The following is a 57,671-nucleotide window of genomic DNA, read 5'->3' on the forward strand; positions in this document are numbered from 1 at the left end:
GCATCCGGTACTGCCGTATTGTCGTTCTTCTCTTCGTAGGTGACTTTGTCGGAACCGGAATCCTTATAGTTCGTGCTGATGGTCCAGTTGCCGCTGCCATCGTTTTCGAGTTTGATGCCATCACCTGCTTTGAGGCTGATGGACGTACCAGCCATTTCCGTAGCGGCTGTGAGCTGGGCCACGTTGACGGCGTCCGTATCGGCAGAACCGGCGGCGACATAGGTAATGCGGCGCGTGTTGATCTTTCCGTTGGCATCGGGGCCACCGACGAAGACGGCGGCTAAGGTCGGTTTCCAGACGTAGCTCGTGTCTGTGGCTGTGACGCGCAGAAGAGGATGATTTACTTTGGTATTGTCGCCGTCGACAGCATTTTTCACCGTATTCTTGCTGCCCAGGACATAGATGTGCTAGCCATTTGTGACCGTATTATAGAACCCGTCGACGAAGTTCATCTGTGTGGCGCTGTCATTGAGTTCATTCGTGTTCCCCGCGAGAATGTTGCCAACGCCCATGACCTACGACAGATAGCCTTTATCGACTGTATTGGCCCCACCCATGACCATAACCTGGCCGCCGCTTTCGAGAATGGCTTTTGCAGGAGCTGGGACAATTCATCCCATTTTCCTGCTTGGGCAAGGACAGGCGCTTGTCTTAGAATTTCATCGCTGCCCTTGACATCGCGATAGGAATTGGTGACCCTGTTCGCGGCACCGTAGATCAGGGCTAAATTGGCGTTTTCTGTATAGTTGACCTGCCCCACAATGGAACTTCCGCGCCATCAAAGGGATTGCCCCTTAACTTGACGCCGTTGAGGCTTCCCATGATGACAACGGTGGGCGCCTTTTCTGCATTGCCATCTCCCGTAATTTGGACAGGCTGCCCATCTGGGCTAAGCAAGAAGCAAGGTCCGGCAATGGGATGTGTCAGATCCGACGTAACCAGCATCGTTGGCGTTGCTACATAGGCCGGCAAGGCCGCCCCGCCAAGGATCATACCCAGCACGGCCGCCGTCAGGATGCGTACCAACTTTTGAGCCGCCACTTTGCCCCGCCCTTTGGCAAGTTCGAAAACAACGACATAGCCATTTTGAACGAGACTCCAGATGATTTTGCAGATTCGGTTCATACCTTGTCCTCCTCTTTTGAACCTCTTCAAGGTAAAGAAAAGGCCAATCACCCCGATGATACGAAGCGTTCCCCTGGCCTTTCCCATTTTCCCCCGGATCCATTCCGGATATATTTTATATTTTCATCACATCATGTTATTATCAGAAAATAAACACTTCTTTCTCTTAACAACTTGTTTTATTCTTATAAAGTCAAGGTCATCTATTTTTTTAGTTTTTACTCATTAATTTATCCTAGATGGCGATTTTTACTTTATTTAATACTTTATGCAATAATTTCTCAATATTCTATACTGGCTAATATTTTCTTATTTTCCTACTTATCCAGCCGATGAATCAGCAAAAATTATGGGAACTCTTACTTCACACTTTTTCCATATTCCTATGATAAAATAAGGCTATCTTGTATCATGTCAAAGAAAGGACGGTTTCCATGACGCTCTCCCTTCTCCTTACGGGATCGGTAATTCTCTTATCCCTCCTCATCAGCAAGGCCCTGCGCCATACGCCGCTGCCATCCCTGCTTCTATTCATTGCCTTGGGCATGCTCTTTGGCGAAAACGGGCTCTTCCACATTCCCTTCGATGATTACCAAGCCGTTGACATCATCTGCAGCAGTGCCCTTGTCATCATCATGTTCTATGGAGGCTTTGGGACAAGCCTCAAAGCGGCACGCCCCGTTCTCAGGGCGTCGGTCCTTTTATCGACGGTCGGCGTTGTCCTTTCTGCCTTGGGGCTTGCCGCACTCGCCCATTTCATCCTAGACCTGGGGGTTGCGGAAAGTTTCCTTATTGGGGCCGTCATTTCCTCTACAGACGCCGCATCGGTCTTTTCCATCCTTCGCGGCAGCCGTCTTTCCCTCAAATACCACACAGACTCCCTTTTGGAAATTGAGTCAGGATCGAACGATCCCATGGCCTTCATGCTGACCGCGGCTGCCATTGCTCTCATGACGGGGTCGGATCTTTCCCTGCCCCTTCTCATGGGAAAACAGATGATTATCGGCGCCGCCGCAGGCCTTTGCTTCGGCTTTGGCGTAGCTCGCCTTCTTTCGCGCAATGCCTTGGATGGCAGCGAGGCCCGAACCCTATTTCTCCTTTCCGTCATGCTTTTATCCTACGCCGTTCCTACCATACTTGGCGGCAATGGCTATCTGGGGACCTATCTTTGCGGGATTCATCTAGGAAACGCGCCCATGCCACAAAAGCGGAATCTGGTGCACTTTTTTGATGTCTTGACCCAAGTTGCCCAGGTCATGATTTTCTTTTTGCTGGGCCTTGTCGTAACGCCCGTGACGCTTCCCAGCGTCTTTGTGCCCGCCCTAGTGCTGACTGTATGTCTCACCTTCATTGTGCGGCCCGCTGTTGTGACGCTTCTCCTGCGGCCCTTTGGAGCTCCACTTTCCCAAATACTTCTTACGAGCTGGGCAGGCCTGCGCGGCGCCGCGTCCATTGTATTTGCCATATCAGCCATTTTGGCCGGTGCGGAAACGACACTGAACCTCTTTAACCTCATTTTCTGCATGGTTCTCCTTTCCATCACCTTTCAAGGAACGCTGCTTCCCTGGGCGGCGAAAAAGTTTGCCATGATTGATCCAGCGGCGGACGTAGAAAAGACCTTTACCGATTACGAAGAAGACACGGATATCACCTTTGGTCACGTCCATGTCGACGAGCGCAGCGGTTGGAACGGGCGCACCTTGGCAGAGCTCAATGTCCCCGGTGACCTCATCGTCGCCATGATTGTCCGTGACGGAAAGGGCATCATCCCCACGGGGGCAGTCAGACTCGCTGCCGGCGACACGCTGATTTTGGGAACCCACGGCTTTACAAGCCGCGAATGGGCCCTTGAAGAAGAACGGGTTCCCGCCGGATCGCGCCTCATTGGCATACCCCTGGAGTCGCTTCCCCTTTCAAGCCGCCAGCGCATCCTGCTGATTCGGCGGGGTCTCAAGACCCTCATTCCGACAGGATCAAGTGTCATCAAAGAAGGGGACCATCTGGTTCACCTAAAAGACGCGGAACACTTCAAAAAAGGATGAAAGAAGGGGAAGTGCCGTGATATACTGGTAAAGAGTATCCAAAAAGGAGATGGTTCCCGTGATTCGATCCATGCGCCGCTTCAAACAGGCTCTCCCCCTTGATGCCTGTAAGGAAGTCCTCAAAAACGGCAGACGAGGCGTCCTTTCTGTCATCGGTGATGACGGCTATCCCTATGGCGTTCCCATCAACTACGTCTATGATGAAAAAGAAAATGCCCTCTATTTCCATGGTGCCAAAGAAGGTCATAAGATTGACGCCATAAAAAAGAGCGGCAAAGTATGCTTTACTGTTTTTGACGAAGACTATAAAGAAGATGGCGACTGGGCGTACTACGTCAAGAGCGTCATCGTCTTTGGCCGCGCAAAGGTTGTCGAGGACGAAAAAGAAACCCTGCGCATGACTCGCCTCATTGGCCTCAAGTACTACCCTACCGTCAAAGAAGTGGACGCCATCTTGGAACGCACCCGCGGCCGCGTGCAGGGCGTGCGGGTTGACGTAGAAAAGATGACGGGAAAGCTGGTACATGAGAAGTAATTTTTAGCCAGCGCAAAATTTACGCTGGCTAAAAGAATGGAAAGGCTGTCTCGCGCCTTCGGTGCATGTCATCAAGCGAGAAAGACGAAAACGCTTTGATGCTAAACCGTGAGGGAAAAACTGTGAGACCGGGCGCCAAACCGGTCTCCTCATCCACCACCTACTCCTACAAACAAGTTTGCTAGTTACACCCCTACTAAGAAAGTCTATTCGAAACTTCGTCGTACACGAACACGTATCCGCTGCTTTTAGCATCTGCCTGATACTACGTTAGGCGGATGTAAGAGATAAAAGAGCTCTGTGTTCCGCAGTCTTACATTGGAGCGTTCCCTGGATAAGTCCTCTGCACGATTTCTCGCTTCGCCGTTTTAGTACATTTTACGGCTTGCAAATCAATCGGCGATAGACTTACCGCCTTGGCAATATGGGACGGCTTTCGCCGTTTCCAAGTCAGAATATTGTAAGGTAAAAAACCAAGAGCCCAAAACCGAACGTAGACAGAGGTTCGGTTTTGGGCTCTTGGTTTTTATTTGGATTTTGTAAGAGGCGGGTTCTTTGAAATGGAAAGATCACGACAGCATCTGGTAGACCTGCGTTCACATTTTTCCTCTGAGTTCAACTCGTAGAGTCGATCCGCCTTTGCCAAGGCGGGGAACCGAAAGGGTAGATGAAGATGCGCAGCAACGTTTCCTTGCAAACGTGAGGACCGCCCGAATCCCAAGCCCGCTTTGCAGCGCCAGCGGGAGGACGATGGAATACGTCTCCGGGCGAATCATTTGTCCCCTTCCCCCGTTAGGGGGGCGGTTTGGGTCCGCGCCTTCCGGTCTTTATGCTGACCTTTTCATCACCGCACTCTATTCATTTTTTTAAGACCGTTATATTTTACTCATAACTCACAGCCATCGAATGAGGTCAGCCCAAATTGGCTGATCTCATTCATCCATCATCTCCCTGCACCATCCCCGATAAGTCTCGCCAAAAAGGCTGCCTTTTTCCCAAATGAAGGTGAAGTCATGGGTGACGGAAAAGTCCACAAGGTCGATGCGCATGAGCCGACCTTCACGGATAGGGCCTTCAGCGGCCGATTCGTACAAAAAAGACACACCCATATCTTCTTCGAGAAGCTGCAATATGGCGTGCATGCCGCCAATTTCAATGCGCCGCGAAAAGTCGCTGATTTGCCGCCCCATGAGGGCGAGTTGGTTTTCCAAAAGACGTCTGGTGCCGCTTCCCGGTTCGCGGAGGATGAGACGCTCTGTGAGAAGGTCCTCCAGCTTTTCCGGAACTTTTGGGAACTCATGCCGTGCGCTTGTAACGGGCACAAAGGCCACCGTATCGTAGCGCAGGGCTTCAAATTCCTCGGAATCGAAATAACCTTCCACAAGGGCAAACTGGATATCCCCTTCTTCAAGGCCGCGGATGAGCTCTTCCGTATTGGCAATCTTCATGGTCATGGCCGCGTCAGGATGGCGGCGGATGAAACGGGAAAGGGGCGGCGCTACGACATATTCGCCGATGGTCTTGGTCACGCCAAAATGGATGGGCTGCGACGTCGCGCGAGCATGGTGCAGGCGTTGACGGAGCTCCCGATCATCATTTCGCATGGCTAGGCCTGCCTTATATAAGAGGGCCCCTTCAGGCGTCAACATAAGCTTCCTTTCCTTATAGTGGAAAAGAGGTATGTCATAGGCCGCTTCCAAATAGCGGATATGCTGCGACACAGCAGGCTGCGTAATATGAAGCTTTGCCGCGGCCTTAGTGAAGTTCATGGTCTCGCAGACCGTAAGAAAAGTTTCCATTCGGTGGTCTAACATGAGTCCTCCATAAAGTTTTCTTATCGATTAATAATAAAAGATAATTTTATTTTATCATAAAATCTGTGTAGAATGATACCGAATTCAATCGGAGCGGCGCTTATTGCCGCAATATGAGGAGGCAATCATCATGAATCCATCGAAACTTCCAGGCATCGCACTCTGCCTTGTCATTGCCCTGCCGTCCTGGTTTTTGGGGAAAACCTTTCCCATCATTGGCGGGCCTATCATCTCCATCCTTCTCGGCATGGTCGCCGGCCAGTTCCTCAAGGACCGGACAAAGGTCAAAAGCGGGATTTCCTTTACATCCAAATACATCCTGCAGACGGCTGTGGTCTTTTTGGGTTTTGGCCTGAATCTCTCTGTCATCCTCGCAACAGGCTGGCAGAGCCTTCCTATCATCATCTGCACCATTGCAACGTCGCTTATCATCGCTTACGGACTGCAAAAGGCCATGAACATTGACGTCAACAAGGCCACCCTTATCGGCGTCGGTTCATCCATCTGCGGCGGGTCCGCCATTGCAGCGACAGCGCCAGTCATCGAGGCAACGGATGATGAAGTGGCCCAAGCCATTTCGACGATTTTCTTCTTTAACGTCCTTGCCGCGATTTTGTTTCCTCTCCTTGGAACGGCGCTCCATATGGATACCTTGAGCGGCGAAGCTTTCGGCATCTTTGCCGGTACGGCGGTCAACGACACGTCGTCTGTAACGGCAACGGCCGCAACCTGGGACAGCATGTGGAACCTAGGAACCCAGACCCTTGATAAGGCCGTCACGGTGAAACTCACCCGGACCCTTGCCATCATCCCCATTACGCTCTTTTTGGCCTGGAACCGTTCCCGTTGTGGGGCGGGCGAAGGCCGCACCGTAAGCGCCAAAAGCGTATTTCCTATGTTCATCCTTTACTTTGTCCTTGCTTCTGTCGTCACGACCGTAAGCATTCATTTGGGCATTTCGGGAGCTGTCTTTGGACCTATGAAGACCCTTAGCAAGTTTCTCATCGTTCTTGCCATGGCTGCCATTGGGCTCAACACAAACCTTGTGGACCTCGTCAAGAAAGGCGGTAAGCCGATTTTCCTCGGTGCCTGCTGCTGGATTGGCATCACCCTTGTCAGTCTCCTCCTGCAGCATGTTATGGGACTCCTGTGAACTTGAGGGGCCCTATTTCTTTCTCTAGTCGGAATGATTGGGAAAAGGTTCTTAAGGAAGCCCGTTCCAACCTTTTTTCAAAGCATAGGCCAAGGGCACTCCATAGATAGTCCCCTCCCTTCACAAGGCATGCCATCCCGTTACGGTTTCTTGACACGGACCCTTTCCCATCGGGCAAAAAAACTGTCAAAACATGCACCCCACCGTTTACGGGGCCAAGGGCCCTGAAACGGTGGGGTTTTTTCGTGGAAGGTCCTTATGACGAAAACAGGGCGAACTCCTTATACAAAGATCACTCGTGAAGAGGAAGGCCCTTTGTCAACCGGTCCACTTTATTTTTTTGCCACGCAGGCCAATACCAACAAGATTGAGCTCCTGTGCCTGATACCCCGCAACCGAAGCCCGGTTAGCTTCATCGTCAAAGGTCTCAAATAACTCTTCTGTATAAATGGATACGGCAAGGCCCTCTGAAAACAGACCTTTTTGAAGCAGTTCCTGCAGCTGCTCTTTTGACGCGCCATGAATCATGATGGGCTGCTGGGACATGGGCAAGTACTGATGACCCTCAGCATCGACGTAGGGCTTACCGATGATTTCCTGCGTCCCGGCAATCCCGCTCATGAGAAAAGCGGTTACATTGAGTGCTTGCCAAGGTTTAAGGCCCTCCCACAAAACAATCTTGATTTTAGTGTCAAATTTCATGCAGGTTTCCCCCTCTTGTCACGTGATGTTTCATAGGGTATTATAAAAAATCATGATAATTCAATCAAACTGAATTTATAAAATATAAAATTTAATATTTTTGAATTAAGAGGTTTTTATGGATATCAAACAGCTACACACTTTTGAAACCATCATCCAGACAGGCAGCTTTCAAAAGGCAGCACAAGTCCTGTCCTACGCCCCATCCACGATTACCTTCCAAATGAAACAACTGGAAAAAGAGCTGGGCGTTTCCCTTTTTGAGCGCCGCGGCCACGAACAGCGCCTGACGTCTGCTGGGATTTCCCTAAAGCCCTACGTAGATCAGGTCCTCCATTCTGCCGACCAGCTCGTCGCCCATGCCGGGAGCCAGCGCCTGGAAGGACAGTTGACCGTGCTCCTTCCCGAATCCCTTCTAACCTACCACTTACAGCCCGTACTGGAACGCTTTCGAAAAAAAGCGCCCCAGGTTCGGCTCTCCCTCCATGTCAAAAACTGCTTTGCCATTTATGACAGCATGAGGCATGGGGAAGCTGATCTTGCCCTTCATTACGATGTCGCCGCCTATCCCTCACCCTTTGAGACAACGCCCCTTATCACTTATCCTCTGGTCCTTGTTGCTTCCCCGCTTCTTTCCCCGCAAGACAGTGATTTTATGACGAAGGGACAAACAAAAGAGCAATGTTTGCTGATCAATGACAAACAGGCCCTCTACTTAACCTATTTTCGGGAATACCTACGCGAAAAAGGCATTGCGCTCTCCCAAGAAATGGATGTATGGAGTCTGGAAGCCATCAAGCAATGTATTTTAAGCAACCTCGGGGTCGCCTTTCTCCCCGAATTTGTGGTTCATGAGGAACTGCAAAAAGGCCTTATGAAAAAAATTTCCCTTGAACTCGATCATCCCTCTATGACGGCCCTTTTGGTTCATCGTAAGACAGCAAATCCATTGGTCCATTGTTTTAAAGAACTTGTGACTGCCCACTTTAAGAAAACGGAATAGGCCCATATGGCGAGAAATCATACAGCATAAGACCGGGTCTTTGATCTTTCAAGACCTTGGGAAGCGGCTGGAGGATGCGGACCCAAACCGACCCTGACGGGAGAACGGGTCTGAAAAGATTTGCCCGGAAACATGTTCTTCGGCTTTCTGCGGGTGCGCCCTTCTTATCATCGGAGCAATCTTTGCTCCGACTTATTTAAATAGCGCCCGCGCTTCCCCCTCCGTCGTCGCCATACCGCCCCAGGAAAGGCCATAGAGCTTAGCAAAGCGCTGCATGGTGAATTTGCCTGCGTCGAGCATCCATTGTTCCGGCGCCGCACCCTGGAAGAGGAAGTACAGGGTCTTGCCACGCAGGCTGCCGCTTGCAGCGGGGCCGTAGAAGCGATCCAAGAGGGTGCGCACGCTGCCGCAGATGTTATGCCAATAAAGCGGCGAACCGATGACAATGGTATCGGCGGCTTTGATCTTTGCCATGACTTCATCAAATTGATCGCCGGCAAGGCGCTGGCCATAGACGTTGATGCGATAATCCGTCAGGTTCAGGGTTTCATAGTCACGGCTCCCCAGCAGGGCCGCTGCAAGGCGTGCCGTGTTGCCTTTTTTGTTAGGACTGCCGTTAATAAATAAAATGCTCATGGTGATTACTCCTTAAAGTCTGTTCTGTTGCTGGTTACTTCCCATGCCTTATATTCATCAAGGCGAGCTGTAAGCCGCGATTTGCCGTAAGCCTGGGCATCGCTTCCGAGGAGGAGGCGCAGGGGCATCTTCCCGCTGTGCACAAGGTCCACAAGGACGCGGCCCGCTTCATCAGGATCGCCCTGCTGCGTGCCATCAGTATGGTCGTTGCGGATGCGGCGCGTACCGGCCGTCTTTTCGTAGTCCCCCAGTTCCACGCTCGATTCCTTAAGGGACGTGCCGGCAAAATTCGTACGGAAGGCACCGGGTTCAATGATCATGACATGGATTCCCAAGTCCTTCGTTTCCCCGTAAAGGGCTTCCGAGATGGATTCCAAGGCGCTTTTTGTGGCGGCATAGTAGCCGGATCCCAAGGCTGCGCCCAAAGCGGCGATGGACGAAACGTTCGCAATGGTGCCGCGATGGTTCTTCCGCATGATGGGAAGGACGGCTTTTATGAGGGCAATGGGTCCGAAAAGATTCGTCTGGAAGAGCTGGTCCACTTCTTTTGGAACGCCTTCTTCCACGGCAGCGCGGTAGCCATAGCCGGCGTTATTGATGAGGACGTCGATGGTGCCAAAGCGCTCCAAGCCTTTTTCTACGGCATTTTTGATGTCTTCTTCCTTCGTAACGTCAAGGGACAGGGCAAGGGCTTGCTCTGGATAGGCATCCACCAAGTCTTTCAAGGTTTCGACGCGGCGCGCCGTCACAATCACCTGGTCCCCACTTTTAAGGACGGCTTTCGCAAAGCCCCGTCCAAGGCCGGAGGAACAGCCTGTAATAAGCCAAGTCTGCATAGTGGTATCGTCTCCTTTTCATGCAAAAGGCAGCAGAGCAACTGCTCTCACTGCCTTTTCATTTCATTCAATTATTCTTCAAAATCCGTCTTCGACGCAGCCGCTTCATAAGACGCAATGTCTTTTAGTTCCGCCTCATAGCGTGCTTTCATAGCCCGGCAGCAGGCAGCACCAATGAGGATACGCGGCGGCAGGTTCCCCTTTTCCACCATATCTAGGAGGAACTGGGCGGCCTTTTGCGGATTGCCTGTCTGGGTGTAGGTATTTTCCGCAAGGAACTTTGCGGCTTTATGGGCGCTGCTGTCCTTGTAGGCATCAAGCCTTGCAGAAGGATTCCTAAAGGAATGCTTGCTTCTGAAATCGGTCCGGAAAGAACCTGGGCAAACAGCAGACACAGCAATGCCAAATTCGCCAAGCTCTGCCCGCAAGACATCGGACAGACCGACGACGGCGAATTTTGCGGCGCAATACGCGCTGCTCCCGCTAAAGCCCATGAGCCCGCCTTGGCTTGAAACGTTCAGGATGACGCCCTTCCCCGCCTTTCTCATGAGGGGAATGACGCGGCGCGTAACGTTTACGACGCCAAAGTAATCCGTTTCAAAAAGGTTCCGCAGGTCTTCGTCCGTCGTTTCTTCAAAAGCCCCGCTGAAGCCAAAGCCTGCGTTATTGATGAGGACATCGATGCGGCCAAAACGATCCATCCCATCCTTGATGGCCTTTTCCACTTCGTCCGTCTTCGTCACGTCCATGACCACGGTGAGGACGGAAGGATGTTTGAAAATGTCATCATGGGGAACGCGGCGCACGGTGGCAATAACCTTATCGCCCCGTTTTACCGCTTCTTCCGTAAAGGCACGGCCAAACCCGCGGCTTGCTCCCGTAATGAACCATACTCGTTCCATGAGATTTCACTCCTTAAAGATTGCCTTTGTAGAAGGAAGCCAATTTGCCTTCGATTTCATTGACGTATTTCGGAACCCAATAGGTCTGGATGTGGGTAGCCCCTTTGACGAGGTAGAGTTCCTTGTTATTCGTGCCCGTCGCCTTCTTGAAGGCGTCCTGCGTCATGTAGAGCGTATCAGCCTTGTCACCGGCAATCATGAGGAGCGGCTGGTTGATCAAGTCCATATTGTCTGCCTCATCAAAGGTAAAGAGGTCGAGGTTGCTGCGGACCGTGTACTGGAAGGTAGAGTTAGGATGACGATGGGTCTTCCCATAATAGATGTAGCCTTCGCTGTAAAGGGTCGGCATCTTCTTCAGTTCTTCTTCAGGGATATCCTGGGTTTCCATGCCCGCGGTGCGTTTGATGGCCGCACCCTTTGCTTCGGCGGCGCGCTGCTGACTCGATTCAAGGAGCCGCTTTTGGATCGTGTCACGGCCGCTGTTCAAAAAGCCATTGCGGCGAACGATGCCGAAGTTGAACATGGAAAGCGTTGCTACCGCCTTGACGCGCTTATCCGTCTGGGTTGCCTTCAAGGTGTAGCCACCGCCGCCGCAGATACCAAGGGCACCGATGCGGCTGTCATCGACGCCAGGATAGGACGCAATCACGTCAACCATGCCGTGGATATCTTCCGTGCGGAAGGCAGGATTGTCGAGCATATGGGGCGTACCGCCGCTGGCACCTTGGAAGGAAGCATCGGCTGTAATGGTGATATAGCCTTCTTCCGCAAGTTTCTGGGCATAAAGGCCTGCCACCTGTTCCTTGACGCCGCCATTTGGATGAGCCACGACGATGGCCGGATATTTCTTTCCGCTCGTCTTGTCGTAACCTGCCGGCGTATAGATATTCGCAGCTATGGTGTTGCCATTGAGGGTATAGCGGACGGGGTGGATGTTGACCTTGCCGTTTTCATTCTTCGTAATCGCCCCTTGATAAACAAGGCCAAAAGGATTCTTGTTAGGGCTCTTGATATCCTTTAAGGGAATCTCCACAAGATTGGCTCCGCCATAAAAAGTAATGCCGTTATTTTTGATATCTTTTACGGAATCAGCGGCAGGGGCGGCATACCCCACGGCCCCAAGGGCCATGACACTGGAAAGGACGAGGGCTGCTGCAGCCATTTTCTTTACCTTCATAAATAATCACTCCTTATCTTACCTGATACGATGGAAAAACACCGATGCGCATCCTATAAAAAGGATTGAAAAGCACCGATTGCCTTGATGGTTCCACTTTACTATTCGGTAGTTGCTACCTGTCAATAGTTTTTCTAAAAAATATCTGGAATTTTTTAGAATGGAATAATTAAGTATTTGTCGGATGTTCTTGGAAGCCTACGAAATCCTTATATCGGTAGATTGTACCGGATAAAAAAACATCGTCTGTAATGCTAAAAACAGCAAGCAGCTTTCATGCAGTCTTCTCCGAAGCACAATCCCGTACCTACCGAGCAAAGGGAAAACCGTGCAGACGCGAACCCAAACCGTCCCCTGACGGGGGAGCGGGTTCGAAAAGATTTGCCCGGAAACATGTGCCTGCGACATTTCGTTCTCGCTCCAAAAGCGTCCTTCGAAACTTCGGGCAAATGGTCCTCACTACCGTTCGTAATGAAACGTCGCTGTGCGTCCTCATCCACCACCGAAACCGGAAAATGGTAATGATAAACGCTTATGGAAATTTCCACACAACATGAGTGCCAATAAATTATGTTAGCGGCCCCGTCGTACACGAAAACGGTTCCCCTATCTCTGCGACCGCAATGGATTTATACGGGTACAGCTGTAGGGGATAAAAGGGCTCACTCTCTGCTGTTCCACACCAGAAGACCGGCCTTTCCGGCAGAGGAAACTCCGAATGCTCCTATCGTCGCTGCCCTCTGAGTAAGCTTTCTGCACAAATTTTTCAGCATAAGAGAAAACGAAAAATTCGGCGACTCACTTAACCGCCCTGCACGATCTCTTGTTTCGCTTTTTCTAAGGCAGATGGAAGTTCGCGTATCGAGCTCAGAGGCAAAAAAAAAGATGGGGATTGTTCTAAGCGCTATCGTTATCTTCCCATTTCAAAGAAGCAGCCTCTTACAAAATCCAAATAAAAACCAAGAGCCCAAAACCGAACCTGCGTCTATGTTCGGTTTTGGGCTTGCTTTATAATCTTTTACCTGGTGGTCTTTCTCCCATTTGTTTTTTATCAATTCGGTTCAGCGGGGTCCGTCCAATTGTGAGGAGCCCTCACTTCCACTGACAAAATTCTCACAGCCACAGGTTTCTATGCGTCCGTATTTTCTCCCATTGCATTCGTATAGAATTAAGCAATGGAGGCACGCTGCAGTGGAGAATCAGAGCACTTTTTACTCCAACCCCACACCCTCTATTCTTAATATGTATAACCCGGATCAAGAAGCTTCAAAAGGGCTTCGTCATGGTGACGGGCAAGGCGGATCTTGTTGTCAAAAATCATGGTGGCGCCGCTGTCCTTCGTATACGCGTCCCACTTCGGCAGGGCATCCGTCTGCGGCGTCCCATAGCGGGCAAAATGGACCCAAGCGTCACTCATGCGGTCTTCCAGGATATGTGCTTCCTTGCTTCCGCCAGTACGGCTCAGCATGCGGTCCACATTATGGAAGACAAAGGGGATTTCCGCCGTATGATAGGACATGTACGTCCCAACCATAAGCGGCGATTCCCAACTGAAAAGATAGGCGTAGACCGGAGCTCCGCCTTGTGCGGCCTTACGGCGCATAATCTTCAAGATTGGCTGGCGGATCAGGGTATCGATATAAAGGGCATCGGCCTTTTTCTTATTGGGATACGCCTTTAGAAATTCGCTCACGACGGCGTCTTTTTTATCGCCGTAGGCCTGTTTGAGGCGCTTTTCTACTTCAGCATCCGTCCAGGTATTTTTATTGTCATACTGACGGTCCGCAGCGTCTACAATATCCTGAAACCCTGTCCATTCCGTCAAGTTGGTCCCAATGAGCAGCGGCACCTTGCGGCCCGCTTCGGCAAAGCCTGTTTCCGTCACAGGGTTGGTGGGAAGGAAATCCCCATCGACGACAGGTTCCCAGCTAAGACCGTAGCCTGTCCCGAGGGCCTGAGGGACCTTATATTCGGTGCCCACGGTCTTAAGGGCTTTACGCGAGGCTGCGGCAAGCGTTTCATAAGGAATCGTCTGCAGGCGTTCGAGATTGTCCTTTGTCACGCCCAGCTCTTTCAAAGTAAGATCTGTCACTTTTTCACTCTGCTCTTTGCTCATGACGTAGGGGCCCATGGACTCGACGGCGCCGCTTTCCACGATGCCTTTTTGGAAGAGCCCTTTTGCACTCGGAGCAGTCATGAGGGTGAGCACCTTGGCACCGCCGCCGGATTCACCAAAGATGGTGACGTTTTGCGGGTCGCCGCCAAAGGAGGCAATGTTATGTTTCACCCATTTGAGGGCATCCACAAGGTCTACGATTCCAATGTTGGCCGAATCCTTATACTGGGGGCCATATTTTTCAAGGTTGAAATGACCGGCAAGGTTCAAGCGGTGATTCACGGAAACAACGACCACATCACCGCGACGGCTGAGGTTGGCGCCGTCATAAGCGGGTGACTCCAGGGAAGAACCGGCTTCAAAACCGCCGCCATGGAGCCAAACCATGACGGGGCGCTTTTTCCCATCCGTGAGGTTTGGTGTCCACACGTTGAGGTTCAAGCAGTTATTATCCATGGTAAAACTGCGGCCCGGTTCTCCCCACTCCCCATTGGGAAAATTGCCTTGGGCCTGAGGTGAAATGGGGCCGACCTGCGTTGCCATACGGATCCCGCGCCACGGCTTCACTGGTTTTGCGGCCTCAAAGCGGTGCGTGGCTTCCGCATAGGGAATGCCATAATAGGAATAGATCCCATTTTTGATGAATCCTTGTACGCGGCCCGCGTCCGTCTCTGTCACGGCAATTCCGGGTCCCGCCTGAAAAGTCTGGTCTTTTTGGGAAAGGGATGCTTGAACGCGAGCAGCCGCTTTTTCGGCAGCAAGCGTCGGTGCAGCAGCTCTGGCAAAAGCCGGGGCCGATGAAAGCAAAGCAGAAAGAACAAGTAACGATACCCATTTTGAAGATTGCATAAAAACCTCCTTTATTTTTACTCGACGCATGGATGGCGCCGATCTGCTCCAGTTAAACCAGACTTCTTTTTTCATGATTCACCCAATCGGTCATGCAGCTAAAGAAAACCGCTCATGATCAAGCGCTTTATTTCTGTCAGTTTTGCACACTAGGGGTTTCTTATCTACTGGCAGAAGTCCTGCGTCAATCTGGGCGATTTTCTTTAGTCGTACAACTTTATGGGACGATGATTAAGCCTATGGTTTTGACTTTTAGAGCAAGATCCGCAGGCTTTAGACAGCCTTAAGGCCTTTAGGCCAGCCACCTCGGGCGGTCTGAGCCAAGCTGCACCACAACATCTTTTCCAGCTGACGCTTGGCACAGCTTTTTTGCGGTATTCAGCCGGTCATATTTTTTACTAGCTTTAACCTCACAGTTATAGGCCGCTTTTCTTTAATACGCCTCCTCAAAGATTTCTCTGATTTCTTCCTTACCCAGCTGCCGGAAGCTGCCGGGAGAAGCAACGCAGCCAGCGGCAACGTCAACAAGGACGGCATGGTCGATGTTCATGTCGCGCAGTCTCGTTGGAAGGCCGATTTCCTTGATAAAAGCGGTCAGGGCCTCGATGCCTTTTTGGGCACGCGTCAGTTCGTCGCCTTCACTAGGGTCGATATCAAAGACTTTTTCAGCAAAACGGGCAAACTTTTTGGTCCCATCCTTTACGATATGACGGTAGTAGACGGGATGCAGTACGGCAAGACCAGCGCCGTGGTTGCAGAAGGTATAGGCGCCCAGGCTGTGTTCCAGGATGTGGCACTGGAAGTCCGTCTTCTTTCCCAGTTTGAGGATCCGGTTTTCCGCCATAGTCGCAAGCCATACAAGGTTGCTGCGGGCTCCTTCGTCGTGAGGATCCACAAGGATGGCCCGGATATTATCGACAGCGCTTCTCATAAGGGCTTCGTTCATGACGTCAGACACGTTATTGTCATTGGGTTCACTGAAATAGATTTCCATCATATGGGAGAGGCTGTCAAAAGCACCGGAGATGAACTGGAATTTCGGCACTGTTTCCGTATATTTGGGGTTCAAGATGGCAAATTGAGCGTTCAGTTCCGGATAGTCGCGGCCCGTCTTTACTTTGAGGGATTCGTTTGTAATGACGCTGCCGCCGTTCGTTTCACTCCCCGTTCCCGATACGGTAAGGACAATGCCAAGGGGAATGGGTTTTGTTTCGATCTTACCAGCATGGGCCCAATACGCGTCCCACAGGTCCCCATCATAGACGGCACCAAGAGAAATGGCTTTGGAGCAGTCCATGACGCTGCCGCCGCCTACAGCCAGAATGAGGTCCACCTTTTCTTTTTTAGCAAGGGCTGCCCCTTCAAGGACCTTGGCATAGGTCGGGTTGCTGCGGATGCCGGAAAATTCGACAACGGTCTTGCCGGCTGTCTTAAGATATCCCATGATTTCTTCATAGATACCCGTTTTCTTGATGCTGCCCCCACCGTAGGTCAGCATGACCTTGGGGCCGTATTGAGCGAGCAGGCCCGGCAGATAAGTGGAGACACTATCGTTTCCAAAATAGACTTTCGTAGAATTTTGAAACACGAAACTATTCATGATTGTCACCTTTCTTTTTTCTTGTTTCCTTGTTTTTCACGGAAAACCCCGGACCAAAGGACCAAAGGGCTCCAGTCCGGGGTCTTTGACAATTTTTCATGGTTTATTTCAGGGATTTCACCCAGCTGATGACATCCTGGCTGAGCACGTTTCCTTCAAAGCGATGGCCTTCAAGCCATTTGCCCGTACCCGCTGCCTTTTCAAGATTTGTACCGCTGTCCCCCATTGGTGTAGACATGCTCGTGGCAAAAGGAATGACCGTCTTACCTGTAAAGTCATGCTTTTCTACAAAGGTGTAGACCACATGAGGTGCCTGACGCCACCAATGCGGGAAACCGATGAAGACGCGGTCGTATTTGGCCCAGTCCTTTGCGTCGCCTACATAATCCGGGCGCAGGGACGGATTATTGTGTTCTTTCTGAACACGGCTGTTTTTGTCATTGTAGTTCAAATCATTTAGCGTGTAGGGCTGTTCCGGTTTGATTTCAAAAAGGTCAGCGCCCGTTTCTTTGGCAATGGTCTCAGCGACCTTTTTCGTGTGACCTGTTGCGGAAAAATAGACGACGAGGGTCTTTCCGCTCTTATCCGCCATTGCGGCTGCGGCCGGCTTTGTCTCTTTTACGGGCTCCGTCTGCGCCGCCTGGCTGCTGCAGCCCGTACTCACAAGAAAGAGGCTCGTCAGCGTCACAACAGCGAAAACGTGGCGCAGGAGATTTTTAAAGGAAAATGCTTTCTGCATGCTTGTCATGCCTCCTTATCTAGCAAGCCCATTTGCTTTCATCCAGTCTTCCAGGATATCCGCAATGGCTTCATTATTCGTATCGCTCATGAGAAAGTGTGTGTTGCCCTTGATGCCTTTTTTCGGCAGGTGAAGGAGCGTTGCCTTGCCGCCGTGATGGTTGACCGCGTCGACCCACAGCTTTGCCATGGCAAGACGGACGCGCCAGTTATCAAGGTTCCATGCCTCCGTCCGTTCCGTCGGGATATTGTCGCCGTAGACGACGAGAATGGGTCTCTTCGTAAGTTTTTCAAAGTCCGAAAGCTTCACGGCCGTCCCTTTAAGGGCGCCGAAAGGACTTGACGTTTCCATAGGAGCGGGTACTTCGCCTTCGGGGAAGATGAAGCCGCTTCCCGGTTCAAGGGCAATGATGCCTTTCACATGATCACTTTTGATGGCCGTCCACCAGCCAGGACCGCCTCCCTGGGAGTGGGTCACAAGGACGCCGTCGCCGCTTCTTTCAAAGACCTTTGCCATAGCGTCGCTGATGACCTGTTCATCAAAAGCACCCGTGTTGGGAGTCATGCTGCGGAAAAACTCTTCCCGTGCCGCTTCGTCCCACTTGACGTCGACACCGGGATAATAATTCGGATAGAGGCCAATGCGGAAGTTATCATACCAAAGCTGCTCCATGGGTGTCTTTGATACGGTTCCTCCCGTCGTTGACTGACCAGCTCGGCCGCGGCGGGGTTGATCCACGACGTAGGTGGCATACCCTTTTTCAAGGAAGATATTTTGGAAACCATCCCGCCCATCAGGCGTTGTTTCCCAGGTCTTGCCGGACTGACCGGCCCCATGAAGGAACACAATCACATTCTTTTTGGCCTTCACAGGCTTTTGATAGAACACATAGGCGTGATCACCGTGAAGGGTCTGACCGGAAGGATCAAGAGGCTTACTGTTATCGAGCGTTCCCGGTGCCGTCACAACCGTCCCCCCTGCCGTAAAACTTCCCTGGTCCGCAAGCGTCACAGGGTTATGGAAAGCTTCTGCAGAGGCCGTAAGAGCAAGGGAAAGGACGAGCGCCGCCAAAAGGTTCTGTTTCATGGACTATTCCTCCTTAAGGTCTTATGATGATAGGGTTTTCATCGGTTCTTCTCTTCATGACTTTATTCTACTATTCGGTAGTAAATACCGGTCAAGTATTTTTTTATCCTTACCATTCTTTTTTTACAGCCCTCAGCCAAGTCCGGTGACAAGAGCAACTACCGGCATAGTGATGACCGCAGCGGCCGTTGTTACCGCAACACCTTGGACTGAAACAGGATAACCTTCTTTATTGTAGAGATTGGCCAAAAGAGGAATGACATTGCCCGACGGCGTAGCAAGGGCGGCCATCAAAACCGCAAGTAGGTAGGTGTTATCAACGAACTGTTTCAAGATAAGTGTCACAACAATGGGGAGAACAAGCATTTTGAGGATGGTAAAAGCAATAATCTTCTGATTGATGAGGCTCTTCCAGTCCGTATCAAGGAGGAAGGAACCCAGGAGCATCATGGCAAGAGGGCCCGTCATGCTCCCCACCATACGGATAGAACTGGTAAGGATATAGGGCAGTTTGATGCCGGACAGATAGATAACAATGGCAAGGACGCAGGATATCATGCCCGGATTAACGAGGTTCTTCCAGCGAAAAGGTTCCTTGGCGCCACCACCGCCCTTGATGGTTTCAATGACATAGGAGAAAAAGAGCAGGTTGAAGGGAATGAGAAGAACCGTCATATAAATGAGCGCTTCCTTTCCATAAATAGCATCCACCATGGGAACGCCCATGAAGCCGATGTTCGTAAAGACGACCATGACGTTCACGATGCCTTTTTCCGCCTTGCCATAGTGAAGGATCCTCGGAATGAGGAAGGCTGCGAGCATCAAGAGGGCCAGCATGACAACGACGACACCAAAAGCATAAAGAAGGGCACCGCCTTCCATATGGGGCCCATCTCCGGTCACACCGGAAAGGATGATGGCCGGATAAGCAACCTGCAGGACAAGCTGCGTAATCTGGCCCTGATTATCCGGCGTCAGGATATTCTTTTTCCGTGCCCAGGCGCCGACGACCATGATGATGACAAAAATCAGCATCTGCTGTAAGACTTGCATGATAAAACCTCCTTAGGAAAGGCCCTTGGCAGAAAGCCAGTCCGCCATGAGACCTGCAATGACTTCATTGTTTTTATCGGCCATGAGGAAATGGGTATTGCCCTTGATGCCAAGGTCGGGCAGATGGACGATTTCCGCCATCCCGCCGTGTCGGTTGACGCAGGACACAAATTCTTTTGCCATCATGAATTCGCTGCGCCACTTATCGGGGCCAATTTCATCAGTCGTGCCATCCGAAATGTGGTCACCATAAAAAAGGACCATGGGAAGCTTCGTCAGGGCAAGGAAGGACTCAAGGGGAACGCCCATGGCCTGGGCCTTGACGGGATCGTAGAGAGTCGGCACGGGTTCCGGTACTTCCCCTTCAGGAAAAATAAAGGGCGATCCACCCGGTTCAAAAGCGATAATGGCCTTGACCTTATCCGTGCGGAAGGGGGTGCGCCAGCCAATGGTGCCGCCCATGGAATGGGTCACGAGGATGGACGGGCCCATCTTTTCAAGGAGTGCGGCCATGGCATTGGCACTCACATCGTCATCAAGTTCGCCTTCGTACGGCGTCCAAGAGCGCTGGAACTGGTTATACGTCTCAGCGTCGCCAGCCATGGCCGAATCTTCGTAGGGGACGGGCGTATCCCCGTCAAAAATGCCGCAGCGACAAAGCATGTACATCGTCTTATCGGCATACAGAGGATTTTTTGCATAAGGATTGCGCCCGTCATCCGCTTTTAAGGCAAGACCGGCTTCCCCCATGCGGGGCTGGTCGATGAGGACCGTCGTGTAACCCTTGCGCAAAAAAAGGGTCTGAAAGCCTTCGCGGCCATCAGGCGTCGTTTCCCATGTCCGTTTGCACTGAGCGCCGCCGTGCTGAAAAATGAGCGGATAGGGACGCGCGTCCACGGGTACCTGGTAAAAGGCATAGGCATGGTCCCCATAGGCAATCTGTCCTTCTGGTTCAAGAAAATGGTCCGTGCGGAAAACGCCGTCATGTTTCAGCGTCGATCCGCCGATGGCAAAACTGCCTTGTTCAGCAATGATAAGAGGTTGTTTGGGGTTATTGGACATGGTTGGTTCCTTTCTTTTTTACTTGGAGCAGAAATTGCTCCGATTCGATGGAGTTAGGTGTCCCCATTACTGAAAAAAGATTTTCTTGATAGTAATGGGGACATGACCTATCGTAAGAAGTCACGTAACACAAATTCATTTTAAAGTCACCCAAAAAAATGCCGTCGTCGGGCGGGCCACTCCTAAGAATATTTTCGGATTGCAGAAGAAACCTTTTTTGCCTACGGTCCATATCGACCCATCTGCGTTGTCAAACGCATAACAAATGTCTGCTAAGTTTATAATGGACGCCGGCTATATGTACTCAAATGCGGATCCGGTACTTTGGCAGCTGCCTGGTCCTATAAAAGGCGGCTGTAAGGGAAAAGACCAGAATGCAAAAGAACCAAAAGGCGTGACTAGTCCGAAGCACAGGGGTATCGCTCTTCGGATTATTTCCCTTGGGATGACAAGAAACGTGTTTTCAGGGGCGAGGGACCAAAACCAGGAAAATTTTACAAGCATATATCATTAAAATTTCCTGGTTTTGGTGGTGGACGAGGACGCAAAGCGAACGTATCCTTGCAAGCGACAGCAAGGCTTATTCGCCCGGAGTCTCGAAGGACGCTTTTGGAGCGAAGCGGAAGTCCGAGAAACATGTTTGAGGGCGGATTAAGTTCGTTCCCACCCTTCGACGAAAGGACGTTTGGGGCCGAACTTACGGTCTTTTCACCAGCCGCCTCCGGTGGCCTTAGCCAAGGAAGGCCCTAATTATTTTGCCTTCCGCCTTAGCCGTTTGACGGGTACACCGTCAAACTCATTCGATATCAGGATGTACGACCGCCTCAAACCACTCCGTCGACACCCCTTCCTTCCGTTCCATCACAGCCACATGCTGAAAGGTGTGATGAGGTGCGGCACCATGCCAATGCTTGACGCCTTCGGGGATGGTGACACTCTTTCCAGGGAGCAGTTTCTGCGGCTTTTCACCCCAGATCTGGTAATAGCCCTCCCCTGCCGTTCCCAGAAGGATCTGGCAGGACCCATGGTGGACGTGCCAATGTGTGCGGGCGCCGTCATAAAAAGTCACGGCGGCCGCCATAGGCCCTATGCTTGATAAGGGGGCTACGTAGCTATCCCCCGTAAAGTGGTCCACATTGCGGGCATTGTAGACGCCGACAGGAAAGGCCGCCGCCTTTTCCTCTTCCAGTGCTTTTTGTACAACAGCGACGTCCGTCGGTGCAGCAAAAGTCGTTCCCACATTCATGATAAGGGCTGCACAAAATGACAGGAGACCTGCTTTTTTTAGGAAATTCTTTCGCATTCTCACGCCTCCTCTCCGTGGATAAAGTTCATGAAGGCGGCCGGCTCTTTTTTGGGCTGGGCAAGATTGGCCTTTTTTGCAAGCTCCATGGCTTTCAGGAGATAGGCCATATTGCGGCCCAATACGTGCAGGGTCCAGACCCCTTCCTTATCCTTAAGGACTTCTTCCGCCGTCGTGCCATGGACCTGGTTCCAATAGCGGCTCGAGACAATGGGCATTTCTTGGATGGCAAAGTACTTGTTCATCTCGTCAAAGGCCGCCGTGGTCCCCGCCCTGCGGGCACTGATGACGGCTGCGGCCGGTTTGAGGTAAAATGCTTTGTTGCCGTTTCCCCGTGCCTCAGAATAAAAAGCCCGGTCGAGAAACGTCTTCATATTCCCCGCAAGAGCCGCATAGTGGACGGGCGACCCAAAAAGAAAGCCGTCTGCCTCTAAGGCCTTTTTGCGGAATACATTCACGGCGTCATCAAAAACGCAGTCATGACGCTTGTCACACTGATGACAGGCGATGCAGCCACCAATGGGTTTGATGCCGATCCAAAATTCCTCCGTTTCAATTCCCTCTTCGTGGAGGACATCAGCCACAAGGCCAAGGGCTGTATGGGTGCAGCCATTTTTATGGGGAGAACCGTTTACAAGTAAAACTTTCATATTGATTCATTCGCTCCTTTATTTTTTAGGAAAAGCTTCGTTTGCAGCCCGCAGGTTATTGAGGGTCCGCGGGAAACCGACATAGGGGTTGAGGACCGTGAGCACGCCGATTACTTCGTCTTCCGTAGCTCCTGCCGCAAGATAGCCCCGCACATGGGATTTAAACTGCGGTTCGTCATTGCCAAGGGTGCCGATCGCTGCGACCGTGAGCATTTCCCGTGTCTTAAGATCCAAACTTCTGCGCGTGTAAATATCGCCAAAACAAAAGGCCGACAGGTCATCCTGCAGATGTTTTTGGTTAGCTGGCGTGTTTTTGCGCATAGTCACGATGCGCTCGCCATAAGTTGCAACCTGGAAGGCAAGGCCCTTTTCAAGGCGGTCTCCATCCGTCGTTGCGGCCTGGTTTTCAAGGGGCAGTTTCACCCCTTCTTCCTTAAAGACGCGGTTTACGCGTTCCATAGCTGTCAGCACCTTAGGAAAGCCAATATAGGGCGCCAGATGGTAAATGGCCTCGCGCACGTCAAGGGGCGTCACACCGTCAGTCAAGGCGCCGCGGACATTCTTTTCAAGTAAGTCTTGTGCCCCGCTTGCCGTGAGGGTTGCTATGGTCACAAGGTGCTGTTCCCGCCGCGTGAGACGGGCCTGTTCCATAATATCTCCATAAATATAGCCCTTCATCATAGCCTCAAGTTCTGGATCGGTCTTCTCAAGACCGAGCGACTGCTCTGCCATGGCGGTTTTGTAGTTTCTCTCCGCCACATCACTGCGGCCGGACCCAGCTGCTGCAAAACCGCTCCCACCTAGGATGCCAAAAAGACCAAGGGTCATGCCAATGATTTTCCAATTCATAAAAACACCTCATTTCCATTAGGATGGCTGTCATGGTTTCCATTCGATGGCCCCACTGTATCATCCGGGAGCAACTACCTGTCAATACTTTTTTCAAAGAAAAACAATTTGCTATTTAGCGGCATTTTATATATAATAACCGAAGCTCGTCATGTGTTTCTTTTTCGGTAATTAATACCGCAAAGCATCCGATACCCCTAGAAGGAGGAAACACAATGGATAAAGAAATCAAAGAGAAACTTCATATTGAAAAAGTCGTCAACACAGGAAGACTTTACCCCATGAAAGAAGCCTGTGAGCAAACGGGCCTTGCCTATGAAACCCTAAAATTTTACTGCAACATCGGCCTTGTTCCCGGCGTCAAACGGGATGCCAGGAACCGCCGCGTCTTTAACGACAAGGACATTTCCTGGATCAAGAGCCTCACATGCCTCAAAAACTGCGACATGTCCATCGAGGAAATGAAGGAATACCTCGCCCTGTGCCTGAAAGGCCAGTCCACCATCCCAGAACGAAAAGAAATGCTCATGAAAAAACGGGCCATCCTCATCAAAAAGCATAGCGAAATCCAGGCCGCCATTGAATATATCGACCTTAAACAGGATTTTTATGATGAAGTATTGAGCGGAAAGATCGAGTATTTCAGTAATCTGGTGGGGGAGGAATAAGTGTTGCTCTGCTCATAAAACGGAGGGCTAAGTTGATGAAGACCGTGAGGAAAAACACTGTGAGTCCGGCGCCAAATTGATTTTTCGATCACACGTCCTGCAAACAAGATTGCTTGGTGGATACTCCCGCCTTGGCAAGGCGGAACGGCTTTCACCGTGTCCAAAGCAAAAGGCCGTAAGGCGAAAGATTGTAAGGTAAAAACCATAAGAAAAGCCCAAAACCGAACGTAGACAGCGGTTCGATTTTGGGCTTTTGGTTTTTATTTAGCTTTTGTGAGAAGCTGTTCTTTTGGAAATATAGGGATCACAACAGCATCTGGTACGACCTGCGTCCAATCTTTTCCTTTAGAACTTGATGCAACGCATCGCTCCGCCTTGGTAAGACGGTAAGCGCATCGCCGATTGATTCGCAAGCTTCCATGTGCCTTAGAAAAAGCGATGCAAGAGATTCCGCAGGGTGGTTAAGTGAGTCGCCGAATTTTTCGTTTTCTCTTATGCTGAAAAATTCGTGCAGAAAGCTTACTCATAGGGCAGCGACGATAGGAGCAGTCGGAGTTTCCTCTGCCGGAAAGGCCGTTCTTCTGATGTGAAACAGCAGAGAGCGCCCCCTTTTATCCCTTACAGCCGCACCCGTATAAATCCATTGCGGCTGCGGAGGGAAAAGAATCGTCTTCGTGTACGACGGACCCGCTAAAAAATATATTGCCACTCATATTGTGACGAAATTTCCATAAACATTTATCAACATAGTTTCCCGGTTGTGGTGGTAGATGAGGAATGCCGTTGACGTTTCCTTGCGAGCGATTAGCGAGGCAGATTCGACCAAGTTCTGAGGCTGCTTTGGAGCGATGGCGAAAAGCCGAAGAACATGTTTGAAAGCGAATCATTTCGGATCCGTTTCCCCGTCAGGGGACGGTTTGGGTCCGGCGTAACTTGTGCCAACAAGTGCCTTAAAAGACCGTAGTGTATGGCGCCAAACCGCCCTACGGGAGGGCGTCGAATTGATCTTTCGATCATACGGTCCTACTGCCTTTTCGCTCGGCAGCATTGGCATCAAATCAGTTTGCTCTTTAGGCTGACGCCTTTACTTTTCCGAATGATCGGCCATATCTACAAACTCACAATTCAAGGCCTTTAATTTTTCATAGACCCAATCCTGGTTGCAGGATCCCGTTTCTTCGAGTTGGCGTAGGTTGGCCTGGTCCCGGGCCGTAATCTTCTTTGACTGTTCCAGGACCTGTTCGGCCTGGTCCGGACGAATAAAGACAATCCCGTCCGAATCGGCAACAACGATATCACCAGGATACACAATCTGTCCCCCGACAACAATCGGCACGTTGACTTCCCCCGGTCCGTTAAAGAATGGTCCGTTAGGGCTGACGCCTTTGGTAAAGACGAGAAAATCGTCCATTTCAGCAAGGGCCGCCGAGTCACGGGTTGCCCCATCGATGATAAGGCCCTTGACGCCGCGAGCTTTGCAGTATTTGGCCGTCACTTCGCCTGCCACGGCGCGGTCTGCGAACCCACCAGCATCGATGACAACAACATCGCCCCGTTTCGTATACTGGATTGCGGCGCGAAAAAGCAGGTTGTCCCCATGGGGCAGACGGATGGTAAAGGCCGTTCCCACGACAGAACGGGTGTATTTCTTAAGAGGCGTAATGCTGTGATCAACAGCCCCAAAACGGCTCATCGTATCGTCCAGATCGGACGTAGCAAGATCATAGAATTGGCGGACAAGTTCCTTTGGCGGACGCGTAAAGTCCTTGATGATGCGGCAACCAATATTCATATAATTATCTCCTTTTTTCTTTAAGTACCAAAATGCCATTATAGACGTTTTACAAAATTTTGCAAGCCTTTACTTAACCAAAAAGCCCGCCGCCTCTAGGGCCTCTTTAATCTCATTGAGGGCCTCCCTACTGGGAGCTTCCACGGTATGGTAATGGACGCCGCCAGCGATATTGGACAAGGGAGCTTCCGGATGGGCCCGGATGGCTTTCATGAAACGCTGCACATCCCGCCGACTCGATAGATTGAGTTTTCCTTCCAGCGTCCCATAGACAGGATGATCGATGGTCACGTTGCGGACCGTAGCTCCTGCATCAACGAAGATATTGAGTTCCTCTTCCATCCGTGACAGGTCGTGACGGACCTTGAAGCGATGCACGCGGCACGCCTCTCCCAAGATGAGATACCCCCGGTTTGTCGAAATGACCGGCACGTCCTGGGCGCGCAGAAGCGCGATATCTTGCACAATGACCTGACGGCTCACTTGAAAGGCAGCGGCAAGGACCGCCCCTGAAATCGGCGTTTTGGCTCCCTGCAGCCGCTGCCTGAGATTTTCGCGTCGTGTATGTCCATCCATCTAAATTGCCACCCTTCCTCTGATTAGTATTTGACCGACCTTATTAGGGCCATTTTTTCACAAATCACCTGTCCTGTCAATTTTCCCACTCGCCTTAAAAAAGAGAGATAAGATTTTACAAAAAAAATGGATTTTTACGGTTTCTTTGGCAGAAACCTGCTATAATGAGGAACGTGATTTTAATGTAGGAAAGTGAGTGAACACGATGGCAAATATGAATGACCGCTATATGGAAGAATACGAAGCGGCCCGCAGCGGCAGACCCAGCATCCAGGAAACGCTGACGAAGGCGCAGGAACAGGAACGAAAGAAAAAACGGCACCGCTATGAAAAAATAGGGGCCGCCCTCCTCGTCCTGATTGGTGCCTTGAGTTGGTACTTCTTCTACTACACCCAGACGCCGCAGTATACGGTCAAACAGATTCAAAAAGCGGTCCAGCAGCATGACGCCGTAACGGTCCACCAAAAAGTTGATATGGACGGCCTGCTTTCAAAGAGCACCGACGCCATCCGCGATGCCGAGTGGGAGCTCAATCCAGACAGCGAATTCACGGAAGAAGACAAGCCCGAATTCATCAAGCACATGAAAGAAGTCATCGATAACGGCATCCTGACCGGTGACTGGACTGACTCCTACCAAAAGACCCATCCCGAGCGGGCCCTCAAGGTCAACCTGGGAGACCTTTCCCTGACCGAGATCAAGGACGTGAAGACGCAAAAAGACGAAGCCCTGGTCAATGTCAAGATGAAAAATGATGCCAGTAAGAGCGATGACATCCTCGTCCTGCGCCTGCGCAAAGACAAAAAAGGCTGGAAGCTCGAGGAAATCATGAACCTCAAATGGTACTACACCAAGATCCTCAAAGGGGAAGGCATGACGAAAAAAGAAAACGCCCCCACCCCAGGAACGGACGCCGCCCTCTATGAAGCCGTCAAAAACAAGATTGCCGAAGAAGTCCCAGAAGCCAAAGTCATCTTGAACCAACTGCCGCAGGCATCGGGGACGAAGGGGACCAAGGAAATTACGCCGGAAGACGCCAAAAAAGTCGAGGACGCCGCCCAAAAAATGCAGACAATCTTGGAAAAACCGGTTGCCGGCAAAGTCCTCCGCTCCCTATTGGAACATCAGGATGAACTGCAGGCAAAGACCCAGCAGCTCCTTGAAAAAGTCCAGAACGGAAACAACACCAAGGAAATCGTGGACCAGCTGAAACAAAACGAGACCCTCCTGGAATGGGGGAACAAAATCCTGACCTGGGTCATCAATAACCTCTAACCCTAAGGACGTAAACGTTTGTCGCTTGCGTCCTTTTTTGCTGCCTCCTCAAGAGGGCGTGCGGCCCAAAAGATCTTCTGTCCTTTCCCTTTTTTCACCGGAACGGGGCGCGCCTTTCAACGTTAGAGGCCAGGACTGTCGTATCATGATCTTTGGATGATAGGAAAAACGATTCTCCTACGATAAACCGCATAATACTGCTCATCTTTTTTTCCACTCTGATTCCATCATCCGTGCCCCGTTCACGTTATTTATTTTATTGCAGCACTGGGGAAAGGTGATGCGGGGGCAGTCAATTGGACTGGATTTGTTCAGATCAAAGATCGCTCTGATTCACCACAATGACGTGCCTCCATTACACTATGAAAAATCTATGGAAGTAATGGAGGCATGACGATTCGTACCATGTTTCGTTCCTGATTGGGGATACCTTACGCCTGGGCGCCCCCCTCCTAACCACGTGTCGTCACTCCCGCGCCCAGCTCATCAAAGCGGGAGCTTTTTACAAATTCGTCCCATATGGGCCCATCTACTTTGTCGCCCGCGACCTCAATCTCCTCGACGTACACAAACCGTATGCCTCGTCGCTGAGGCCGGGAGCGCTTCGTATCTGAACCCATCGGAACCGAATTTGTAAAAAGCAAATGGAGTAAAAGAATAAAAAAGCAGCACTATTTTTCGTATCAACCCAGATACGTAATACCGAGAAATCTTTGTACGGCGTCGCCCTTCCGCTCTCGCGTTTTTCCTAGCATCTGGACCAATCTGGGCCATATTCGAAAAAGGTAAATGAAAAGAGACCGTGAGGGAAAAAATTTGAAAGTGCATCCCCATACAAAAAACCTCCCACCCCTACCAACTAGTAGGAACAGGAGGGCTTTTTCTCCTTATAAACTCTCATACTTAAAAGGAGTCATAGAAATGCAGGAGGCAAAGGATCTTCACTTTACTGAAAATTACCTGCCGCAGATCAGCAAAAAGTCAGGAATGGATTCGCTGCTACATTTATCCTCCAGGAACAAATGAAGAAACACAAATGCTTTCAAGCTATGGGATGAAGCAAAATGCAATGTCCACGACAGGCATTTACATTTTTGACAACCAGTTCCGCGAAGCACAGAAACTCGAGAGGTTTGAGCCATGCCGTCAAGAGGGGGAAACTCTTTTCTATGCTGTAACATATGGAAAAATAAACCCCAACCATTTCTTAAATGGGTAAAAAGGCATTACCTTGGTAAAGGTTCCCCGAAAGGCAATTTTGCAAAAGTTATCAGTCTTGCATCCGAGCAGGAAACCTTCCCGGAAGATGCCAATCTTGATATCACAATCAGCTCTCTCCAGACACGTTATGCCTGCAGCGAAACCATTCAAACAGCCACGAACCGGTGGAAGGAATACGTAAAAACGCATAATAAAAATTCTTTCTTTTTTCTTACATGCACCCTTCTTGCATAGTACAAAGGGGGTTCCTTATATCAAGCAACATAGGTGCCTTGGTCTTACAGCCAGTCCTTCAACTTATGACTCATACAGCCTATGGGCGCTTTCCATAAAGGCTTCCAATTCGTTTGCCATCAGACGGTTCGGGTTGTTGTAGTCCATATAAACACAGCAAAGCGTGCCGTTTTGCACCATCTCCACAGGGCAGGCAACAATCTTAGCAAGGTGCTGGTTTTTGAGGAGCCAAAATTCTCCAGTTTGCGGAATGGGTCGATCCATTGTCAGTTCCTTTCTTGAAAGAGGGTAGGTATCATCTTGTCATTTTTTCGTAAGTCTCCCCTAGTATAAGGCACTATCCGGATTCCTTGCAATATCTGGATTCCATTTACCATTTTAGGATGCAAGAAGTACAAAAAGCAGGACTCACTTTACGTCTTGCCTATCTTTTCGCATGTTTATGCTTTCATTATTCTGCTCCACTTGCCAGAACTTTACGGGCGTTATGGTACAGGAAAGGGTGCATTACGTTTTCCCCTTTTCCTTTCCGCGAAGAAAAGATATCATCTTAGGCAGCTCATAACAAGTCATGGCAATCCAGCCAATCAGCATGGCATAGGCAACGGAAAGAAAGCCCACAGAAAAATAAAATGCAAGAATGGCGCAGCTTGCGACGCGGACACTAATATTAACAACACTGCTGTAAAGGGTTGTGGATAGCTCACCCATTCCCCTGAAAAATCCCTGCATCACATTCGTCAGGGCGCACAGCAAATAGATCCAGCTCATGGTAAGGAGATAAGCCTCTCCCAATCGGATAATGGCCAGCTCTTGTGTAAAAAGGCCCAAGATCCGTCCACTTGCGCCATACATCACCCCAGCAAAGGCCAACACATAGATAAGGGAAAAGGAAAGACTTGCAAAAATACTCCTGCGCACCCGTGCGGACGTACCCGCTCCGATATTCTGGGCAATGAAGGTGGTCATGGCATAGGCTATCGTCGATAAAGGCACCATGGCATAATCTTCAAACCGGCTGCTGACGCTGTAGGCGGCAATGACGGTCGTACCAAGCGTGTTCACAATCGCTTGGGTGCCCAGTTTGCCAATCTGCAGGGAAGACTGCTGCAGGGCGCTCACCATACTGAAAGAAAAGATTTTTTTTACTATGGTCCACTCAACGGCAAGATGCTGCTTGATCGCAAGTTTACCCATAAAACTTGCAAGAAAAGGCAAACAGAACAAGGATGAGAGCAATTCGCAAAGGACCGTGCTTGCGGCAGCACCTACGATGCCCCAGCCAAAAACAACAACAAAAAGATAATCACCAAGAACATTGAGCCCCGCACTTACAGCGAGAATGAAGAGCGTCGTTTGACTGTCCCCCATGGCCCTTAGGACCGTTGAAAAATAGCCATAGCAAAAATGGAAAAAGAGCCCCACCATGATGATCCTCACGTAGAGCGCTGCTTCCGTTAAGATAGCCACTGGGACTTGAAGAAGAAGCAGGATGGGCCGCGCAAACATAATCAGCACGGCTGAAAGAGCAAGGGACACCAGGGCTCCTGCGGCAAGGCCGCTCACTATCTGGCGGCGCAGGGCTTCCTTGTCTTTTGCCCCATAGGCCTTACCAATAAGGATGCTTGCGCCAAGGCAGATGCCATTGATAAAAAGAAGTGAAAACGTCATGAGCGGATTGCTCGTTCCCACCGCTGCAAGAGCCAAATCCCCAATATAGCGGCCAACAATGGCACTATCGACAGCATTGTAGGTCAGGGTGAGGTAATTGGATAAAATAAGCGGCAGTAAATAAGAAAGAAGCTGGTGGGAAATATTTCCTTTTGTCAAGTCATGGGTTTTCACGGAAATCACCAACCTTATTATCTTTTCCACCGCAGGATGAGACGATAAAAAGCTTCCGCTGTCTTGATTATACCATTTACTAGGGGCTAACGGCATCTTTAAATGAAGGCTAGGAAACTGAAACTGCAGTCTGGAAGATCCAGCTCGACCACTAAAGCAATCATAGCTTACCCTTCCCTTTCTGTAGCTTAACAGTCCTTATCCAAGAAACACACCCTCTTCCCGTTGACCTATCCGTTAGTTTCATCGCCTCCCTTCGCATAAAAAACGACCGAATACAGTTTTCTGCATTCGGTCAGGGGAATACATGATGATAATCTTTTACAGTCCCAGTGCTTTTTCTGCACTTTCCGGCAGGTTCGGGGCTTTCTGGTTGAACCATTTCTTATAGAGTTTTGCATACGTGCCATCTTTTTTCATATCCGCAATGGCTTTATTGATGGCATCCTTGAGTTCTTTATCGTCTTGATTTAGGACAAAACCCAAGAGTTCCGATTTAGAATCAGGGATAGGAATGACGCGGACTTTTCCCTTGCCTTTACCTTCAAGGGTGGAAAAATATTCACCCACCGGTTTGTCAACGATGGCAGCTGGCGCATTCCCAACCTGGACTTCGAGAAGGGCGTTAGCGCTGGAGTCAAACTGTTTAGCCACCATACCGTGGCTTTCGGCGTATTTGGCACCTGTTGTGCCAACCATAACGGCGACGTTCTTGCCCTTAAGATCAGCAGCCGACTGGACAGGACTATCCGTGGGAACAACAATGGCCAGTTTCGATTCGTAGAAAGGCGCCGCAAAGGCAACTTTCTTAGCCCGCTCTTTTGTCATGGTCATACCTGTAGCGGCAACGTCGACTTGTTTTGATTGGATGGCCGGAATGATACCGTTAAAAGGAATATTTTCCATCTGCGGCTCGCGGCCAAGGCGCTTTGCCACTTCCCGGATCATATCGATTTCCATGCCTTTATAATCGCTTTCGTCGCCACTCGTGCCTTTATCTTTAAATTCAAAAGGCACATAGGTTGCATTTGTCGCAATCTTGAGAACTTTTTTAGCGTCCGCGTTTTTTGCCGTCTCTTTATTGGTACCGCAGGCCGCGACTGATAGGGCAAGTGCGGCACCCAGTCCGGCGGCAAGAAGTTTTTTATAAATCTTTTTCATGATAGGACCTCCCTGTAAGCATGGGATTATTATACAGCTAAGCGAATTTTTATGCAACAAGAATCAATCCTTCATAATAGGCCAAATGTCCCTATACGCCTTGAGGAATACAGGAGCTTTTTTAGTGCAATCTCAATCGGTCTCTCGAGGATCTCTTTTCCATGGAATCAGTGCAGTCAGCGCCCTTTGTGGATTCTTCCTAAAAAGACGCATGGCGGCATATTTTAGTTCCTTTCGGATGAACCTGCAACGCATGCCTTCTCGTCATGAAACAACATACCCCCATAGCTCTCAAATCGTTTATCTGAGGCTATGGGGGTACGCATCACCCTTTACGATATACGGCGCAATCACAGGCCAAGTGTCTTTTATCTTCCAGCGGTTTCCTCACTCATGGAAACGACAACGAGGTTATGCTCATTGGCAAGGGCAAGGGCCTGTTCTCTTTCTACAAAAAGAGTACGGCCGGTTTCCATGACGATGCCGGCACAGCCCGATTCAATCATGGATTCCATGGTCTTTACACCGACACCGGGCACGTCAAAGCGATGGTCCTGGGCCGGTTTGGCCGTCTTTGCGACAATGGCCCCCCTGCCCAGGCTGCCGCCGCGCTTGATGCAGGCATCGGTACCTTCGATGGCTTCCACGGCCATAATGGCCATGTCCTTGACGACGACCGTTTGACCAATATCAAGACCGCCAATCTTTTTAGCCATCCTGAAACCATATTTCATGTCTTCCCATTCCTTATCCGTCGGTTTACGGCGGCTAAGAACACCTTCTTCCGGCATGATGTGCTTGAGGAAGAGGGTCTGGTCCATGACGTGGATTCCCATCTCTTCAAGTTTTGCCACAAGGGCATTCATGATGGTGTCGTCATGACGATCCGGCAGGGACATAAGGAGCTTTACAGCCTGCCAGTCCGGAATGAGGATGCCTCCTTTATAGAGGATTTCTTTTGTTACCTTGCCAATCATGGTGACTTCGCTGACCCCTTCATTTTTGAGGGTGCTGAAGATTTTCCCAACTTTGCCGATATTGATTGCATAAAAGACGTCGGCTTCCTTTGGGAGATCTTCATGGGTTTCGGGCACAAGGGCGATAGCGACGGTGCGGTAGCCTGCCTGTTTGGCGCCGCGTACGACGTCAACGGGCAAGTGTCCTACGCCAGCAAGGACGCCTAAGGTCTTTTCCATCATGGAATCACTCCCTCCCGTGGGAGACGGATGAACGGCAAATACCCCGTTCTACGCTGCGTAAAAAGCGCATAAAATGCTCAACTTCTTCGTAGCTGTCAAGTTCCTGTTCCATAGTGGCAATAGCATCTGGCAGGGAAAGGCCACGTTTATAAAGAATCTTATAAGCCTTTTTCAGCTCCCGGCGAACAGGCATGGCAATTCCAGCACGGGAAATGCCTACGCTGTTAAGGCCTGCCACGACGGGTGGGTTGCCAGCAACGATGACAAAAGGCGGTACATCCTGGTTGATTCGGCTCATGCCGCCGCACATGCAGTTGCGGCCAATCTTGGTGAACTGGTGCACAGCCGTGAGACCGCCGATGACGGCGCGGTCTTCGACAATGACGTGACCGGCCAGGGTCGCCACGTTGCTCATGATGACGTTGTTGCCGACAATGCAGTTATGGGCAACATGGGTATAGGCCATCATCAGGACATTGTTGCCGATGCGCGTTTCATTGCCTTCCCCGACAGCGCGATGAACAGAAGCACATTCGCGGATGGTCACATGGTCACCAATAATGGTCGCCGTATCTTCCCCTTTATATTTAAGGTCCTGGGGCACTTCCCCAATGCTGGCCCCCTGGAAGAATTCACAGCCTTTTCCGATGGTCGTACGCCCCGTAATGACGACATGCGGATGAATGATGGTCCCTTCCCCAATCTTGACATCCGGTCCAATGACTGAATAAGGACCAATCTTTACGTTTGGGCCAATCTGTGCATGCGGGTCGATGATTGCTGTTTCATGAATTAAACTGGAATCTGCACTCATACTGATTCACCCCTTGTTTATTGCTTGTTCTCGGCCAGAGCAAAGAAGAAGTCCCCTTCGCAGGCTGGTTCCCCATCGACGGTGCCTTCGCAGTGGGCAACGCCCATGTTGCCTTTGATTTTCGTAATGACTGCCGTCGTAACGAGCTGATCACCCGGTTTGATTGGACGGCGGAAACGCACCTTGTCGATCTTGCCAAAGACAGCAATCTTACCGCGGTTTTCTTCCGGATAAAGCAGCGTCACGCCCCCAACCTGTGCCATGGCTTCAATGAGCAGGACACCCGGCATGATGGGATTACCCGGGAAGTGGCCCATGAACTGCGGTTCGTTGAAGGTGATATTCTTGATACCCACAGCCCGTTTCATCGGTTCCAGTTCGACCACACGGTCAACGAGGAGCATGGGATACCGATGGGGAAGGATTTTTTGGATTTCCTGAATGTCTAACGTAATCATTTTCTTGACTCCTTACTTTCAAAATCTAAGGCGCTGCGGCGATTACTGGGCCGGATTCGCCTTGCGGTAGGCATCGATTTGGCGGGAAACGCTGTCGTTGAAGGCGTGCCCCGATTTCATACAGATAACATGGGCCGATATGGGTCCCAACAGATACAAGTCACCAATGACATCAAGGATCTTATGACGGATAAGCTCGTCAGGGAAGCGGACCTTGGACAGGGTTCCCCCGTCCTTAGTAAAGACAACGACATTTTCGACGGTGCCGCCAAGGCCAAGGCCCATCTTGCGCAGTTGGGCAATTTCCTCTTCAAAGGCTACGGTTCTTGCCGGAGCAATTTCCTGGGAAAGCGTATCCCCCGCATCCGTCACATCAAGGACCTGGGTCCCAAGCAGCGGATGGGGATTGATGGAGGTAAAGGTCACGCGAAAGCCGTCATAAGGCAGGACCACAAGATAGCGGTCGCCGTCATAACAGCTGAAGGCGTGATCAATGGCGTAGACGTGACGCGGTGCGTCCTGTTCAAGAAGGCCCATCCTTAAGATAGGATCCATGAAGCCTTTGGCTGAGCCATCACCAACAGGCGGTTCGGCGCTGTTCATTTCGATGTAGCAGTTATCAATGGCAAGGATGGCAAGGGCGGCCATGACGTGTTCGATGGTCGTGACGCTGGCTCCGTTTTCAGTCAGCGTCGTGGCTCGTGTCGTTGCCGAAATATTTGAAGCAATGGCTCGCACACTGGGCCGACCCTCAAGATCCGTACGGATAAAGACAATGCCTGTGTCCGCAGGAGCCGGCTTCAGCGTCATTGCAACTGGGTTGCCGGAGTGGAGCCCAATCCCGTCACAGCAGACATCTGCTTTGAGGGTGTGCTGTTTATTGTTGTCCATATTGAATCACCTTTCTATGTTCAATTGCCCGTCATGGGCGTGCTGAAATGCTTGCGGTCACGGTAACGTCTCTTTCCATCCTTCCAGCGGTCATGGACCCAGAACCACATAGCCGGGTCGCGGCGGATTTCCTCTTCGGCAATCCGGATGAGCTTTTCCATGATAACGTGGCTGTTTTCTTCTCGGCTCAGTTGGGGATCTGCGTGAAAACAGGGATGAATAACGGCCGTAAGCGTCCCATCAGGCTGATTATGCATGAAAAGCGGGACAATGGGAGCTTTGAAGACCCGTGCCAGCTGGGCTGCCCCATCAGGGACACGGGCCGGTTTCCCAAACAGTTCAAGGTGCTCCCCCGTATGGGCAGAATCTTGATCGTAGAGAATTCCTACAAGATGTTTATCTTTTAGATAACGTCCGATGGAAAGCATGCTGCTCTTTCCATGGTTGTAGGTGACATGCTGGCCGACCATCTGCCGGTATTCGTTGATGAAGCGGTCCGCGTCACCATCGTTTTGTTTGCGGGTGATGGAAAGGATGGGATAGCCCAGAAGGGCCATACTGGCCCCCAGCATTTCCCAATTTCCGTAATGGGCCGTACACATGATGACGCCGCGGCCTTCGGCATAAGCCTCTTCGAGGTGTTCCAGGCCTTCGAAGTGGACAAGGTTCCTAAAATTGGCTTGATTGATGAGGGGATAGCGCAGGACTTCGATGAGCATGCGCCCGAAACGGGTAACGCTCTCCTTGGCGATGCGTTCTGCTTCAGTCTCAGACACGCCAAGACATTCCTTGACGTTTTCCTTGGCCATATAGCGCCGCCATTTGGGTGTAGCCAACCAGCCAATTTGGCCCAAGGCATAGGCCAGGGCATCATTGAAGCAGGTTGGCTGCACGCAGGCAATCCGGCTCATCAGTTTCATGAGGGAATACGCAAGCATTGCAGCAGTGCCTCCTTAAGGCAGGGTCTCCTTCTTTGGCACCCCTTCCCGCGGGAATGAGCTGCCCAAAGGGCCCTTGAAAGGATGCGGCGCTGCCTTGGGACAAATCAGCCCGAAAGGCGGCCGCGGACCTTTCTCATGAGTTAGAAAGTAAAGTTGACGCTCCCATAAAGATGATGGGTCCGATAGCCAACTTCAGCCGTCGTAAATTTAGCAAGGGGAATGGATGCGCCATAGTTGAAATGGCTGCCGTCATATTCCCCCATAAGGGTAAGGGACTGGCTTCCGAGCTTGATGTCCTTTTCAATGGCACCAAATCCCTTTTTGTATTGGTCCGTACCAATCCCGCCATGAATCTTAAACCCAAACGGCAGGGCCTTACTGACGACAACATAACCGCGACGGTCCTTTTCATCCCCCAGGTCGTCGCCGCCAATGGCAATGGCCGGAGTTACAGGGGTTTCGCGCAGAAGCTCCCATTTCGCACTTACTGTGCTATAGATATCGCTGTCTTTCGGATCAAAGCGGGCGCCTGCCACTTCAAGGCCCAGGGGCAAGGCCACATTGCCATGAAGGATCTGTCCATCCTTTGTCATGTCGTAACCAACGGAAACATGGCCTGGCAAACGGACAAAGGCGCTCGGGGTATTAATAATGCCGCTCGTTCCGTTTGGCGTAATCTTGGCTTCTGCCGCTAGCGGCATGGCAGAAGCAAGCGTCAGAATGGCAAGGGTCGCAACAGTCTTTTTCATGAAACCAAAACTCCTTTATTTATCGTCTTTTTTCTCGAGGGTTTCCACGAGTTTTTCCAGTTTGCGGACTTTTTTCACAAGATCACCGAGCTTACGCTGACTGGCCATCATGCGCAGCCAGTCTACATGGCTCTGCGCCGGGAAGCCAGCCCAGACAACATTGTCCGGGACGTCACTGATGATGCCGGTTCGCCCGGCAAAGGTGCAGTTGCTGCCAATCTTGAGGTGGCCTGCGGTCGCGGCCTGACCGCCAAAAGTCGTATTGTGGCCTACCGTGACAGATCCTGAAATACCGACGTGGGCCACAAGGATGCAGTTTTCTCCGATAACATCATTATGCCCGACATGGACAAGGTTATCGATCTTGGTGCCCTTGCCGATGACCGTACTGTCAACGGTTGCTCGGTCAATACAGGTGTTGCAGCCGATTTCGACATCATCGCCAACAACGACGTTCCCTGTCTGAAGGACCTTGGTATGCTTTCCTTCGCTCGTGATATAGCCAAAGCCATCACCGCCGATGACACAGCCAGCCTGGAGGATGACCCGGTCACCGATGATACAGTTTTCACGGACTGTGACATTCGAATAAAAAGTGCAGTCGCTGCCCACTTTTGCATGGCGGCCGATATAAACGTGCGGGTAGATGATGGCATTATCCCCAATTTCAGCATCTTCTGCAATATAGGCAAAAGGCAGGATGGCGGCATTTTTTCCAATACGAGCCGTCGGATGGACAAATGCGTACTGACTGATACCTGATTCGACACTTTCAGGCGGACGGAAGAGCATCAGCAGTTTGGCAAAAGCCGCCCGTGGATTCTTTACACGGATCAGGGCCTGGGGTCCTTTGAGTTCTCCTTCTTCAGGAATCATGATGGCGCCGGCCCGGCTCTTACCGGCCAGTTCCAAATAGGGCGGTACGGCAAAGGAAATTTCCGTAGGGCCTGCTTCCTCAAGCCCGTTCACGCCTGTAAGCTTCAGGGAAGGATCTCCTTGGATAATACTACCCTGTAAGAGATCTGCCAGTTCCTGCAGCGTTTTTTCCATAGCTAACATCCTTTCTTGTGATTTGTTCAGTCTGGGCAGTGCGCTCCCCTGCGTACCTGTCTATCCCAGAGTGACAAAAATGGAGCGTTGGAATACGGGAAAAAGGCGAACACACGGTTCGCCCTTTATGTCCATTATTTCATGGCTTTGATGATGTCTTCCGTGACGTCGACGCCGCCTTGCGGAACAGCTTCCTTCACGAGAATGGCACCGAGGTTCTTTTCCTTGGCAACCTGAGCCGCGGCAGCTTCAAAACTGCTCTTTACTTTATTTTGCTGCTCAGCCTGGAAGGTACGGATTTTGGCACTTTTTTCCGTATAGATTTTTTTTGCTTCTTCATCGCTCTTACCCTCTGTTTCCTTGGTAAGTTCGTCTTCCATAGCCTTGCCTTTTTCCTGCAGTTCCTTTGTGGCATTCTTGAAGACTTCACTGTCCGTCTGGACCTTCTGCATATCTACAACGCCAAACTGCTGATTGCGGCCACAGCCAAAAGCAAAGATGGCCATAACGATCATACCGATTGCCAAAATTTTTTTCATGTTTCTGATCCCTCTTACTCAACTATATTTTGTACTTCTTTTTCCACGTCGTCCGTGATGTCATCGGCCGATATATTGGCCCGCGGATTCCGAAAAACCAGGGTGTACTTCCTGGTAAGATTGATTTTCTTGATGGCGCTGAGGATATCACTGTCGATTTCCTCACGCAGTTTCTGCGTCTCCGCGTCCTGACGCTGGATCTGAGTATCCATGGAAGCAATGAGCGTATCAAGCTCTTTTTGTCCAGGTTGCTGTTCTTTTTTCGTCAGGTCAAGACCCGTTTCTTCCTTTACAAGATCCACCGTAAGGGATTGTTGGAAGGCATCCATGCGGGCACGGCTTTCGCTGATATCAGAAGCCATCTGCTCCTTGATCCACGCCGCTTTCTTTTCCTCGATGGCCTCAATGGCCTCACGGCGCTTATCCAAAAGCTCCTGTTCTTCTTGGAGCAAGGCATTTTGGGAGGCTTCACTCATCTTGATACTGCCAAGCTTTAAGCGCACATTAAAGAGCGGGATACGGAAGCGGGTTTCCACATCTTCCCGGTCCTTTTGGACATAGGATTCAGCCGCTGCATCAAGGCTTTCCGCCTTTTTCTGGAGAAGATCCTGTTCCTGGGCTTCTTTTTCCGCAACCTTTGCCGCCAACTGGGCGGAACGGAAGCGGTCTCGGCCCTTTCCTGCAAGGGAGCGCATCTTACCCAAAATGGCAAGCTGCTGATGACCGTCCTTGAGCTGCCGCTCCCGGAGGGCCTTTGCTGTTTCAAGGTCCGTTTTTTGTTTTTGCCACACCTTGTACTTGGGATGCTGTTTGACGAGCCGGTCCCAGTCCACGACGGCAAACCGTGGTACTTCCCTCGAAAGGAGGCCGTTTTTCAGGGACGCACAGCCCGCTGTCACCATAAGGCACGCCACTAGGAGGCAGATAAGCTTCCTCATAGGTCCCTCCTCCTTCATGAGCCCTTAGTTTTTCTTGGCTTGTTTCTGGAGTTCTGCCTGGACATCAGCCGTCACATCAACACCGCCATAAACGACAGCGCCTTCATTGACGATGACCGTAAGCCCCTTGGTCTTGCCGACGGCGACAATGGCGTCATCAACTTTTTTCTTCAAGGGGTCGACAAGTTCTTTCTGCTTATCCTCGAGGCCTTTTTGCAGCTCTTCGTGGAGCTTTTGCTTATCGGCGTCGCTCATGTCCTTGCTTTTTTCGTTGTACTGGCTTTCAGCATCCTGGGCAGCTTTCTGCATTTCCACCTGAGCATCCTGGATGCCTGGGACGGCCTGGACCAGTTGGTTGTAGTTTACTTTGCCAATGGCAGAATCAGTTGTTCCGCCGGAACCACCCGTGAGACCGGCACCCCGCACAGCAATGGCGAAAGCACCGATGACGAAGATGGCGGCAATCGCAAGGGACACCACTTTCACGTTTTTCTTATTGGCAAATTCAATCATTTCTATCCCTCGTTCCTCGTTTTTCTCTTAGAATTGTCCACCGAAGCTGAAGTGGAAGCGGCCGCCCCGATCAGAACTGTCAAGGCGATAGCCATAGTCCAGACGGATTGGGCCAAGCGGGGAGTTGATGCGCAGTCCCAAGCCCACCGTGTACTTCAGGTCGGACAGGTCAAAATCCGTTTCATCATAATCCTTGCTCCAAGCATAGCCAGCATCCGTAAAGGTGACACCCTGAACCTGCTTGATGATTGGATAACGGAATTCCAGGGAGCCCTTCAGCATGCTGTTGCCCTTGAACTGGTCATCGCGGTAGCCACGCAGGAATTCACTGCCGCCGACGGTAAAGCGCTGGCTGAGCGGCATATCCCCGTTGGCATAGCCGGCACCGAGATTAAGTGCCCAGACATTGTCCTTACCCATGCGATAGTAGTAACGATAATCGGCTTGATATTTTTCAAAGCGGAAGTCACCGCCGAAGTTTGCCCATTCAAAAGAATACATGGTACGCTTGCCTTCGCGGGGATCATAAATGTTATCACGCGTATCAAGGATACGGGCAAAGGTGATACTGCGGGTCGTACCGAAGTTCTTCTTACGGCGTTCCGCAGCAACGTCTTCACCAAGATACCTGCCTTCATCAACGCCTTCAAAGTACTGGTTCGAATCGTAGCCATCGACCTTGCCCTTGTACTTGTCGTCGCGGTTTTTCAAGGTAATCTGGTTAGTGATAAATTCGTTGTCAGTGACGCGGCTGAAGAAAATTTCTTCGCCGATGCGCTTTTTGTAGTAACGGGCAATTTCATCGCCGTCACGATCGTAATCGGCATATTCGTTCGTCATATTATAGAACGTAAAGCCCGCCGTAGTTTCCTTGTCATCAATCCACGGTTTGATGTAGGAGACTTCAAAGTTGGTATTGGTTTCATCATCGCCGCCAAATTCCCAACGGACATTGACACTGTCACCCGTCCCGCGGAAGTTCTTATCGCCGACGCTGACCATGCCTAAGAAACCATCTGCATCGGAGTACCCGGCCCCAATGCCGAAAGTTCCCGTGCTCTGCTCAACGACCGTGATTTCAACGGATACGGTATTGGGCATCTGACCTGGATTCAGTCGGATATTGACATCCTCGAAGAAGCCGAGGTTGTAGATTTTCTGCATGGAACGGCGCGCCAGCTTGGCGTTGAAGGGATCGCCCTTTTTCATGCGCATTTCACGGATGATGACATAATCCTTCGTCTTTGTGTTGCCCTTGACGCGATAATCTTCAATGACGCCTTCAGCAACCTGAAGGATAAGATGGCCATCAGGGAGCATGCGGATATCGCTGACTTTAGCCAAAATATAGCCTTGTTCCGCATAGAGGCTTTCCACCTTGCGGGCCCCGACATTGACGTCGCGGGAATTCACCACTTCGCCTTCCTTAAGTCCCATGGCACGGATGATGTCATGGCTCGAGATCTTCGTGTTGCCTTCAACTTCAAGTTCCGTGAGGATGGGGTTTTCAGCGACATGATAGACAATCTGGACGCCTTCGGGAACGCGGGTAAAGGTCGGAACGATATCATAGAACCAGCCAGTTTCATAAAGGGAACGGATGTCGTCCTGCATTTGAACCGCAGTAAACTTCGTACCCGCGCTCATCTTGAGGCTGTCTTGAAGGACTTCCGCCTTTTCATGCTGATTGCCCTCAAAGGTTACTTTCGTCACCGTCAGATTCTCATATCCCTTAACTGAATTGGCAAGCTTATCGTATTCGTCAACAATGCCTGCTCCATCATCAGGCGTAAGGAAACTGCGGCCAGGCGCCTTGCGGTTTTGGGCTTCGGCGATTTCCTTCTGCTGCTGCATACGGGCTGCCAGCTGCTCATCCTGGGCTTCTTGCTCCTTGCTTTCTTTTTGGAGGGTTTCCTTCCCCACCTTTTCGATATAGGTAATGCCATTGCGGCGCACTTCACGATAGATGGGCTTATCAGGCAGGGTTTCTTCTGTCTTGGCACTCTCTTTTTGAGAGTCATCCGTGATTCCAGTTCCGGTGCCAATTCCTTCTTTTGCTTCTTCCGTTACCTCAATGGTTCCGACTTCTCCCGATTGGGTCTGGACCCCATTTTTGGTCAACGTCACTTCCTGGCTGTGGGAAACCTCTGCATAGGCAGGCGAACTCAGCAGTAAAGATGCAAAAATGGCTGCCGACAGCTGTTGCCAATGTAATTTGCTATTCATACATAACCCCCTACAAGTTTCGGTTAGAATCCTTCTAGCTGGTTGGATTCAGTAAATACACGCTACAATTATACCCTTTAGAAAGAAAAATTACTAGTCAAAGGCAGGATTCGAGAAAAAAGTTCACAAAAAAGAATTCCCCTTTCCGGCCTTTTTCTAGGCGGCTCCTAGCTCAGAAAAAGGCAGAAGGGGAAAACGATCAGTCAAAGGGGGCGGGCTCCAGACTGGAAGAGGGCGCTCGCTCCCCATAGCCCGTGAGCCCACCGCCACCTTACGCCGAAAAGGAGCAATGGGCCACGCACCTAGGTCAATCAGGGCCGTGCTTTTCTTTAGAACCTCGTATGATACTGTACACCATACCAGGCCCTGTTTTCTTCGTCGACGGATACGCTGAGGTTCAGGCGGCGGTTGAGGAAGTATTCCGCAAAGATGCTCGAGTCTTCCCCATCGAAGCTTGCCGTATAGCCAAGACGAAGTTTGTCGCCGAAACTTTTAGCCACAAGCCAGTTGTATTGCCGCCGATCATCGCCAATCACTTCATTTGCCCGTTTCGCATCGACGCTAAAGCCAATGCCGGACTGGAGACTCCCACTGTAGACGCGCAGTTCGTCCAGCTGCAGGGCCTGTTTGATGGCATCTTCCACATCGGACAGGTAGCTTAGCTGGATACCAGCGTCGATGAGCCCCATCCAATCATTGTTGGTCAGGTCCGCGTTATCCGTCTTCAAGGTCAGGAAGCGTTTGAGCGTATTTTCATCCTTGGGCGGATCACTCTTTAGATGGACCTGCAGTCCATCCATGGACAGCGGTCCTTCGATGGTGGCAAGGATCATGTACTGGCCAAGACGCGTAAAAGCTTTCATATCAAGGTGGGGCGTAAACGTTCCTCGCTCCGGCCAAGTGACGATGCTGCGGCCCATCCTAAAGGGGGTATTGAGGTAATTGAGGGTCCCCTTTGTCAGATTGATGGCGCCTGTAATGTCCGGATCTGCTGTCGTTCCCCCGAGGTGGATCTTGCCGCCGCCCCAGATATCATAGAACGACGCCGTATGAAGGTGCATCTTCTCCCCGAGATCAACTGTAAAGTCAAGACCAATAGGCGATCCGCCACTGCCAAAACTCGGCACGGAGGTCAGTCCGATATAGAGGTCCTCCAGATTGAGAGCGCCCGCTACAAATGGGATCCCATTTTTCTGTGTAACGGAAATGTCCCCATTGACCTTGCCTCCAATCTGCCGCGAATCAATGAAGACATCGCGGATAGCCGCCGTAAGGGCATAAGGCGATTCCCCGCCATGAAGTTCATAGCTTCCTGACGCCATGACGCTGCCATGATCGCCAATGACGGCAGACAGTTCCTTAAGATTGACTTTCGTTCCTGCAAATTCTGTATCTAGCTTCACGTGGTCGATGGTATTATTCATGCCCCGCAGCTTGATGGTGCCGTCATCGAGACGAATCGCACCATCTAAGGTATAGTCCTCCAAGGTCCCGCTCACATTGAGGTTTCCTTTCATAGGACCGGTTGCCCACTGGACATATTTCGTAAGCGTCGGCAGGATGTCAAGATTTGCATTGTCAAGGTGCAAGTCAAGGTTCATCTGCGCGTCGGGATTACGGCGATTCTCCTTGGCCCGTAACAGGTCAAGGGGCAGGGTACCGTAGGCAGACAGCTTATAGATTCCGCGCTGGACAAGGAACTGGTTCAAAGTAAACATACCATCCCGCAGTGTGGCCATGCCGTAAATGGAGTCGAAGGTTACTCCGCTTACAGAGCCGCCCGTTACTTCAAGGGAGAAGTTCCCATTTGGATCATCAAAGGGCCCCTTGACCTGTGCGGCCATATTGAGGGCACCCCCAATTTCCGGCGGATCATCAAGGCTTACCGTAAGGATCTTAGGCGAAATGCCATTTGCCGCGACTTCAAGGTCCAAGGTCCGGTTCTTCATATCCACTTCACCTTGGGCAGCAAAGAGACCGCCGCCTTTTTCAAAGGCCTGGAGCTGGTTGATATGCCAAACGCCGAGGTGACCAAAAATATCAAAATCAGCGGAATCAAAGGGAACACCCTGCACTTTTCCATCTTCCACCTTACCTTTGATGGCAAGGCCCGTTCGGCGTCCATTCGGATTAAGGGCAATGGTACCGGAAAGAAACCCATCAATATCAAGGTCGTAGCCGCCCATTTTAAGGAGACTCCGCACGTTCCCCCGCTCCACTTCCGCTTTCCACTGGTAGTAATGGTTCAAAAGGTCAATATGAGCGGACAGGAAATAGTCTCCTCCTGATTTCTGCTGGAAGGAGCCTTCAAGTTCGTTGATTTTGCCCCCCGTGGAATCAATGGATAGGGCAAGTCCCGTGAACTCCTCACCGTTGATGATTACGGAATTTGAAGACAATACACCGGTGAAAAGCGGATTGGAAAGGTTGCCGCTTACAGCCCCGTTAAAGTTCACGCTGCCTTGGAGACTGGCTGCTTCCTTAAGCCAAGGCAGACGCTGGAGCATGATGCCGTAGGCGTCGATTCCTAGGGCAAGGTCTCCATTTTTAGCAATGGTCCCTGCAAAGGTTGCGGTCGATGTCAAGGCCTGGAGCTTGAAGTTTTTCATCGTAATAGCGCCGTCATTGACGGAGTAGTCACCAGATAGCTCATCGACAAGGAACTTATTGACCGAGCCATCGTAGGCCCGCACATGACCCGTAATATTAGGATTTTTTAGCGTCCCTGTCACGTGGACCGTATTGGTGAGGTTTCCTGTAACAGGAAGAGGCAGGGCAAAGGCATCGGAGAAAGGTTCAAGACGTACGCCCTTGGTGACGACTGTCAGGTCAAGCCAGGGATCATCACCCGTAAGGACAACGGAGCCATCAAGTTCGTGACGGCCTTGCGGCGGATCAAGCTCCACCTTCGTCAGACGGACGACACGATCCTTCCAGCTGACAAGACCGTGGGCTTCTTTTGCGATAAAGCCTTTAACGGAGACATCCTTGAGGGAAAAGGCTGCCGTCCCTTCTGGGTCATCCGTGGTTCCTTCAATCATCATGTGAGCAGAAAGAAGACCCTCTCCTTCTTCTCCGAAGGAGGCAAGGATAGGTTCCACAGGGAGATCCGTAACATAAAAATTTCCCTTAAGGGCTGAGCCTTCAAGACTGCCCGAGCCTGTCACAGAGCCGCCATTTTCCGAATCTGCCGCAAAGCGGTCCAAGGTCAAGCGACCCTTTTCATACACAGCGCCCAAATCAACATGGGTAAAGGAGAGCCCATGGACCGTGAGGGACAGATCATCACTAAGGACGTGGGCAAAAAGGTCATCATCATAGCGTCCCTCAGCATAGAGGTCGCCGGAAAGGACAATGCTGCCTACATCAGGGGCCACCGCTCCCAAATCAAGACTCTCGCTTTTAAGCGTCGCAGCAAAAGTGCGGTCCTGCGTATCATATGAAGCCGTCAAGGTCCCTTTGCCGCCAGCAAGATAGAAGGTTCCGTCCGTAACGTTTACTTGGGTTCCCTGAGCCGAAAGGGGCAAGTGAAGGTTATCTATTTCATATCCTTTCACGGTCAAGGCCGGACTGTCCACGGTTCCCGCGGCAAGAAGGCTGTCAAAAGAGCCATCCAGGGAGGCACTTGCCGTAACACGGCCTGAAAGAGGAAGGTCCAAGGGAATTGCGTCAAGGTCAAAGTCATCCGTCTTTACAGCAAATTGGTGAAAAACAGGCGTCTGTGCGTCAGTAAGGTCAAGTCCCCCATTCAAGGTAACCGATGACCTATCAAGGGACACCGTAAAATCTGTAAAAGCAAGGTCCTTATTATCAAAGTGGACCGTTCCTACAGCCGTAAGCGGCAGCAAGAGATTGTCCTTATGAACGGATAAGGATAGGGAATCTGCCTTGACGCTCCCCGAAAGCTTACTTTCCTGATCATCGTTGCGCCAGGTAACAGAAAGCTTTGAAAGGGTTCCTGCAAGATCCGCTATAGGGGCATAGTGCGCCACAAGGGCCGCGTAGGGCGTTACGCAAAAAGTTTCAGTGCTCGCCGACACTTCTCCGGTTCCGTCACTTTTAATGGAACCGATCAGCTGCAGTGTCTCCCCCTTTTCCGTCGTAAGATCCATGTCAAGACCATAGACAGGGTTATGGACAAGGTCAATGGAACCGGATGCACCGACATGCCATGTGCCATAAGGCGTTGAAAGCTGAATCGAGCCTCGATTGACCGTCACTAAGCCGCGGAAGTCCTCACTGGACGACTCAGACTTTTTAATAAGATTTTCCACGTTCCAGCGATCGCTGCTGTCCATGACCATATACACCGTTGGATTGTTGATGGCAACAAGGCTCACCATCCTGCTAGTCCCGTGTCCCAGCAACAGGTTCAATGGATTGACGCGAACAGCGACTTCCGGAATCTTTGCCACAAGGATACCCGCTCGGTCATAGATTGCACTGTCCTTGATGCGGAAGGTCAGGTCCGGGCTGACTTCAATCCGGTCAATATGGAGTTTTCCGTTGATATACTGAGCCGCTGTTTCCTCCACCATGGGCCGCACCGTGGGAAGCACCCTTGGCATGAGAACCTTGAATGTCCCTACATAGAGTGCCGGTATGACAAGGAGAAGGAAAGGCAGGCGTTTTTTCCATTTTGGCCGCATGATCCGCCTTTCTGGAACGGGATACCGTTCCCCTTGGGAAAATCAGGTGAAAAAGGGGCTGGTTGTTCCGTTTTCCCATAGATACAACTATAGTATACCAAAGTGAAGGGAAAGAAGAAAATAAATTTTAGTTGAACGGGATTAGGAATGCTGTAATGCTATGAGAGAGTGACGCTAAAACTGTAAGGTGCGGTGAAAAGTCATTCGCGGTCCGACGGGCCGGCCCTTTCCTAAGGTGAGACGTCCATCACACAAAAGAACATGCCCCCATTGTTTCCATAGAACAATGGGGGCATGTCTTCATATCAAACCGGTACGATTTGTGCGCCGAGCACTCCTATCTTATTCTTCCACATCCGTCGGAACACCCATGGACTGTTCAAGCAGTGCCCATGACGTGTTGTAATCATAGAGGGCTTGGATGTAGTTATTTTTGGCGGTCGTCAGGGCAACGGAAGCATCGAGGACGTCCGTGTTCGTTCCCACACCGGCCTGGTAGCGCAGCTGGGCGATACGGTAATCTTCTTCTGCTTGTTCAACCGCGACTTCCGTTGTCTTGATGCGTTTTTCTGCTTCCCGCATGCTAAGGTACGACGTTCTGACAGCAAGATTCACTTGGTCGCTGATCTGGCGATAGCTTTCCTCAGCTTTGACGACGTTAGCCTTGGCCTGACGGATCTTAGCAGCATTGACGCCATAGTCCCAGATGTTGAAGTCCACAGAAGCCCCAACGGACCACTCATATTTATGGGCACCAGGGAAACGGTCATCAGCCCAGCCATTAGCGGCGCTGAGGCTCACCTGCGGCAGGGTTGCCGCGTTGGCAATCTTTTGTTCTGCTTTTGCCATATCAACGGAAGCCTGGGCCTGATGGATCTCGGGCCGGTTCAGCATGGCGTAGGAAAGGCAGTTATCAAGGGTATAGTCATTGGGTTTATATTCCAGCCCTTCACTCAGGGAAAGAGGCGTCCCCGTCGGAAGCCCCAAGACGTTGTTCAAGGTGGCTACGGCCACATCATAGGAATTTTGGGCCTGGGTCAGGGTCTGCTGGGCATCGACAAGTTCCACCTGACTGCGAAGAACATCGACTTTTGCGGAAACACCTACATTAAACTGGGACTGGGTATTCCTCAGATGCTCAGCCAGCCGGTCCACGGTTTCTTTCTGGAGGTTCACCGTATTGATGCTTTCAAGGACATCATAATATCCCTTGGCCGCATTGTAGCGCGTCGTCTGGTAGGCGCTATTCATGCCATATTCATAATATTTTTGGTTGGCCTTGGCTTCTTCTATCTGACCTTCGAGTTTCCCGCCCGTGTAGATAGGAACGGAAATGCTCACAGTGTTCGTGCTGCTGTTTGTCCCCACAGGGCCAGTAGCGAGCGTTGCACCAGCAGCCGTCTTATACCTCATGTTCCGCCCCGTGGAATGAGCAAAATCAATGCTTCCCCAACGAGCTGCCCGAGCCGCGTCAAGTCCGGCCTTAGCGGCATCCAGTTCGGACGAGGAAATCTTGACATCAGAGTTATTTTCAAGGGCCATGCGAACGGCCTTATTCAGATCGAGGCTGACAGATTGAGGTGCCTCTTGGGCAAAAGCGGTGCCAAGAGACAGGACACTCAAGAAGACAGCGCCGATCAGTGCTTTTTTATGGATATGCATGACGTATCGTACCCTCCTCAAATTCTGACTGGCTAGTCAGTAATACACATTATATGCGCAATATTTTTGAAAGTCAACGGGGTGAGCCGGTTTTTACTCCCGTTCCACCAATTGTTCACAAATCCTTAAAAACGGGCCCTCAGTCCCAAGTAGGTGAGATCACTATGCCCATCAAGGACATCCATGTTTTCTCCAATGAGGGACAGTTTTGGGGAAAAGGCCCACTCAGCGCCTACCTTGAGCTTACCGTCATTGAAGTCATAGTAATCCGTAAAGAGATGGAATTTGGGCGACAAGAGCCAATCCGCACCAACACCAAATTCGCCTTCCATGAGGCCAACACGGCCCACAATGAACTTGCCAAGGCGCTTGTTGTAATGGAAATTGAAATCATCATCGCCGCCGGCGTCGCTCACACCGAGGTAGAAGAAATCATTTTGGCTTGTCGGCAGTTCGGCACCGATATCGGCACGCCATTTACTGTCCTTGTCGCGATACATGACATCTGTCCGGATGCGGGCATCGGCAACGACGCCCATGACGCGGTTTGCTTTTTCGCTTGTTTCAGCCGCGTTATGGATGGTAATCTTAAGATCGTCCTGGACCTTAGGGTCGGTCACAACGCCCTGAAGGGAAGCCGCTGTTTCCTTGATGGTTTCACTGACGTCCTTCATATTGGCCGCCATGAGGGCTACGTTGCGGCCCGTTTCGCCGTTATTGTCAGCCTGGGTCATGATGCTGTTCATGTGGACTGTCATTTCCTTCATTTGGCCGACCATGGCATGGATATCACCTTGGTTATCCTGGGCCATCTGGGCCAAAGCCTTCGTAAAGGCATTGAGGTTCTTTGTGATTTCTCCGGTCTGGACAAAACCTTCCCGCATGGACTTCTGGACAGCTTTATCACCAAAGACGTTGCTGAAGGCATCAGCAACCGTCTCCAATTTTTCCATAACCTTGCCCGATGAACTCATGAGCTTATCAACGCCTCCCGTTGTTTGCCCCGTGATTGTCTCCCCTTCCCGGAAGGTGACACCTGTAGCAATCTCCGGAGGGGTAATGGTAACAAACTTGGTTCCCATGACGCCGTCCATGCCAATGCCAAACTGGGAATTACGGGGCACTTTTTGTTTCTGGTCAATTTTCATGACAACCTTGACTTTGGACCCATCGACGAGAATATCATCGACCTTTCCAATCGGAACACCGGCAAAGCGGACTTCGTTGCCGACTTTGAGACCATTGACATTGTCAAAGATGACATTGAGCTTATACTGCCGGGACGCAAAACTGAATACACCCAAAAAGGTGAGCATCAGCGCCAGGATAACAAACCCTCCCAGCGTCACGGCTCCAACTTTTACTTCGTCTGTGGATTTCATGATTTCACTCCTTTGTTGGGTTCTCTTCAAATAGGTCACTGCGGATGAAGGCCTTTACAAGGGGCTGGTTCGTATGACGGGCCTCGTGGGGCGTCCCAGAAAAGACAATCTTACCCTGATTGAGCATGAGGATTCGGTCCGCGCAGAGGAAGGCGGACGCCATATCGTGGGTTACAAGGATGGACGTGATGCCCCGCTTACGTTTCGTATCAAGGATAAGCTGACTGATGTTTGCCGCCATAATGGGATCAAGGCCAGCCGTAGGTTCATCATAAAGGATGATTTCAGGATCAAGGGCAAGGGCACGGGCGAGGCCAACGCGCTTTTTCATTCCCCCAGAAAGTTCTGCGGGATAGGCCTTTTCGTTCCCAGAAAGTCCTACGGACGAAAGAAGATCCCTTACCCGCAGTTTGATATCGTCTGTTAGCATGTGGGTATGCTGTTTAAGACCAAAGGCCACATTTTCTTCCACTGTCAGAAAATCAAAAAGGGCAGAATACTGGAAAACCATCCCCATGTGAAGCCGCAGGTCGTTCCACTGTTTTTCCGTAAAATGATTGACCTCACGGCCTTTTATCCGGACACTGCCCCCCATCGGCTCAAGAAGCCCAATAAGAAGTTTCAGGGTCGTACTTTTGCCCGTACCGCTCGGACCGATAATAGCAACGGTCTCTCCTTTTTCAACGGAAAAGGATACATGGTCAAGGACCGTCTTGTCCCCAAAGGACATGTCCACGTCCTTAAATTCAATTACCGTTTCGCTCATATCAGCCTCCATGGACGTACAACATAACGGAGAGGAAATAGTTGAAGATAAAGATCAGGATAATGGAAAGAACAACGGATGCCGTTGTAGCCTTGCCTACCCCTTCGGCCCCTTGCTGAGCATTAAGGCCCTTATGGCATCCGATGACGGCGATGATGGCACCAAAAACGGAACCTTTGATGAGGCCGCCCACAAGGTCCCAAGATTCAACGAAGCCACGAATGGATTCGATGAACATATGGCTCCCGATTCCGGCATAGTTCATAGCAACAAACCCGCCGCCGATATCACCGACGAGGTTGGCATAAATAACCAGGATGGGCATCATGAGCACAATGGCGAGAAAGCGCGGGGCCACAAGATACTGGGTTGGACTGGTCGCCATAACGCGTAGGGCATCGATTTGTTCCGTGACCTTCATGGTACCGATTTCAGCAGCAATGGCGGCTCCGATCCGGCCGGCCACAACAACACCGGCAAGGATAGGTGCCAACTCGCGGGCCATAGCAATGGCCACAATGCCGCCGACGGAATCAGCTGCACCAAAACGGACAAATTCCTTCGCCGTCTGAACGGATAGGACCATGCCCGTACACATACTCGTCATGCTTACAATGGGCAGGGAATCTGCCCCAAGCTTTGCCATCTGGCGCAGGACCTCCCGCGGTGTGGCCTTGGAAAGGGCGGCGCAGGTCGCAAAAAAAAGATTCATGATGCGTCCTGTCGCCCGAAAGGCATAAACGGCCCGGTGGCCCAAATAGGCACAGATTGTCTTAAGTCCCATGACGTAACTCCTTTATTGCAGGAACGCAGGCGTTCTGCATACTTAGAACTCGTTCTAATATTATACCGCATTTTGTGGAAAAAATTAATGAAAAAATAGGTCTCTTTATGAAGCATTGCTGGCCCGTCACGACTTGTATGCGAAAAAAATCGTCCGGGCAGTTTTCCTGATACGGCATGAGCCCATTGCTTCAGGACCCTCTTTCCTAAAGCAATGGGCTCACTATCATTATCAAGGTGCCGCAATTATTGCGGGAATCATTTTACCGCTTTTTCACCTGCACTGTAATTCCTGTTTCCCCGCTGATGATGAAGTCCATGGTATATTTCTGCTTGTTTGGGCTTCCTTTGAGGAGGGTCGAGACACCGGAAGCAAAGCTTTGGGCATCTCCGTCCTTAGCTTCTACAGAATCAAGATTCTGGGCAAGATCTACGACAATTTCATTATTGGCATCCATAGTATTGAAGTCACTCAGGAAATCCTTGAATTCCCGCTGAGCATTGGCCATAGAGCCAGCCATCTGCTCATCCCCCGCATTTTGCTGGTTACGGCGGTTCAAGGCGTTTTGCAGCCATTGTGTCGCGTTGCCGCTGCGTACAATGAGGTTCATGGGCCCCGGTTTCTGCTTATCAGGGACCTTGAAGTGGATGGTCCTCGTAAATTCCTTGGCCCGATAGGGCTTAAAGGTCAGGCGAATGGGCAGATCCCCACCCTGTACCACAGGCTGATTGGGGAAGGAGGCGCTGACCAATTCCGCTACTTCGCACTGAGCGCTTGTTTCCACATCAACATTGACATCAAAGATCTTCACCGTGTCAAAGCGGTTGTTCATAAGCATATCAAGCGCGATATTGAGCTCGGAATTCGTGATCTTGCCGATGTCCTTGCTGCTATAGAACATGTTCTCCCGGCGCAGGCGGATGGGTCCTTCCTTCTCTCCCTGGGCAGTTACGGTGAAACGGATACGGCTTGTTCCGCCGCCTTTACGGTCCTTGGCAAGGCTTACGGCGTTATACGCAACTCCATCCACAAGGGTTGGCACAAGGTCCTCATCAGTGACAAGCTGAACATTCGTTGATTGGTGAAGGCCACGGTCCATATCAGTGACAGACACGTACATAGGGATGATCTTGGCATTTTCTCCCAATTTTCCCGCAACGCCGCTTAAGCGATCCTCTGTAATGCGCCCCAAGGTATCACCAAGAGAGCCCACTTTAAAGGCGCTCTGAATATTAGGGACAGCTGCATAGATATAGGCATTCGTCATGAAATAGTCACTCTTACCATGCTGCATAAACGGATGACCAAAAGCCAGGATATGGCCATCATCCCCCACCCAAGTAACAGTGCCAATGGCACCAATATTCATGTCGCCCCGGACCAAGGAAACACCGACGGAGCTTCCCGGTTCGAGTCCCACACCGGAAAGAGCATCAGCCCCTGTCGGTACGGCATAACTTGTAAGGCCAAAGGGTTTCAAGTTCTCGTTGAGGTGATGAAGCCCATCTTCCGTAAACCCACTGACCATGAGGGGCGTGCTTTTTGCTGCGAGGCCCTCAAAGACGGACGGACGCGGATCAGGTTCCTGAAGCATATCGAGCATCTGGTTGATGGGGGTCAAAAAGCAGTAGTTAGGGTCTGAAAAGGCCTGTCCATACGCCACAGCACCGGCTAGGCGTCCATCAATATAGACCGGGCTGCCGCTCATGCCTTGGGAAATACCGCCATTTTTTCTGAGGTTATCTCCAGAAGCACGGATGAGGATGCTATAGCCCCCTGTTTCCGAGCCGGTCACGCCAAGGACCTCCACATCAAAGGTCTCTATCTTGGTACCTTGGAAAACGGTCTTGCCGTAGCCCGTCATGCCTGGGCGCAGCTCCTCTACCGCAATGGTGGGTACATTGGCAAATGCCACCGAAATGAGCATCATCCAAACAAGGCTTACCATGAGCCCCATTCGTTTCAAAAAGCGTAGCATAGGTCCTCCCTACTTTTGTTATAGATACGAAAAAGAAGCTGCAACCCTTCACGCGCTGCAGCTTTAAGACTTGTTATGGTTCTTCAATCTGGGCAACAACTTGGCCAGCTGAAACCGTACTTCCTGGCTTTGCCGATACGGAAACGACCTTGCCGCTGCAGTTGGCTCTTGCAGCCGGTGCCGAACCAGCAAGGGTCTTGACCGTAACCAGGACGCTGCCTTCCTGGACAGAAGCCCCAACGGAAACAGCGGTCACCACCTGTCCGGAAAGACTGGCTGTCTGCGGTCTTGTGGTTGCTGCCTGAGCAATACCCAGCGCGGCAATGACCATAAGGATAGCGAGGGCCCACACATTTCTTTTATGGAGTAAATTTCTCATCATGATATCCACCTTCTTTATGACAACGACAAATTAGGTTTCGTTGTAGCTATCATTATATATCGAAAGTATCCCTTCATGCAAGTCCCCTTAGCGCGGGAAAAGGCCCAGAGCCACACGGACTGGCCGTTCAGCACCATCGCTGGGACGGTTCTTCACGGCTCCATTCACCACCATTTCACTGGATCCTCCGCCGTCAAAGTTCATGGCCCGATCCGCGCCAAGCTGGATCAGGTAACGTGCCAGTTCAGGAAGGGTCATCCCTGCACTGCGGCTTGACCGCCCGTCTGCCACCACAACAAGGATAGTCCCATCCTTCTTGATGCCAACCGCGGTCCGGGGTGCCCGTCCATCCGCGATATCGGAAGGAATCTCCTCAAGACTTGCCGTCACATTCACAAGGCCGTCATAAACCAGAAGAGGCCCTGCCGTACCCACACTAGGCGCCTTATCGGCAAGAGGACTGCCAAGACTGGTCTTGATCTTGACCTTATCCCCAACAGCAAGGGGGCGCAAGAAGTCCGCTGCCGTTCCATGTCCGGAAAGAACGGTCATGTTCCAGCTCATGGGCATGCTGCCTGTTGTGCCGGTCTTTATGACGCGGCCGTTACGGATGGCCACTTCCACGCCTGCCGCGTTCGTATCCGTTGTATCGTCATAGCCATTATTATAAAAAATCAGGTCATTTTCAAGGCGCATGCGATTCAGACCCGTTATCTTCATTTCCGCCCCATCAGGTCGGGTCACGGTGCCCGTAAAAGAAAGCCGCGGCAAGATGGCTGCTTTTCCCTTTTCTTCAAGAACGAGACCTGTGCGGGGCGTTTCTTCCATACCAAGCCACTTGCCACGAATCTTGAGATTTCCAACAACCCAGATATCGGAGTCAAAATAGGAAGCATTGACAAGGGCCTTGGCCCCAGAACGGCGGGAAATCATGGAAAGGGTCCCCTTTTGGATGGTGTGGCCATAGCCCGGTACAAATTGGAGTTCATAAGCACTGTCAGGCGCAATCGTGAGAACGTAGGTGTCAACATTGCCTGCTCCCAAATTAACGCGGCTCTTTCGGTAGGTCACCCCTTTGCCGAGGTTCTCGCCCGTTTTTTGGGGGGATTCCGTGCTGCTTTTGCTCTTTGTCGGAAAATCAATGACCAAGCGGCCTGGCTTCTTAAGGAAAAAGACCTTGTAGTCCGGTACACTTTCCCGGAAGGTGACGACAAGACGGCTCTTTTTTCCCAATGGCGCCAGGACCGCGTTTTTGACGCGCCGGTCCCTCACCCGTACGGACCGCGTCCGGTCCGTCTTGGCGTCAAAGGTAAGGGTGAGTGTCCTGCCTTGGGCCCGTTCCTCATAGTGCATAGTCTCATCAATATCCATGACAAGCCGCGCCCGTGTATCCTTGACGCCGCCCCGAAGGTCACTGATGGTTGCTGCCATGGCCGAACCAGCCATAAGACTTGCTAGAAGCGCAATGGTCAGGGTTCGCCCAATTTGTTTTATGTTCATGTTTTTTGTTCCCTCTCATACAGATGAAAACGGGGCGCCGCACAGCAGCACCCCGTCTATGATGTTGTTGCTATTCCTGATGGAGCAGTCCGTCCATGATGACCGAATGGGAAAAAGCCTTGCCGGCTCCGATGGCAACGCAGTCCAAAGGATCTTTAGCGACCTTTGTCCGAATGTGTGTATCAGACTGGACAACGTCGGCCAGTCCCTCCAAAAGAGCACCCCCACCCGTCAGGACAATGCCTTCACTAAGGATATCCGCCGCAAGCTCCGGCGGCGTCTTTTCGAAAACGGAACGGATGCATGATAGGATCTGGGATACGGGTTCCCCCATGGCACGCATTGTGTCACGGCTCGTCATGCGCAGTGCAGTCGGCAGGCCCGTAATCTGATCACGTCCGCGGACGAGCATATCACCGTGCATTCCCAGACGGCTCACACTGCCAATCTGGAGTTTGATTTCTTCGGCCACGTTGTCTGCGACCTGAATGTTCAGATCCTTTTTGAGGTAACGCACAATGGCCTCATCAAATTTATTGCCGCCGATGCGCAGTGCCTTGCTGGCAACAATACCGCCAAGGCTGATGACGGCCACATCCGTCGTCCCGCCGCCAATATCGACGACCATGCGTCCTTTTGCTTCCCGCACGTCGATGTCAGCTCCAATGGCCGCTGCCAAGGGTTCCTCAATGAGAAAGGTCCTTGCCGCGCCAGCCTGGGCACAAGCCTCAATGACAGCTCGCTTTTCAACACTTGTCACTCCCGTCGGGATGCAGACCATAAGACGGGGCTTAAAAAAGATGTTGCGTCCCACGACCCGTTCGAGAACAGTACCAAGCATGCCGGCAGTCGCTTCATAGTCGGCGACAACGCCGCCAGCAAGAGGTTGGACCACATCGATGCGGTCAGGCGTCTTCCCCAGCATTTCCTTTGCCCGCCGACCGACGGCAACGACTTTTCCATTTGTTTTGTCAATGGCCACCATGGAAGGCTCACGGTAAACAATGCCCCGCTCTGGCAGGAAAATAAGCAGATTGCTCGTTCCCAGGTCCACGCCGACGTCAACATTGGTAAAGAGCCTTGACAGGAAACCTTCTTCCAGCCGCTTCATATGCGCCTCAGCCTACGCGCTGGATGTCGGCCCCAAGGGCCGTCATCTTCGTTACTAGATTCTCGTAGCCGCGGTCGATATGGTAGATATCGGTGATTTCCGTTGTACCATCAGCCACAAGTCCCGCAAGGACCATGGCCGCCCCAGCCCGCAGGTCCGTCGCCCGTACCTGGCAGCCATAAAGCTTATCCACGCCTTCAATGAGAGCTGCCCTGCCGCCGCTTGTCTTGATGTTGGCTCCCATGCGCAGGAGCTCATCCACATGCATGAAACGGTTTTCAAAGACCGTTTCAAGGACCGAACTCTGTCCATCGGCAATGCACATCATGGCCATGACCTGGGCCTGCATATCCGTTGGGAACCCTGGGTAAGGCAAGGTCTTGATTGTAATCGGCTTGAGTTTTCTCGGTCCCACGACGCGCACGTCGTTGATTCCTTCTTCAACGGTACAGCCTGCCTCACGGAGTTTGGCAATGAGCGGTTTCATATGTTCGCACAGGACATTTTCCACCTTGATGTCCCCCTGAGTCATGGCACTGGCCACCATATAGGTTCCAGCTTCGATGCGGTCGGGGATGACAATATGCTCACCGCCCTTCATGCTTTCCACCCCATCGATATGGATGGCCGTCGTACCTGCACCGCGCACCTTTCCTCCCATCACATTGATGTAGTTGGCAAGGTCAACGATTTCCGGTTCCTGGGCTGCATTTTCAATGATGGTCGTGCCTTTGGCCATGGAAGCCGCCATCATAAGGTTTTCCGTCGCTCCAACACTGGGGAAATCAAGGTAGATGGTCGTTCCCACAAGTCCGTTCGGAGCCGAGGCCTCAATACTGCCATGACCTTGTTCAATCCGTGCTCCCAGCGCCTCAAAGCCTTTCAGATGGATATCAATGGGACGCGTCCCAATGGCGCAGCCCCCGGGCAGAGAAATCTTGGCTTTTCCCACACGGGCAAGAAGTGATCCCATGACAAGGAACGAAGCTCGCATGGTGCTCACAAGGTCGTAGGGAGCTTCATACCCCGTAACGACATGGCTGTCGATTTTCAGTGTATGAGGTTTGGATGCATCGACTTTAAGGCCCAGGCACTCCAGGACCTTGCAGATGGTCGATACATCTTCCAGTTCAG

Annotated in this window: 48 protein-coding genes and 1 pseudogene (2 of these 49 running past the window's edge); 6 read left to right on the top strand and 43 right to left on the bottom strand. The window is 51.2% G+C overall.

The features are described 5' to 3' along the window. Positions 1 to 377 carry the start of a hypothetical protein gene (locus H503_RS12905; protein ID WP_009015803.1) on the bottom strand. The gene continues 388 nt to the left of window position 1, outside the view, so the window shows 377 of its 765 coding nt (coding positions 1–377); it begins with the start codon at positions 375 to 377; the stop codon falls past the left edge of the window. Between the two features lie 346 nt (positions 378 to 723). Further along, entirely contained in the window at positions 724 to 1,125 is a 402-nt protein-coding gene (locus tag H503_RS0100535; RefSeq protein WP_016459636.1) for an ESPR domain-containing protein, read from the bottom strand. A 434-nt stretch (positions 1,126 to 1,559) separates the two neighbouring features. Here H503_RS0100535 and H503_RS0100540 point away from each other — a divergent pair, with 434 nt between their 5' ends. Together H503_RS0100540 and H503_RS0100545 are read left to right on the top strand one after the other, a co-directional pair. Continuing rightward, on the top strand, positions 1,560 to 3,167 hold the full coding sequence (locus tag H503_RS0100540; RefSeq protein ID WP_009015806.1) for a potassium/proton antiporter: 1,608 nt from the start codon (positions 1,560 to 1,562) through the stop codon (positions 3,165 to 3,167). Positions 3,168 to 3,216: 49 nt separating this feature from the next. Then, positions 3,217 to 3,702 carry a pyridoxamine 5'-phosphate oxidase family protein gene (locus H503_RS0100545; RefSeq protein WP_009015807.1) on the top strand — a complete coding sequence of 162 codons (486 nt, stop codon included), beginning with the start codon at positions 3,217 to 3,219 and terminating at the stop codon, positions 3,700 to 3,702. A gap of 932 nt (positions 3,703 to 4,634) precedes the next feature. Here the strand turns inward: H503_RS0100545 and H503_RS0100550 are convergent. Then, positions 4,635 to 5,516 carry a LysR family transcriptional regulator gene (locus H503_RS0100550; RefSeq protein WP_009015969.1) on the bottom strand — a complete coding sequence of 294 codons (882 nt, stop codon included), beginning with the start codon at positions 5,514 to 5,516 and terminating at the stop codon, positions 4,635 to 4,637. A 130-nt stretch (positions 5,517 to 5,646) separates the two neighbouring features. Between H503_RS0100550 and H503_RS0100555 the strand changes: the two genes are divergently transcribed. Then, on the top strand, positions 5,647 to 6,669 hold the full coding sequence (locus H503_RS0100555; protein WP_014128794.1) for a YeiH family protein: 1,023 nt from the start codon (positions 5,647 to 5,649) through the stop codon (positions 6,667 to 6,669). A 292-nt stretch (positions 6,670 to 6,961) separates the two neighbouring features. Here the strand turns inward: H503_RS0100555 and H503_RS11710 are convergent. After that, positions 6,962 to 7,371, bottom strand: a pseudogene (locus tag H503_RS11710) (DUF2000 family protein). 118 nt (positions 7,372 to 7,489) lie between these two features. Between H503_RS11710 and H503_RS0100565 the strand changes: the two are divergent. Next, the gene (locus H503_RS0100565; RefSeq protein WP_009015972.1) at positions 7,490 to 8,374 is read left to right on the top strand and encodes a LysR family transcriptional regulator; all 885 of its coding nucleotides are present in this window, start codon (positions 7,490 to 7,492) and stop codon (positions 8,372 to 8,374) included. Positions 8,375 to 8,566: 192 nt separating this feature from the next. Here H503_RS0100565 and H503_RS0100575 read toward each other — a convergent pair whose 3' ends face one another. From H503_RS0100575 to H503_RS0100650, 13 genes are all read right to left on the bottom strand, one after another. Beyond that, complete coding sequence (locus H503_RS0100575; protein ID WP_009015973.1) at positions 8,567 to 9,010, bottom strand: flavodoxin family protein; 444 nt, start codon at positions 9,008 to 9,010, stop codon at positions 8,567 to 8,569. A gap of 5 nt (positions 9,011 to 9,015) precedes the next feature. Further along, complete coding sequence (locus tag H503_RS0100580) at positions 9,016 to 9,846, bottom strand: oxidoreductase (RefSeq protein ID WP_009015974.1); 831 nt, start codon at positions 9,844 to 9,846, stop codon at positions 9,016 to 9,018. 71 nt (positions 9,847 to 9,917) lie between these two features. Then, entirely contained in the window at positions 9,918 to 10,748 is an 831-nt protein-coding gene (locus tag H503_RS0100585; RefSeq protein ID WP_009015975.1) for an SDR family NAD(P)-dependent oxidoreductase, read from the bottom strand. A gap of 13 nt (positions 10,749 to 10,761) precedes the next feature. Continuing rightward, positions 10,762 to 11,925, bottom strand: coding sequence for an alpha/beta hydrolase (locus tag H503_RS0100590; RefSeq protein WP_014128796.1), 1,164 nt, complete (start codon positions 11,923 to 11,925; stop codon positions 10,762 to 10,764). A gap of 1,237 nt (positions 11,926 to 13,162) precedes the next feature. Further along, positions 13,163 to 14,890, bottom strand: coding sequence for a carboxylesterase/lipase family protein (locus H503_RS0100595; protein ID WP_009015977.1), 1,728 nt, complete (start codon positions 14,888 to 14,890; stop codon positions 13,163 to 13,165). Positions 14,891 to 15,323: 433 nt separating this feature from the next. After that, a complete protein-coding gene (locus H503_RS0100600; RefSeq protein ID WP_009015978.1) occupies positions 15,324 to 16,490 on the bottom strand; it encodes an iron-containing alcohol dehydrogenase in 1,167 nt (388 codons plus the stop codon). A 103-nt stretch (positions 16,491 to 16,593) separates the two neighbouring features. Next, positions 16,594 to 17,229, bottom strand: a complete 636-nt coding sequence (locus H503_RS0100610; RefSeq protein WP_226828291.1) for a flavodoxin — start codon at positions 17,227 to 17,229, stop codon at positions 16,594 to 16,596. Between the two features lie 15 nt (positions 17,230 to 17,244). Beyond that, positions 17,245 to 18,315 carry an alpha/beta hydrolase gene (locus tag H503_RS0100615; protein WP_009015980.1) on the bottom strand — a complete coding sequence of 357 codons (1,071 nt, stop codon included), beginning with the start codon at positions 18,313 to 18,315 and terminating at the stop codon, positions 17,245 to 17,247. 132 nt (positions 18,316 to 18,447) lie between these two features. Next, positions 18,448 to 19,368 (bottom strand): AEC family transporter, encoded by a 921-nt coding sequence (locus H503_RS0100620; protein WP_016459641.1) that lies wholly within the window; start codon positions 19,366 to 19,368, stop codon positions 18,448 to 18,450. Between the two features lie 12 nt (positions 19,369 to 19,380). Then, positions 19,381 to 20,430, bottom strand: coding sequence for an alpha/beta hydrolase (locus tag H503_RS0100625; RefSeq protein WP_009015982.1), 1,050 nt, complete (start codon positions 20,428 to 20,430; stop codon positions 19,381 to 19,383). A gap of 796 nt (positions 20,431 to 21,226) precedes the next feature. Beyond that, complete coding sequence (locus tag H503_RS0100640) at positions 21,227 to 21,733, bottom strand: cupin domain-containing protein (RefSeq protein WP_014128800.1); 507 nt, start codon at positions 21,731 to 21,733, stop codon at positions 21,227 to 21,229. A gap of 2 nt (positions 21,734 to 21,735) precedes the next feature. Next, positions 21,736 to 22,383, bottom strand: coding sequence for a flavodoxin family protein (locus tag H503_RS0100645; protein ID WP_009015984.1), 648 nt, complete (start codon positions 22,381 to 22,383; stop codon positions 21,736 to 21,738). 18 nt (positions 22,384 to 22,401) lie between these two features. Then, positions 22,402 to 23,232 carry a carboxymuconolactone decarboxylase family protein gene (locus H503_RS0100650; RefSeq protein ID WP_009015985.1) on the bottom strand — a complete coding sequence of 277 codons (831 nt, stop codon included), beginning with the start codon at positions 23,230 to 23,232 and terminating at the stop codon, positions 22,402 to 22,404. A 215-nt stretch (positions 23,233 to 23,447) separates the two neighbouring features. Here H503_RS0100650 and H503_RS0100655 point away from each other — a divergent pair, with 215 nt between their 5' ends. After that, complete coding sequence (locus tag H503_RS0100655) at positions 23,448 to 23,900, top strand: MerR family transcriptional regulator (protein ID WP_009015986.1); 453 nt, start codon at positions 23,448 to 23,450, stop codon at positions 23,898 to 23,900. A gap of 1,084 nt (positions 23,901 to 24,984) precedes the next feature. On the opposite strand, the gene H503_RS0100660 is transcribed toward H503_RS0100655, so the two are convergent. Together H503_RS0100660 and H503_RS0100665 are read right to left on the bottom strand one after the other, a co-directional pair. Then, positions 24,985 to 25,692, bottom strand: coding sequence for an RraA family protein (locus tag H503_RS0100660; protein ID WP_009015987.1), 708 nt, complete (start codon positions 25,690 to 25,692; stop codon positions 24,985 to 24,987). A 69-nt stretch (positions 25,693 to 25,761) separates the two neighbouring features. Continuing rightward, complete coding sequence (locus tag H503_RS0100665; RefSeq protein ID WP_009015988.1) at positions 25,762 to 26,268, bottom strand: transcription repressor NadR; 507 nt, start codon at positions 26,266 to 26,268, stop codon at positions 25,762 to 25,764. Positions 26,269 to 26,473: 205 nt separating this feature from the next. Between H503_RS0100665 and H503_RS0100670 the strand changes: the two genes are divergently transcribed. Further along, complete coding sequence (locus H503_RS0100670; RefSeq protein ID WP_226828293.1) at positions 26,474 to 27,544, top strand: DUF2939 domain-containing protein; 1,071 nt, start codon at positions 26,474 to 26,476, stop codon at positions 27,542 to 27,544. Positions 27,545 to 29,062: 1,518 nt separating this feature from the next. On the opposite strand, the gene H503_RS0100690 is transcribed toward H503_RS0100670, so the two are convergent. From H503_RS0100690 to murA, 24 genes are all read right to left on the bottom strand, one after another. Next, complete coding sequence (locus H503_RS0100690; RefSeq protein WP_009015990.1) at positions 29,063 to 29,263, bottom strand: hypothetical protein; 201 nt, start codon at positions 29,261 to 29,263, stop codon at positions 29,063 to 29,065. A gap of 243 nt (positions 29,264 to 29,506) precedes the next feature. Further along, entirely contained in the window at positions 29,507 to 30,844 is a 1,338-nt protein-coding gene (locus tag H503_RS0100695) for an MATE family efflux transporter (protein WP_009015991.1), read from the bottom strand. Between the two features lie 321 nt (positions 30,845 to 31,165). Continuing rightward, positions 31,166 to 32,005 carry a transporter substrate-binding domain-containing protein gene (locus H503_RS0100700; RefSeq protein WP_009015992.1) on the bottom strand — a complete coding sequence of 280 codons (840 nt, stop codon included), beginning with the start codon at positions 32,003 to 32,005 and terminating at the stop codon, positions 31,166 to 31,168. Between the two features lie 368 nt (positions 32,006 to 32,373). Continuing rightward, complete coding sequence (locus H503_RS0100705; RefSeq protein ID WP_009016379.1) at positions 32,374 to 33,204, bottom strand: LpxI family protein; 831 nt, start codon at positions 33,202 to 33,204, stop codon at positions 32,374 to 32,376. A gap of 4 nt (positions 33,205 to 33,208) precedes the next feature. Further along, positions 33,209 to 34,018 carry an acyl-ACP--UDP-N-acetylglucosamine O-acyltransferase gene (lpxA, locus tag H503_RS0100710; RefSeq protein ID WP_009016380.1) on the bottom strand — a complete coding sequence of 270 codons (810 nt, stop codon included), beginning with the start codon at positions 34,016 to 34,018 and terminating at the stop codon, positions 33,209 to 33,211. 17 nt (positions 34,019 to 34,035) lie between these two features. Next, entirely contained in the window at positions 34,036 to 34,476 is a 441-nt protein-coding gene (gene fabZ, locus H503_RS0100715) for a 3-hydroxyacyl-ACP dehydratase FabZ (RefSeq protein WP_014128804.1), read from the bottom strand. Between the two features lie 42 nt (positions 34,477 to 34,518). Continuing rightward, the gene (gene lpxC, locus H503_RS0100720; protein WP_009016381.1) at positions 34,519 to 35,367 is read right to left on the bottom strand and encodes a UDP-3-O-acyl-N-acetylglucosamine deacetylase; all 849 of its coding nucleotides are present in this window, start codon (positions 35,365 to 35,367) and stop codon (positions 34,519 to 34,521) included. Positions 35,368 to 35,387: 20 nt separating this feature from the next. After that, entirely contained in the window at positions 35,388 to 36,305 is a 918-nt protein-coding gene (locus H503_RS0100725; RefSeq protein WP_009016382.1) for a lysophospholipid acyltransferase family protein, read from the bottom strand. A gap of 143 nt (positions 36,306 to 36,448) precedes the next feature. Then, on the bottom strand, positions 36,449 to 37,057 hold the full coding sequence (locus H503_RS0100730; RefSeq protein ID WP_009016383.1) for a YjbH domain-containing protein: 609 nt from the start codon (positions 37,055 to 37,057) through the stop codon (positions 36,449 to 36,451). A 15-nt stretch (positions 37,058 to 37,072) separates the two neighbouring features. After that, positions 37,073 to 38,107, bottom strand: coding sequence for a UDP-3-O-(3-hydroxymyristoyl)glucosamine N-acyltransferase (lpxD, locus tag H503_RS0100735; RefSeq protein ID WP_014128805.1), 1,035 nt, complete (start codon positions 38,105 to 38,107; stop codon positions 37,073 to 37,075). Between the two features lie 134 nt (positions 38,108 to 38,241). Then, on the bottom strand, positions 38,242 to 38,646 hold the full coding sequence (locus tag H503_RS0100740; protein WP_009016385.1) for an OmpH/Skp family outer membrane protein: 405 nt from the start codon (positions 38,644 to 38,646) through the stop codon (positions 38,242 to 38,244). A 14-nt stretch (positions 38,647 to 38,660) separates the two neighbouring features. Then, positions 38,661 to 39,584: an OmpH family outer membrane protein gene (locus H503_RS0100745; RefSeq protein WP_016459430.1), complete on the bottom strand. Its 924-nt coding sequence runs from the start codon at positions 39,582 to 39,584 to the stop codon at positions 38,661 to 38,663. 24 nt (positions 39,585 to 39,608) lie between these two features. Beyond that, positions 39,609 to 40,097, bottom strand: coding sequence for an OmpH/Skp family outer membrane protein (locus tag H503_RS0100750; RefSeq protein WP_014128806.1), 489 nt, complete (start codon positions 40,095 to 40,097; stop codon positions 39,609 to 39,611). A gap of 27 nt (positions 40,098 to 40,124) precedes the next feature. Beyond that, positions 40,125 to 42,323 carry a BamA/OMP85 family outer membrane protein gene (locus tag H503_RS0100755; protein WP_016459429.1) on the bottom strand — a complete coding sequence of 733 codons (2,199 nt, stop codon included), beginning with the start codon at positions 42,321 to 42,323 and terminating at the stop codon, positions 40,125 to 40,127. 329 nt (positions 42,324 to 42,652) lie between these two features. Beyond that, positions 42,653 to 46,972 carry a translocation/assembly module TamB domain-containing protein gene (locus H503_RS0100760; RefSeq protein WP_022227478.1) on the bottom strand — a complete coding sequence of 1,440 codons (4,320 nt, stop codon included), beginning with the start codon at positions 46,970 to 46,972 and terminating at the stop codon, positions 42,653 to 42,655. Between the two features lie 342 nt (positions 46,973 to 47,314). Then, positions 47,315 to 48,634 (bottom strand): TolC family protein, encoded by a 1,320-nt coding sequence (locus H503_RS0100765; RefSeq protein WP_014128808.1) that lies wholly within the window; start codon positions 48,632 to 48,634, stop codon positions 47,315 to 47,317. 125 nt (positions 48,635 to 48,759) lie between these two features. Then, a complete protein-coding gene (locus H503_RS0100770) occupies positions 48,760 to 50,016 on the bottom strand; it encodes an MlaD family protein (protein ID WP_016459427.1) in 1,257 nt (418 codons plus the stop codon). Between the two features lie 4 nt (positions 50,017 to 50,020). Further along, positions 50,021 to 50,782 carry an ABC transporter ATP-binding protein gene (locus H503_RS0100775; protein ID WP_009016399.1) on the bottom strand — a complete coding sequence of 254 codons (762 nt, stop codon included), beginning with the start codon at positions 50,780 to 50,782 and terminating at the stop codon, positions 50,021 to 50,023. 1 nt (position 50,783) lies between these two features. Further along, positions 50,784 to 51,566: an MlaE family ABC transporter permease gene (locus tag H503_RS0100780; RefSeq protein ID WP_009016400.1), complete on the bottom strand. Its 783-nt coding sequence runs from the start codon at positions 51,564 to 51,566 to the stop codon at positions 50,784 to 50,786. A 262-nt stretch (positions 51,567 to 51,828) separates the two neighbouring features. Continuing rightward, on the bottom strand, positions 51,829 to 53,544 hold the full coding sequence (locus H503_RS0100785; RefSeq protein ID WP_009016401.1) for a SpoIVB peptidase S55 domain-containing protein: 1,716 nt from the start codon (positions 53,542 to 53,544) through the stop codon (positions 51,829 to 51,831). A 73-nt stretch (positions 53,545 to 53,617) separates the two neighbouring features. Next, on the bottom strand, positions 53,618 to 53,926 hold the full coding sequence (locus tag H503_RS0100790) for a hypothetical protein (protein ID WP_016459426.1): 309 nt from the start codon (positions 53,924 to 53,926) through the stop codon (positions 53,618 to 53,620). An 87-nt stretch (positions 53,927 to 54,013) separates the two neighbouring features. Then, on the bottom strand, positions 54,014 to 55,426 hold the full coding sequence (locus H503_RS0100795; protein WP_009016403.1) for a phosphodiester glycosidase family protein: 1,413 nt from the start codon (positions 55,424 to 55,426) through the stop codon (positions 54,014 to 54,016). Positions 55,427 to 55,496: 70 nt separating this feature from the next. Continuing rightward, positions 55,497 to 56,537: a rod shape-determining protein gene (gene mreB / locus H503_RS0100800; protein ID WP_009016404.1), complete on the bottom strand. Its 1,041-nt coding sequence runs from the start codon at positions 56,535 to 56,537 to the stop codon at positions 55,497 to 55,499. A 7-nt stretch (positions 56,538 to 56,544) separates the two neighbouring features. After that, positions 56,545 to 57,671: the 3' portion of a UDP-N-acetylglucosamine 1-carboxyvinyltransferase gene (murA, locus tag H503_RS0100805; RefSeq protein ID WP_014128812.1), read on the bottom strand. The gene runs 133 nt beyond the window's last position; only the last 1,127 of its 1,260 coding nucleotides appear in the window; the start codon falls outside the window, past its right edge; its stop codon occupies positions 56,545 to 56,547.

The sequence above is a fragment of the Acidaminococcus intestini DSM 21505 genome (assembly GCF_000425045.1).
Lineage (GTDB): Bacteria > Bacillota > Negativicutes > Acidaminococcales > Acidaminococcaceae > Acidaminococcus > Acidaminococcus intestini.

Excerpts from the sequence above, each read along its gene's own strand:
- H503_RS0100550 (WP_009015969.1), bottom strand. The coding sequence starts at position 5,516 with ATGTTAGACCACCGAATGGAAACTTTTCTTACGGTCTGCGAGACCATG.
- H503_RS0100700 (WP_009015992.1), bottom strand. The coding sequence starts at position 32,005 with ATGAAAAAGATTTATAAAAAACTTCTTGCCGCCGGACTGGGTGCCGCA.
- H503_RS0100660 (WP_009015987.1), bottom strand. The coding sequence starts at position 25,692 with ATGAATATTGGTTGCCGCATCATCAAGGACTTTACGCGTCCGCCAAAG.
- H503_RS0100600 (WP_009015978.1), bottom strand. The coding sequence starts at position 16,490 with ATGAATAGTTTCGTGTTTCAAAATTCTACGAAAGTCTATTTTGGAAAC.
- H503_RS0100755 (WP_016459429.1), bottom strand. The coding sequence starts at position 42,323 with ATGAATAGCAAATTACATTGGCAACAGCTGTCGGCAGCCATTTTTGCA.
- fabZ (WP_014128804.1), bottom strand. The coding sequence starts at position 34,476 with ATGATTACGTTAGACATTCAGGAAATCCAAAAAATCCTTCCCCATCGG.
- H503_RS0100565 (WP_009015972.1), top strand. The coding sequence starts at position 7,490 with ATGGATATCAAACAGCTACACACTTTTGAAACCATCATCCAGACAGGC.
- H503_RS0100785 (WP_009016401.1), bottom strand. The coding sequence starts at position 53,544 with ATGCTACGCTTTTTGAAACGAATGGGGCTCATGGTAAGCCTTGTTTGG.
- lpxD (WP_014128805.1), bottom strand. The coding sequence starts at position 38,107 with ATGGAAAAAACGCTGCAGGAACTGGCAGATCTCTTACAGGGTAGTATT.
- H503_RS0100665 (WP_009015988.1), bottom strand. The coding sequence starts at position 26,268 with ATGGATGGACATACACGACGCGAAAATCTCAGGCAGCGGCTGCAGGGA.
- H503_RS0100645 (WP_009015984.1), bottom strand. The coding sequence starts at position 22,383 with ATGAAAGTTTTACTTGTAAACGGTTCTCCCCATAAAAATGGCTGCACC.
- H503_RS0100575 (WP_009015973.1), bottom strand. The coding sequence starts at position 9,010 with ATGAGCATTTTATTTATTAACGGCAGTCCTAACAAAAAAGGCAACACG.
- H503_RS0100775 (WP_009016399.1), bottom strand. The coding sequence starts at position 50,782 with ATGAGCGAAACGGTAATTGAATTTAAGGACGTGGACATGTCCTTTGGG.
- H503_RS0100795 (WP_009016403.1), bottom strand. The coding sequence starts at position 55,426 with ATGAACATAAAACAAATTGGGCGAACCCTGACCATTGCGCTTCTAGCA.
- H503_RS0100610 (WP_226828291.1), bottom strand. The coding sequence starts at position 17,229 with ATGCAGAAAGCATTTTCCTTTAAAAATCTCCTGCGCCACGTTTTCGCT.
- H503_RS0100590 (WP_014128796.1), bottom strand. The coding sequence starts at position 11,925 with ATGAAGGTAAAGAAAATGGCTGCAGCAGCCCTCGTCCTTTCCAGTGTC.
- H503_RS0100745 (WP_016459430.1), bottom strand. The coding sequence starts at position 39,584 with ATGAGGAAGCTTATCTGCCTCCTAGTGGCGTGCCTTATGGTGACAGCG.
- H503_RS0100595 (WP_009015977.1), bottom strand. The coding sequence starts at position 14,890 with ATGCAATCTTCAAAATGGGTATCGTTACTTGTTCTTTCTGCTTTGCTT.
- H503_RS0100730 (WP_009016383.1), bottom strand. The coding sequence starts at position 37,057 with ATGAAAAAGACTGTTGCGACCCTTGCCATTCTGACGCTTGCTTCTGCC.
- H503_RS0100790 (WP_016459426.1), bottom strand. The coding sequence starts at position 53,926 with ATGATGAGAAATTTACTCCATAAAAGAAATGTGTGGGCCCTCGCTATC.
- H503_RS0100750 (WP_014128806.1), bottom strand. The coding sequence starts at position 40,097 with ATGATTGAATTTGCCAATAAGAAAAACGTGAAAGTGGTGTCCCTTGCG.
- H503_RS0100705 (WP_009016379.1), bottom strand. The coding sequence starts at position 33,204 with ATGATGGAAAAGACCTTAGGCGTCCTTGCTGGCGTAGGACACTTGCCC.
- H503_RS0100625 (WP_009015982.1), bottom strand. The coding sequence starts at position 20,430 with ATGTCCAATAACCCCAAACAACCTCTTATCATTGCTGAACAAGGCAGT.
- H503_RS0100725 (WP_009016382.1), bottom strand. The coding sequence starts at position 36,305 with ATGCTTGCGTATTCCCTCATGAAACTGATGAGCCGGATTGCCTGCGTG.
- H503_RS0100580 (WP_009015974.1), bottom strand. The coding sequence starts at position 9,846 with ATGCAGACTTGGCTTATTACAGGCTGTTCCTCCGGCCTTGGACGGGGC.
- H503_RS0100535 (WP_016459636.1), bottom strand. The coding sequence starts at position 1,125 with ATGAACCGAATCTGCAAAATCATCTGGAGTCTCGTTCAAAATGGCTAT.
- H503_RS0100585 (WP_009015975.1), bottom strand. The coding sequence starts at position 10,748 with ATGGAACGAGTATGGTTCATTACGGGAGCAAGCCGCGGGTTTGGCCGT.
- H503_RS0100545 (WP_009015807.1), top strand. The coding sequence starts at position 3,217 with ATGGTTCCCGTGATTCGATCCATGCGCCGCTTCAAACAGGCTCTCCCC.
- H503_RS0100740 (WP_009016385.1), bottom strand. The coding sequence starts at position 38,646 with ATGAAAAAAATTTTGGCAATCGGTATGATCGTTATGGCCATCTTTGCT.
- H503_RS0100615 (WP_009015980.1), bottom strand. The coding sequence starts at position 18,315 with ATGAAACAGAACCTTTTGGCGGCGCTCGTCCTTTCCCTTGCTCTTACG.
- H503_RS0100780 (WP_009016400.1), bottom strand. The coding sequence starts at position 51,566 with ATGGGACTTAAGACAATCTGTGCCTATTTGGGCCACCGGGCCGTTTAT.
- H503_RS0100640 (WP_014128800.1), bottom strand. The coding sequence starts at position 21,733 with ATGCGAAAGAATTTCCTAAAAAAAGCAGGTCTCCTGTCATTTTGTGCA.
- mreB (WP_009016404.1), bottom strand. The coding sequence starts at position 56,537 with ATGAAGCGGCTGGAAGAAGGTTTCCTGTCAAGGCTCTTTACCAATGTT.
- H503_RS0100555 (WP_014128794.1), top strand. The coding sequence starts at position 5,647 with ATGAATCCATCGAAACTTCCAGGCATCGCACTCTGCCTTGTCATTGCC.
- H503_RS0100650 (WP_009015985.1), bottom strand. The coding sequence starts at position 23,232 with ATGAATTGGAAAATCATTGGCATGACCCTTGGTCTTTTTGGCATCCTA.
- H503_RS0100620 (WP_016459641.1), bottom strand. The coding sequence starts at position 19,368 with ATGCAAGTCTTACAGCAGATGCTGATTTTTGTCATCATCATGGTCGTC.
- H503_RS0100690 (WP_009015990.1), bottom strand. The coding sequence starts at position 29,263 with ATGGATCGACCCATTCCGCAAACTGGAGAATTTTGGCTCCTCAAAAAC.
- lpxA (WP_009016380.1), bottom strand. The coding sequence starts at position 34,018 with ATGAGTGCAGATTCCAGTTTAATTCATGAAACAGCAATCATCGACCCG.
- H503_RS0100765 (WP_014128808.1), bottom strand. The coding sequence starts at position 48,634 with ATGCATATCCATAAAAAAGCACTGATCGGCGCTGTCTTCTTGAGTGTC.
- H503_RS0100670 (WP_226828293.1), top strand. The coding sequence starts at position 26,474 with ATGGCAAATATGAATGACCGCTATATGGAAGAATACGAAGCGGCCCGC.
- H503_RS0100760 (WP_022227478.1), bottom strand. The coding sequence starts at position 46,972 with ATGCGGCCAAAATGGAAAAAACGCCTGCCTTTCCTTCTCCTTGTCATA.
- lpxC (WP_009016381.1), bottom strand. The coding sequence starts at position 35,367 with ATGGACAACAATAAACAGCACACCCTCAAAGCAGATGTCTGCTGTGAC.
- H503_RS0100540 (WP_009015806.1), top strand. The coding sequence starts at position 1,560 with ATGACGCTCTCCCTTCTCCTTACGGGATCGGTAATTCTCTTATCCCTC.
- H503_RS0100655 (WP_009015986.1), top strand. The coding sequence starts at position 23,448 with ATGGATAAAGAAATCAAAGAGAAACTTCATATTGAAAAAGTCGTCAAC.
- H503_RS0100770 (WP_016459427.1), bottom strand. The coding sequence starts at position 50,016 with ATGAAATCCACAGACGAAGTAAAAGTTGGAGCCGTGACGCTGGGAGGG.